This window comes from Enterobacter sp. CP102, from assembly GCF_025152625.1.
Lineage (GTDB): Bacteria > Pseudomonadota > Gammaproteobacteria > Enterobacterales > Enterobacteriaceae > Enterobacter > Enterobacter soli.
Genome location: NZ_CP104014.1, coordinates 3791652 through 3847893 on the forward strand (window position 1 = coordinate 3791652; position 56242 = coordinate 3847893).

Here is a 56242-nt window from a genome sequence, read left to right on the forward strand (position 1 = left end):
CTGAACCAGCAGCCCGACAGAACCGCCCAGGTTGTTAATATCCTGGCGCGTAGCCGCCTGAGTGTTTGACGGTGGCAGACCCAGGCTCACCCAGATACCGCCATGCTGTGAAGCCAGCGTTTGCAGATACTGAAGCGACACCTGTTTGTCACCGTTCAGGCTCGCGCTGTTGCTAAAGCCCGCAAACACTTTGTCCTGCCAGCTGCGCACAAACCAGGCTTTCGACGTGGCATCGGCAAACTTCTTGAACTGCCACGGCACACCGCCCATATACGTTGGCGCACCAAAAATAATCGCCTTCGCATCGTTCAGTTTTTGCCAGTCGCTTTCCTGAATATCGCCATTGCTGTCAATCGCGATCAAATCAGCATGCGCGCCCTCTGCAACCGTTTCAGCTACGCGTTTTGTGTGGCCGTAGCCGGAATAATAGATAACTACAACGCTCATAATGTGTCTCCTGATGGAATATTACTTATGAAGTCAAACGTTTACGACTGGCGCGATACGGCATATTTTCCCGCGCCGAGGAACATAATGCATAACCCACCGAGGAAATAGAGCGCTTCGCTTTCCAGCGCCCAGGCTCCCACGTCGGTCAGAGAATAGAATTTGCCCATTCCCACCAGCAGCGTGGCGACAAGGATATTGAAGGCATAAATGAAGGCGGCGGGCCGCGTCAGCCAGCCAATGATGATAAGCACCGGTGTCACGATTTCGCCGATAAACACGCCGTAGGCGATAAAGCCCGGTAATCCCTTTTGTTCCAGCAGCGCGGAGATCCAGCCAACGCCATGGTCAATTTTTGCCACACCATGAAACAGCATCAAAATACCAAAGGTCAGCCGCAATAAAAGGCGGCCAAAATCGGGATGGTTGGTGTAACGAGTAAAAACGGAATCAATGGTTTTCAGCATGGTGATTTTTCTTTTGCCTACGTGCAGGCGTGCATTCAACGAAAGGCAACCGACTGCTGGTTGCCATTTTCGGTTCCCTGGTATCAAATAGAAACCTTACGTCGTTTTATACACGCAAACATTCGCTTGCGTAAGAAGGCACCTTTACCTCACCTGGTTACCTTGAGGGAACCACCATGACTGACTCTGAAACCGTAATGAAAGAGATGCCGCCTTATAATGTGTTCGACGAACGCTGTCCGACACGCAATGTGCTGGCACGTATCGCCGATAAATGGGCACTGCTGATCCTTGCGCGTCTGGAAAACGGGCCGATGCGGTTTAATCACCTGCAACGTGATATTCAGCGGATCACCAAGAAAGTGCTGACCCAGGCGCTGCGCAAGCTGGAGCGCGATGGTCTGGTTTCGCGAGAAGTGTTTGCCACTGTGCCGGTGACGGTAGAGTACAGCCTGACACCGCTCGGCCAGGCACTCACGGAAACCGTCACCGTGCTGGCTCACTGGGTAGAAAGTAATATGGATGCCATCGTCGCAGCGCAATCAGCGTATGATGCCGCCAACGAACAAGACTGAGCCGGGCAAGCCCGGCTTTGTGCTGCTCAGGAGAGCATAAATTCAACGGCATCAGCCGCATGAATGGCTGCCGTATCAAATACCGGGATCGGGCTGCGCTCAACCGGCACAAGTAAACCAATCTCTGTACAGCCGAAAATCACGCCCTCTGCCCCCTGCTGCGCGAGCTTCTCAATCACGCTGACGTAGTACTCGCGCGAGGGCTCGCTGAAGGTCCCAAGGCAAAGCTCCTCAAAGATAATCTGATTAATGCGCGCCCGGTCGGCCTCATCCGGGATCAGGCTTTCAATCCCGAATTCACTGCTCAGTCGCCCACGATAAAAATCCTGCTCCATGGTGTAGCGGGTACCCAGCAGCGCTACGCGCGTCATCCCGGAGGCGGTAATCGCACGCCCGGTGGCATCGGCAATATGCAGGAACGGCAGCGAACAGCGCGATTCAATGTGTGATGCCACTTTGTGCATGGTGTTGGTACAGAGCAAAATCCCCTCTGCGCCCGCACGCTCCAGCCCCAGCGCCGCCTGCGCCAGAATCTCGCCAGCTTTATCCCACTCACCGCTTGCCTGGCAGGCTTCTATCTCATGGAAATCGACGCTGTGCAGCAGCAGGCTTGCAGAGTGTAGCCCGCCAAGACGTTGCTTCACCCCTTCATTAATCAGGCGGTAATACGGGATGGTCGATTCCCAGCTCATACCACCTAACAGACCGATCGTTTTCATACTCTCTCCTTTATATTTCTTCCAGTGAAGCAAACTTGTGATCCTGTTTCCAGTTCTTTGGCTAGCCGTTTCTTTTTACCGCGCGGTGATATAAATTAAATGAAACAATGTTTCATTAACTTGCGGAGCTAGAGATGTTTATTTTTCACAAAGAGACAACGCTTGAAGATCTCGGAAACGGGGTGACACGCCGAATTCTGGCGCATGACGGAAAGATGATGGCGGTAGAGGTGAATTTCCAGCAGGGTGCCATCGGGCCGATGCATAACCATCCGCACGAGCAGTTAACCTACGTGCTTTCCGGCGAGTTCGAATTCACCATTGGCGATGAAAAACATGTCGTGACGGCGGGCGACACGCTCTACAAAGAGCCGCACATTATGCATGGCTGCGTGTGCCTGAAACCCGGCACTCTGCTTGATACCTTCACACCAGTGCGCGACGATTTTCTGCGATAAAAAAAGGCGGTGTCACCACCGCCCTTTTTTTATTACATTTCCGCTTCCGGAAGGGGTTCCGCTAAAGGCTTGCGCATCAGCATCGCATTTTGAACAAGTACAAAGCCGCAGGCGAAAAACCCACCAACAAATCCTGCCAGTAACACGATAATCAGCTTGCCCGGGCCATCTTTTTTCACCGGCTGAGACGGCGACAGCTGATATTTAAAAGGCTCAAGCTTCACATCTTCAACAGACAGTTTTTTTAACTGGGCCAGATGATATTCACGGTTCTGGAAATCAGCATTCAGCTCTGAAACATCCTTGAGCGATTTTTCAATTTCCAGCTTTTGTGCAATACCGTCTGCGCCCAGCGCCACGGAGTAATCCGGGTCATCTTTAACCGCCTGGCCATTGCTGTAGACCGGCTTTTTGATCCCGGCGGCATTGGCCACTTCCAGGGAATAGTTCAGACGTTGCAGGTTGGTGTTGTGAATATTGGTCAGACGAACCCTGTCCAGCTCCAGCTGTTGTTCCTCCATCCGCGTTTTCAGCGTGACCTGGTTACGGATGTTCTGCATCGTTTCTTTTTCAACCAGCGCGGATACGAACTGGACATAGCCTTCAAGCACGGTGCGCGCATCTGTCGCCGTCGGTGCCGTAAAGCTCAACGTCCAGGATGCATAAGGCACTTTATCGGCATCTTTCGCTGCAGTGTTATCCACTGCTTTCATCTGCTCGGCGATATTGACCACGGCACGATGCAGCTCAACAGGATCAATATCTGCACCTTCCAGTTGCGCCATAACAAACGGCGAGGAGGTCATATATTCTTCAAGCAGCGACTGCGACTGGAACTTTTTAATGAACAGGTTGAATACATCAGGGCGGGCGATTTTTACGTCCACATCCAGTACCTGAAGCGCCACCAGCATCTGGCGCAGTGGGTTCCACTGCGTTTGTTCTGCCGGTGTGATCACCGCCTTACTGGTCCACTTTTGCGGCAGGATAAATGCCATTGCCAGGCCTGCTACGGCAAAGGCGAAAGCGGTGACCAAAATACGTTTTTTTGCGACCCACAAGACATCCAATAATCCCAGAAGGTCAATCTCTTTATACTCATGTGCCGGAGAGGCATGACGGGAAAAATCCACATCCGTATTTTTTTTAAAATCCATGACTGACATAGCAATTCTTCTATTTTGATGGCGCAGCGAATCTGCCTGAGAGGTCCCTGAGCGACCGATGATACAAGATAGTAAGAATTATCTGAATGCCAAAAGTTTAAAACCTGATGCCTGACTATCAGAATTAGTAGTAAAAAGTTGCGCGATCTCACGTATGTTAATCCTTCTTTCTCACGGCTCATCCGCTCTTCAGCGTTTTTCGCTGACTCTCATTCGGGTTAAAAATGCCACCTTCCTCACCTTATTGAAACAGCGTTTCGACATCGATCACATTTCCATCATTAAGCGAATGACGCGGAAACAAATAGCAATAAAATAAAATAAAACGATGTTTTAGTATTCAAGAACAACGGTTCGTGAGTTTTTAAAACCCTGACAGGGCTTGTCAGAGCAACTCAGAAAAACATTTTATAAAACATGAGGTAAGGGAGTAACCGTAACGCGTTTCATACCGAACACACATCCCCGGGCCAGCCATCAGGCGTGGGGCGACAGCATCACAATCGGATTCCGTTTTAAAACCATTGATTGCCAGGTAGGTATGTATGAATGAAAACAAAATGCTGGGGCTAGCGTGGATATCACCCTACATCATCGGGCTGATAATCTTTACCGCGTTTCCCTTTGTCTCATCATTCTTTCTCAGTTTTACTGATTACGATCTGATGAGCCCGCCGGTGTTTAACGGCATCGAGAACTATCGTTACATGTTTACGGAAGATACTCTCTTCTGGAAATCCATGGGCGTGACCTTTGCCTATGTATTTTTGACCATTCCATTAAAACTGGCATTTGCTCTGGGAATTGCTTTTGTTCTGAACTTTAAATTACGCGGCATCGGTTTCTTCCGTACTGCGTACTATATTCCGTCGATCCTCGGCAGCTCCGTAGCAATTGCGGTTCTGTGGCGTGCACTGTTTGCCATCGATGGCCTGCTGAACAGCTTTATTGGCGTATTTGGCTTTGATCCGGTGAACTGGCTGGGTGAACCTTCTCTGGCGCTGATGTCCGTGACCCTGCTGCGCGTCTGGCAGTTCGGCTCTGCGATGGTTATCTTCCTGGCTGCACTGCAAAACGTTCCACAGTCACAGTATGAAGCGGCAATGATCGACGGCGCATCAAAATGGCAGATGTTCATGAAAGTGACCGTGCCGCTGATTACGCCGGTGATTTTCTTCAACTTCATCATGCAGACCACCCAGGCGTTCCAGGAATTTACCGGGCCGTATGTCATTACCGGCGGCGGGCCAACCTACTCGACTTACCTGTTCTCGCTCTATATCTACGACACCGCGTTCAAATACTTTGACATGGGCTACGGCGCAGCACTTGCCTGGATCCTGTTCCTGGTGGTTGCCGTCTTTGCCGCTATCGCCTTTAAGTCTTCGAAATACTGGGTGTTCTACTCCGCCGATAAAGGAGGCAAAAATGGCTGATATCCAACAACTCTCCACGGCGAGAAGCGTTGCTGAGCGCGAAGTGGCTCGCACGCTGCGCAAAGAGAAAATCAACGCCAGTATCCGCTATGTGATCCTGCTGTTTGTCGGGCTGCTGATGCTCTATCCGCTGGTGTGGATGTTCTCTGCGTCGTTTAAACCGAACCACGAGATCTTCACCACCCTCAGCCTGTGGCCTGCACACGCCACCTGGGACGGATTTATTAACGGCTGGAAAACCGGGACTGAGTACAACTTCGGTCATTACATGCTGAACACCTTTAAGTATGTGATCCCGAAAGTGATCCTGACCATTATCTCCTCCACCATCGTGGCGTACGGCTTTGCCCGCTTCGAGATCCCGTGGAAGAAATTCTGGTTCGCGACGCTTATCACCACCATGTTGCTGCCAAGCACCGTTCTGCTTATCCCGCAGTACCTGATGTTTCGTGAAATGGGCATGTTGAACAGCTATATGCCGCTGTACCTGCCGCTGGCGTTTGCCACCCAAGGGTTCTTCGTCTTTATGCTGATCCAGTTCCTGCGTGGCGTGCCGCGTGACATGGAAGAAGCGGCGCAGATTGACGGCTGTAACTCCATCCAGGTGCTGTGGTACGTGGTGGTGCCAATCCTGAAACCGGCCATTATCTCGGTCGCACTGTTCCAGTTCATGTGGTCAATGAACGACTTTATCGGGCCTCTGATTTACGTCTACAGCGTGGACAAATACCCGATTGCACTGGCTCTGAAAATGTCCATCGATGTCACCGAAGGTGCGCCGTGGAACGAAATTCTGGCAATGGCGAGCATCTCCATTCTGCCATCCATCATTGTCTTCTTCCTGGCACAGCGCTACTTCGTACAGGGCGTAACCAGCAGCGGAATTAAAGGTTAAGAGGGAAATATCATGGCTGAAGTTATCTTCAACAAACTGGAAAAGGTGTACTCCAACGGCTTCAAAGCGGTACATGCTATCGACCTGAAAATCGCTGAAGGGGAATTCATGGTGATCGTCGGGCCATCCGGCTGCGCGAAATCAACCACCCTGCGAATGCTGGCCGGGCTGGAAACCATCAGCGGCGGTGAAGTGCGCATTGGAGAGAAAATCGTTAACAACCTGGCGCCGAAAGAGCGCGGGATTGCGATGGTGTTCCAGAACTACGCGCTGTACCCGCACATGACGGTGCGCGAAAACCTGGCCTTCGGCCTGAAGCTGAGCAAGCTGCCAAAAGATCAGATTGAATCTCAGGTGAATGAAGCGGCGAAAATTCTGGAGCTGGAAGAGCTGCTCGACCGCCTGCCACGCCAGCTTTCCGGCGGCCAGGCGCAGCGTGTGGCCGTAGGCCGTGCGATTGTGAAAAAGCCGGACGTGTTCCTGTTCGATGAACCTTTATCAAACCTCGACGCCAAGCTGCGCGCCTCGATGCGTATCCGTATTTCTGACCTGCACAAGCAGCTGAAGAAATCCGGTAAACCGGCGACCACCGTATACGTGACCCACGACCAGACCGAAGCGATGACCATGGGTGACCGCATCTGTGTGATGAAGCTCGGCCACATCATGCAGGTGGATACCCCGGATAACCTCTACCACAAGCCGAAGAACATGTTCGTGGCGGGCTTTATCGGCGCGCCAGAAATGAACATTCGTGCCAGCAAGCTGGTGGAAAAAGAGGGACATCTGCATATCGCCATCGGCAATGAAACCATGCCGCTCAACGGTGAAAAGCAGGAGAAAGTGTCTGGCTACACGGGCCAGGAGATCTTCTACGGCGTGCGCCCTGAATTTGTTTCGCTCTCAGACGAGCCCTTCCAGGAAGGTGGTTGCAGCGGCGAGATGGTGCGTGTGGAAAACATGGGCCACGAGTTCTTTGTGTATCTGAAAGTCGCGGACTACGAACTGACCGCCCGAATTCCTTCCGACGAAGCTAAGCCAATGATTGATAAGGGGCTTCATCGTAAGGTGTATTTCAAGTTTGATATGCATAAATGTCATATTTTTGACGCTAAAACTGAACAGAACATCTCTCTCTAATGGAGTTATAAAAATGAAAAAAGTGCTTTTAAGCGCCGCTATCTCCGCTACCCTGGGCCTTACTGCTTTGCCATCGATGGCACAAGATGTTGATTTACGTATGTCCTGGTGGGGCGGTAATGGTCGCCACCAGGTTACCCTGAAAGCGCTGGAAGAGTTCCACAAGCAAAACCCGGATATTAACGTGAAAGCGGAATACACCGGGTGGGACGGTCACCTGTCCCGTCTGACGACCCAGATTGCTGGCGGCACCGAGCCGGACGTGATGCAAACGAACTGGAACTGGCTGCCGATCTTCTCCAAAAACGGGGAAGGCTTCTACGATCTGAACAAAATGAAAGACGTGATCGACCTGAGCCAGTTCGATCCAAAAGAGCTGCAATCCACCACGGTGAACGGCAAGCTGAACGGTATTCCAATCTCCGTAACCGCACGCGTGTTCTATTTCAACGACGAAACCTGGAAAAAAGCGGGCGTCGAATACCCGAAAACCTGGGACGAGCTGATGGCCGCAGGCAAGGCCTTCGAGAGCAAGCTTGGTAAGCAGTACTACCCTGTGGTGCTGGAACACCAGGACACCCTGGCGCTGCTGAACTCCTACATGATCCAGAAGTACAACATCCCGGCCGTGGATGAACAGACCAAAAAGTTCTCCTACAGCAAAGAGCAGTGGGTGGAATTCTTCCAGACCTATAAAAAGCTGGTTGATAGCCACGTGATGCCAGACACCAAATACTACGCGTCATTTGGTAAGAGCAACATGTATGAGATGAAGCCGTGGATCCAGGGCGAATGGGGCGGCACTTACATGTGGAACTCGACCATCAACAAGTATTCCGACAACCTGAAGCCACCGGCAAAACTGGAGTTGGGTAATTACCCAATGCTGCCGGGTGCCACCGATGCGGGCCTGTTCTTCAAACCGGCGCAGATGCTGTCGATTGGTAAATCCACCAAAAACCCGGAAGCGGCGGCGAAGCTGATTAACTTCCTGCTGAACAGCAAAGAAGGTGTCGATACGCTGGGTCTGGAGCGTGGCGTGCCGTTGAGTAAAGCGGCGGTGCAGTTCCTGACCGAAGATGGCACCATCAAAGAGAGCGATCCTTCCGTTGCGGGCCTGCGTCTGGCGCAGTCTCTGCCAGCGAAACTGTCCGTATCACCTTACTTTGATGACCCGCAGATTGTGGCCCAGTTCGGCACCTCTCTTCAGTACATCGACTATGGCCAGAAAACCGTGGAAGAGACTGCCGCTGACTTCCAGCGTCAGGCTGAACGTATCCTGAAACGCGCCATGCGCTAAGCCCCCGGCCAGAACATACCCTGCCACTGACGGTGGCGGGGTATTTTTTTATCTCAAGGAGAGAAAAATGAAAGGCAAAATCATCCCGCTGAATTTTCGCACTCGCCAGGATCCTACAACCGGGCACGAGGTGATACGGATGACGCCCCCGCACATTATTTGTCACCGGAATTACTTCTATCAAAAATGCTTCACCCGTGATGGCAGCAAGCTGATTTTTGGCGGTGCGTTCGAAGGCCACTGGAATTACTACCTGCTGGATATTGCGAAACAACAGGCAACTCAACTTACCGACGGGACCGGGGATAATACCTTTGGCGGCTTTTTATCTGATGATGATAAGTCCCTGTGGTATGTGAAAAATAACCGCGAACTCCGGCGCGTCGACCTCGACAGCCTTGAGGAGTTTATCGTCTATGACGTGGACGACGAATGGGTGGCGTACGGCACCTGGGTGGCAAATTCAGACTGCACGAAGCTTGTCGGGATCGAAATCAAAAAGAGCGACTGGCAGCCACTGACCGACTGGAGCAAGTTCCGCGCGTTTTACTTTACCCAGCCTGAATGCCGCCTGATCAATATCGATTTACGCACTGGCGAACGCCGGGTGATGTTGCAGGAAAACCGCTGGCTCGGGCATCCGATCTATCGCCCGTTTGACGACACCACCGTCGCGTTTTGCCATGAAGGCCCGCGTGACGCCATCGACGCGCGCATGTGGCTGATTAATGCCGATGGCAGCAATGTGCGTAAGGTTCGCCAGCACGCGCCCGGCGAGAGTTTCACCCATGAATTTTGGGTCCCGGACGGCTCCGCGCTGTATTACGTGGAGCATAAAGAGAACGATCCGAAACGCTATCTGTGCAGCGCCGATCCGCAGACGCTGGAAAACCGCCAGCTGATGGCGATCCCGCCCTGCTCTCACCTGATGAGCAACCACGATGGCGCGCTGATTGTCGGTGACGGCGCACCGCACAATACCGGTGACATTAGCCTGAACGATCCGTTTATTTGGGTGTTTGATTTGAAAACCGGTGAGAAAAAAGCGATTTGCCAGCACAACAGCAGCTGGAAAGTGCTGGACGGCGACCGCCAGGTCACGCATCCGCATCCGTCATTTTCACCTGACGGTGAGTGGGTGCTGTATACCTCGGATGCCGAAGGAATGCCGGCGCTGTATTTAGCGAAGGTGTAAAAAAAGCCGGGTGGCGGCTATGCCTTACCCGACCTACATTTGGCGCTACTTTGTAGGCCCGGTAAGCGTAGCGCCACCGGGCACGCCATCAGACGCCGATATCCCGCAATTTCTCGCCTTTCATCAGCTTACGTTCAATGTGCTCAAGCGTCACGCCTTTGGTTTCAGGAATAAGCCAGAAAGTAATTCCGATAAATACCACGTTCAGCACCGTGTAGAGCCAGAAGGTACCAGCCGCACCAATCGAATCCAGCAGCGTCAGGAATGTCGCGCCGATAATCATGTTCGACACCCAGTTGGTGGTTGTGGAACAGGTTATCCCGAAGTCACGGCATTTCAGCGGCTGAATTTCAGAGCACAGGATCCACACTACCGGCGCGGCGCTCATCGCATATCCCGCAATACACATCATGGTCATGCCGACAGAGAGCCAGGACAGCCCGCTTGATGCCGTGCCGTTATCGAACTGCATCAGGCAATAGCCGAGGATCAGCGTGCCGATGGCCATCACGCTAAAACCAATTTTCAGCGCCGGTTTACGTCCGGCTTTATCAACGGTGAACACCGCAATAAAGGTGGCGAACATAAAGGTCAGCCCGACCACCAGAGTGGCGACCATCTGCTGCTCGGTGGTGGTGAATCCAGCCATTTTAAAGATGCGCGGGGCGTAATACATGATGATGTTCATACCGGTGAACTGCTGCATCGCCTGCAACAACATGCCGAGGAACACCGCGCGACGCACGTTGCGATTAGCCTTGAACAGCGCCCAGCCGCCCTGCTTCAGCTTCAGGCTTTCGCGGATGTCGTTCAGCTCGTCACGCGCTTTTTCAGACGTATCACGCAACATGCGCAGCACCTCTTCCGCCTCCACGTGGCGCCCTTTTTGCGCCAGCCAGCGCGGGCTGTTCGGCAGGAATATCACCAGCACAATCAACAGCAACGCAGGCAGCGCCAGCACGCCGAGCATCGCCCGCCAGTTACCGCTGTAGCTGAACCAGGTATCGGACAAAAATGCCAGCACGATACCGAGCGTCACCATCAGCTGATACATACTGATCATCTTGCCGCGCACGTTCTCGCTCGCCATTTCTGACAGATAAAGCGGCGCGGTGTAAGACGCAATCCCCACCGCCACGCCCAGCAGCACGCGGGACAACAACAGCAATTCCACACCGGTGGCAAACGCAGAGCCGAGTGAACCGGCCACGAACAGAATGGCGCCAACCATCAGGCTGTATTTACGCCCAAGGCGGAACGAAAGCCAGCCGTTAAACAGCGCACCGATGGCCGCGCCGAGCATCATACTGCTCACCACCCACTCCTGAAGGCGACTGCTCAACGTAAAGTGATCGGTAATAAACGGCAACGCACCGGCAATCACGCCAATATCCAGCCCGAACAGCAAACCGGCTACTGCTGCCGCGATAGAAACAAACTGGTTCATGCGGCGGGTATCGCGAAGCGCGCCGGGCATGAGGGTAGAGTCATTTATAGATGTCATATTTTCCTGCCTGAACAGCGAAATTCGTTAACTGAAATTACGAGATGGCGAAAAAAAGTGTCAGGCGGGAATCTGCGAAGATATGGATAATTTCGCTGCGACATACCGATCTGTGATGGACATTACAATTTCAACTAATGCTGAATAATCACATTCTTTTACTAATCATTTAATTTTTAAGCAATAAAAGTGTGATTCATGTCATTCATGATTTTTTGGTATGGATTTTTCATCTTTATCGGTATGGATAATGACATTTTTTGAGCAAAAAAAACCTCCGCAACAAGGCAGAGGTTCTTCGTCTGAGAGCGGAATTAACGCGCCAGCCAGCCACCGTCAACGGCAACGGTATAGCCGTTGATGTAGTCAGAAGCCGGAGACGCCAGGAACACAATCGGCCCCATCAGATCGCTCGGCAGACCCCAACGACCAGCCGGGATACGGTCAAGGATCTCCGCACTACGCTGTTCATCAGCACGCAGCTGCTGGGTATTGTTGGTCGCCATGTAGCCTGGAGCAATGGCGTTAACGTTGATGTTGTGCTTCGCCCACTCGTTCGCCAGAAGACGGGTCACGCCCATCACGGCACTTTTTGACGCGGTGTAAGATGGCACGCGGATACCGCCCTGGAACGATAGCATAGAAGCGATGTTAATGATCTTGCCGCCTTTACCCTGGGCGATAAAGTGCTTCGCCGCCGCCTGAGACATAAAGAACACGCTCTTGATGTTCAGGTTCATCACATCGTCCCAGTCACGCTCGCTGAAGTTGATCGCATCTTCACGGCGGATCAGGCCTGCATTGTTGACCAGGATATCGATATGGCCGAATTCTGCCACAGCGCGATCCAACAGCTCAGGAATGGCATCGATTTTACGCAGGTCAGCGGTCAGACTCAGAAAGCGGCGGCCCAGTGCGGTGACGCGTTCAATGGTTTCAGTCGGTTCAACAATGTTGATCCCGACGATATCGCAGCCAGCCTCCGCCAGACCTAATGCCATACCCTGGCCCAGACCGGTGTCACAACCGGAAACCACAGCCACTTTACCCTGTAGAGAAAATGCATCCAGAATCATGTTAGTTCCTTAATCTTTTAACGCCTGTCACGAACAGGCAGGTTTATGCTTAACTGCCCGCGACTAGCGCAGATCTTTAACAGCGACGTGGTCCATGTCATCAAAGACCTGGTTTTCACCGACCATACCCCAGATAAAGGTATACGCACGGGTTCCCACGCCTGAGTGAATAGACCAGCTCGGAGAAATCACGGCCTGCTCGTTATGCATTACGATATGACGCGTTTCCTGCGGCTGCCCCATCATGTGGAACACGCAGGCATCTTCTTCCATGTTGAAGTAGAAATAGACTTCCATGCGGCGCTCGTGGGTATGGCACGGCATGGTGTTCCACAGATTGCCCGGCTCAAGCTCGGTCAGCCCCATGCTGAGCTGGCAGGTTTCCAGCACATCGGGAACAAAGTATTTGTTGATGGTGCGGCGGTTGCTGGTGAGGTTATCGCCAAGCGTGACCGGGGCAACGTCCGCAGGTGTCACTTTCTTGGTTGGGTACGTGGTGTGGGCTGGCGCACAGTTGTAGTAGAACTTCGCCGGTGTGCTGCTATCGATACTGGCGAAGACCACTTCTTTCGCGCCTTTACCTACGTACAAAGCATCGCGATGACCAATCTCGTAGCAATGGCCATCTACGGTGACAGTGCCAGGCCCGCCGATATTGATAACGCCCAGTTCGCGGCGTTCCAGGAAGTAGCTCACGCCAAGCTGTTTGCCCACTTCGCCACCCACGGAGACCGTTTTTGCCACCGGCATGATGCCGCCAACAATAATACGATCGATATGGCTGTAGACCATGGTGTACGCGTCGGCTTCAAATACCTTCTCAACTAAAAACTCGTTGCGCAGCCCCTGGGTATCCAGCGTTTTTGCGTGCGCACTGTGGATGCTTTGTCTGACGTCCACGGTAACCTCCAGAATTGATCGTGCCAGAAGGCAAAATAATTAACGAAACATCGTTCCGTTTTCTCGATAGGCACATAGTATCGCCTGAGAAATGGCTTTTCAATTGCATTTAAAACAACGTTTCACTTTTTCTGCATCTTTATGCCAGAAATGATGTTCGGATCACGATTGTTGAGGGGTTGACGCAGAAATGGCGAAAAGCGGGTTGGATGTTAATCATAATAAACAATAAGTTATAAAACCTTTGAAATTCGACGGCATACAAAACATTCAGCGTTAAAAATCTAAGATGACATCACGCTCATTAATTTTTCTTACAAATTGCGCCATCAGTCACACATATTGAAACGATGTTTTGATAATTTAACACCCAGTTTTTAACTCAATTTTTATCGTATAAAGGAGTGCATTATGGCTAAAGGTATGCGGGTCAAGCTGAACTACGAGGTCAGCCGCGATCCGGATACGGGCGTGGAAGTCACCCGCCTGACCCCACCCGAAGTAACCTGTCATCGCAACTACTTCTATCAGAAGTGCTTCTTTAACGACGGTAGCCACCTGCTGTTCGCGGGAGAGTTTGACGGGAACTGGAACTACTACCTGCTGGATCTGAAAAAAGCAGAAGCCGTGCAGCTGACTGAAGGTACCGGCGATAACACCTTTGGCGGGTTCCTCTCTCCGGATGATAAATCCTTCTACTATGTGAAGAACGATCGCACGCTGCTGGAGGTGAACTTACACACCCTGGCCGAGCGCGAAGTGTACCGCGTCTCTGACGAGTGGGTGGGTTACGGTACCTGGGTGGCCAATAGCGATTGCACCAAACTGGTCGGTATTGAGATTGCCAAAAGCGACTGGACGCCGCTTAACGACTGGAAGATTTTCCACGACTTCTTCCATAAAGGGCCACACTGTCGCCTGCTGCGCGTGGATCTTAAAACCGGTGAAAGCTCAACCATCCACGAAGAGAAAAACTGGCTGGGGCACCCTATCTATCGTCCGTTCGATGACAACACCGTAGCCTTCTGTCACGAAGGGCCGCACGACCTGGTGGATGCCCGTATGTGGCTGGTTAACGAAGACGGCAGCAACGTGCGCAAAGTGAAAGAGCACGCAGAAGGCGAAAGCTGCACCCACGAATTCTGGGTGCCGAATGGTTCCGCACTGGTCTACGTCTCGTATCTGAAAGGTCAGCAGGGCCGTACGATTTACAGCTTTAACCCGGATACCGGTGTTAACGATGCCGTCATGCAGATGCCTGCCTGTTCACACCTGATGAGCAACTTCGACGGCACAATGCTGGTTGGGGATGGCTCCGGCACACCGGTCGACGTGAAGGATACCAGCGGTTATACCATCGATAACGATCCGTACCTTTATGCCTTTGATGTGGCGAAAAAAGCGTACTTCCGCATCGCCCGTCACGATACTTCATGGGCAACGGTGGCCAATAGCCGCCAGGTGACCCATCCGCATCCATCCTTTACCCCGGATGATAAAGCGGTTCTGTACAGTTCCGATAAAGACGGCAAACCTGCTCTCTATATCGCGAAACTCCCCGAGCAACCTGAAATGTTGCATGCATGATTTGAGTTAGTGTTTCTGTAACTGGCCTTGCCCTCCTTTATGGAGGGCTTTTTTTTGGGCTGTGCGTGCTTTTTGCCCGGTGGCGCTGCGCTTACCGGGCCTACAAAATCGAGTGCGTGCTCTTTGCCGGGCACAAAAAAACCGGCTCACGTGGAGCCGGTTTTTTTTCCCCGGAGGTACTGCTTATTATTTATTAGAAAGAGTACGCCACACCTAAACGGAAACGGGTCTGACGCTCATCGGTATCTTTCACGCCCACGTTACCCACTTCAACATAGGGCGCCCAGTTTTTATCCCATTTGTATGCCAGCTTGGCGTTATATTCGTTAGAGTAATCTTTATTGTTATTACGAATCATACCTTCCGAGCTTTTCGCGTAAACGTAGTTCAACTCGGTACGGAAATCGCCCATCACCCAGCCAACCCAGGCATCGCCACGGTTGACTTTATCATCTTCTTTATTCGAGCTTGACGGATAACGGGTATATTCATAACGGTAACGCGCTGCAACGTAGAATCCATTATCGAAACTGTATTGCAAATGCAGGTTCGGTTTATAAATAGTACGACTGTCATTACTCTCAATCGTAAACGCAGGCGTCAACGAGATATTATTCGTTGCTTTCCAGCGCCAGCTAATCTGGTCTTCGTGGCCGTTACCCACCACATCTGCAAATGGCTGGTCGGCCTTATCACCGCCAGATTTCCATTTCGCTTCAACCGAAAAACCTAAGCCGTTTTCAAAACGATGTGAAACAGATACGCGGTCTGCGTTAGAGCCGCTATCGATGTATTCATGACGTAAATCAACAGTAACAGCCTGAGCTGCAAAAGACGCACCGACAAGGGAAGCAAGAGCCAGAGATTTCTTAAACATGAAAAAACCCTCAATTGAAATAACGTTTCGTTTTTATGGAATTGCAGTTTATTTTTTTATAAACGTAATTTTAGTGACAAGGATCGTAATTATTTGTTTCATTTTTTTTGGCAAAGATCGACGTGAACCCCGTCAACAAAAAGGGGGCTTTAACGTGAATTTTTATGGGAGAGATCACACAAAGAACTTAGCGGGGAATATAATTCGGCGTGCAAGTATTACAGAATGCTTTAGATTTACCTGAAAAGCGTAAAAATATGATTCTTGATGTCAAAAAAAAGCCTCCGGGCAGGAGGCTTTAGTGTCGGCTGACAGGACATTACCTTTCGATTGCTAACGCAACCCCTTGCCCACCGCCGATACACAGCGTGGCAAGCCCCTTACGGGAATTACGTTTCATCATTTCGTGGACCAGTGACACCAGGATCCGGCAGCCGGATGCGCCGATCGGGTGACCCAGCGCGATCGCCCCGCCGTTGACATTAACACGCAGCGGATCCCACTCCAGCATTTTGCCTACTGAAATAGCCTGAGCCGCAAAGGCTTCGTTCACCTCGATAAGATCCACATCACTGAGATGCCAGCCTGCACGCTCCAGGCAGCGACGGGTCGCATAAACCGGTGCGATCCCCATTAAGGCCGGGTCAACGCCTACGCTGGCAAACGCCTTGATGCGCGCCAGCACGGGTAAATCCAGCTCCTGAGCTTTGCTTTCACTCATCATCATCACCGCTGCCGCACCGTCATTAATAGAGGATGCGTTCCCGGCCGTTACCGAGCCCAGGGTTTCAAATGCGGGATTCAGTTTTGCCAGCCCTTCGGCGCTGGCATCGGTACGCGGTTGTTCATCCGTGTCGACGACAACAGATTCACCGCTCTGTCGGAGCGTACTGACAGGCACGATTTCATCGCGAAACCGCCCGGAATCGATAGCCGCGCGGGCTTTTTGCTGTGAGCTTAGCGCGTAGGCATCCTGAAGTTCACGGCTGATGCCGTACTCCCGCGCCAGGTTTTCCGCCGTCACGCCCATGTGGTAGTCATTGAACGCATCCCACAGCCCGTCATGCACCAGGCTGTCGATAAGCTGACTGTTGCCCAGCTGCGCGCCGGTACGGCTGTCGGTGAGGACGTGCGGAGCGCGGCTCATGTTTTCCTGCCCGCCGGCAATCACCACATCCGCTTCACCACACTGTATCGCCTGGGTCGCAAGATGCAGCGCTTTCAGGCCAGAGCCACAGACATCATTGATGGTAATTGCAGACACGGTATTCGGCAGGCCGCCTTTAAGCGCCGCCTGGCGCGCAGGGTTTTGCCCGGCACCGGCAGTCAGCACCTGACCGAGGATCACTTCGTCGATTTCATGCCCGGCGATCCCGCTGCGTTCCACCAGTGCCTTCACCACCACGCTGCCCAGATCAACGGCAGAGTGGCGCGACAACGCTCCCTGAAAACAGCCGATAGCCGTACGCAACGCACCCACTATAACGACATCTTTCATCACGACCTCTGTATAAAATGACATGACGATAGTAGAGGATTGTTATCAACAATTGACGCAATTGTTTAAAAAAAGTGAGTTTAGTCACAGGATTAGCGTGCATCCTGTAAATACTGTCGTAGCCAGCTTCCGGCAACGCCAGGCGGGGATCGTTTGTTCCACAGCAGATCAATCCCGATCGCGCGCGGCCAGCCCGGAACGTTCAGCTGCACCAGTGATTTCGCCGCCGCGAATTCATCCACCAGCGCGCATGGCAGCGCGCACCAGCCAAATCCCTGCACCGCCATACTCAAGAGTAACAGGTAATTGGGCGCTGACCAGACCGGCCCCCGCGCAAGCGTGGTTTCCCGCTCAAGATAGGTGCTCAGACGCAACTCGCGCCAGCCGTGCAGTTCATCGGCCTGCGTCTGGTGTTGCGCCGCAAGGGGATGATCGGCAGAAACATAGATGGCCATCCGGGTCTGCATGGGCAGCCGGGTGGCACCGATATCGGTCGGGTAGCCGTCACGCGCTTCCGTCAGCCCGACCTGCGCCCTCTCTTTCTGGAGAAGATCGATAACATCTTCTTCCTCGCCGATCAGACATTCGAATTCCGTATGGGGAAAACGCTGGTCGAACTGTTTCATCAGATCTTCCAGCACGTCCGGGTTCAGCGTATCGGAAAGCACAAACGTCAGACGCGCTTCGGTTTGCGCCGTCAGCGACACCGCCAGCTCGTCGAGCCGCGCGCTGGCGGCAAGGATGGATTGCACATAACCCAGCACCTGTTCGCCCTGCACGGTTAGTACAGGCTGACGCGCCGAGCGGTCAAACAGCTCAAAGCCCAGATCGGCCTCAAGATTGGCAATGGAGGTACTAATGGTGGACTGGCTTTTACGCAGCCGACGCGCGGCAGCAGAAAACGAACCGGCGGCAACGGTTTCAACAAACGCCGTGAGGGCTTCGGGTGAATAGCGCATGATGTATCTATTTTATCGATGGATACCATCTTTTATATATCATCTTTAGCGATAAAAATAGGCCGCAACACCGCCCATTCTGGCGAATTAACGAGGTCACTATGCAACATCAGGATGCACTCCAGCGTAAGCTGCCGGAGCGAATCTTCCATGCGGTCTGTTTTGAAGGGATTGCCACGGCGATCCTCGCCCCAACGGCTGCGTGGTTAATGCAACGTTCGGTAGTTGAAATGGGCGGCCTGACCATTATCCTGGCCACCACTGCGATGCTGTGGAATATCATTTATAACTTCGGCTTTGACCGGTTTTGGCCCGTACAGCGGGTAAAGCGCACAGCCAAAGTCCGCGCCCTGCACGCGTTAGGATTCGAATGCGGTTTTATCGTGATCGGCGTAACCATCGTGTCTGCCGTACTCGGCGTCACGCTGCTTGAGGCATTCACACTGGAAATAGGTTTCTTCCTGTTCTTCCTGCCCTACACCATGTTCTATAACTGGGCGTACGACACGCTGCGCGAGAAAATCATCAAGCGTCGCCAGCAACGACGCGCCCTGGCAGGCTGATCCTCCCCTGGCCGGACACCCGCTCCGGCCAGACCACTCAGAAGCAACGGCGATCTCCTCTCATAATTATGGTAAATTGCACTCCTTTTTGTTCGTTTTATAGTTGATACGTTGCTCTAATGTCGAAAATTTGGTCAAAAGAAGAGACTCTCTGGAGTTTCGCCCTCTACGGCACTGCCGTGGGCGCAGGAACCTTGTTCTTGCCCATTCAGCTCGGCTCCGCAGGCGCCATTGTCCTGCTGATTACGGCCCTCGTGGCGTATCCGTTAACCTACTGGCCGCACAAAGCGCTGGCCCAATTTATCCTGTCGTCGAGAACAAAAGGCAACGAAGGGATCACCGGAGCGGTTAGCCACTACTACGGTAAGAAGATCGGTAATCTGATCACCACGCTCTATTTTGTCGCCTTCTTTGTGGTGGTGCTTATCTATGCGGTGGCGATTACAAACTCGCTCACCGAACAGCTGGCAAAGCGCATGACGGTCGATCTGAGCGTGCGGGTGATGGTGAGTTTTGGCGTGGTGCTGGCACTTAACCTGATCTTCCTGATGGGGCGCCATATCACCATTAAAGTGATGGGATTTTTGGTCTTTCCGCTGATCGCCTACTTCCTGTTTTTGTCGCTCTATCTGACCGGTAGCTGGCAGCCTGAGCTGCTCACAAGCCAGATGGCATTCGATCAACATACGCTGCACCAGGTGTGGGTTTCTATCCCGGTGATGGTTTTCGCTTTTAGCCATACCCCGATTATCTCGACGTTCGCGGTCGATCGTCGCGAGAAATACGGTGACGCCGCCATGGGTAAATGCAAAAAAATCATGAAGGTGGCGTACCTGATTATCTGCCTGAGCGTGCTGTTCTTCGTGTTCAGCTGCCTGCTTTCCATTCCGCCGTCTTACATTGTGGCGGCGAAAGAGGAAGGGGTAACGATTTTGTCGGCGCTGTCGATGATGCCCTCTTCTCCCGCCTGGCTTGGGATTTCCGGCATTATTGTCGCCATTATCGCGATGTCGAAATCGTTCCTCGGCACGTATTTTGGGGTGATAGAGGGTGCGACGGAGATTGTGAAGTCGTCGCTGAATCAGGTAGGGGTGAAGAAAAGCCGTGCCTTTAACCGCGCGGTTTCGATTCTGGGCGTGTCGCTGATTACCTTTGTGGTGTGTTGTATTAACCCGAATGCGATTTCGATGATTTACGCCATCAGCGGTCCGCTGATTGCCATGATTTTGTTTATTATGCCGACGCTGTCGACGTATTTGATTCCATCGCTGAAGCAGTATCGTTCGCTGGGGAATTTGCTGACGTTGATTGTTGGGGTGTTGTGTGTGTCGGTGATGTTTGTGGGGTGAGTCGAAGAATGAGAACGCAGGCTGTTCCGTTCACTTCTGTTCCGGCAGAAAATTGATTATTCACCGCCCGTGAACGGGAAAAGGGGCCACCTCGGCCCCCTTTTCAATCCCGGCCCCCGGTACTGTTAAGCCCGAATATCGTCATACTCTCGCGTATTATCAAATTCATGCTTCGCGAACGGGCACAGCGGGATAATCTTGCGGTTCTCACCGCGCATCTTCTCCACCACTTTCGCCACCAGCTGCTTACCGACTCCTTGCCCCTTCAGACTCGGGTCAACATCGGTGTGCTCGATAATGCTCAGGTGCTCGCCGGTCGGGACAAACACAATCTCGGCTACCTGATTTCCGTCTGCATCATTCACATAAAACTTGTTATGGCCTTCCAGAATATCCATAGTTCCTCGCTTATTTTTGGCGATACTTCAGCGCACCGCTCGGGCAGGTATCAATCACACGAATAACTGTTTCTACATCCACTTCATCCGGGATGATCCACGGTTTGCGTTTCAGATTGAAGAGCTTAGCGCTACCGCGCACGCAATTCCCTGAATGCTTGCAGATCCCGGTGTTGAAGTAGACATCAATTTTTTCCCCGGTATAGGCCCGGTAACCTGCGTCCAGTAGTTCTTTATCCATGACATTGCCTCTGTAGTTATTATGGTGCTGAACAAAGCATAGCCTCGTGGGATCCTGATGGCTATCCATGCAAAAAACGAAAAGCCAGCTCACAACTCTGTTTTTGTCAGATTGCACGCCACATTTCCCCGTGTCAGGCTCCGCGAATATCTCATTTTTGTATTTCAGCCGCAGGACATATGAAACGCAGACTCCCTTTTCAGGTGAAGCTTTTTTTATCTCTGGTGTTTTTTTCCTGCCTGCTATTAGCACTGCTGGGTGCGATCCTGTTCCATTTTATCGACCGGCAGCTGCACCACGACCTTGGACAACGTGCGCGGGTGCAGGCCAGCGAAATAGCCCTGATGCCAGGGCTTGCCGATAAAGTCGCTGCCAGAGATATCACCGGTATCGCCCGCTTAATTCAGCCTTTACGCGCAGAAAGCGATGCCAGTTATATTGTCATCGGGGATACCCGCGAACAGCATCTGTATCATTCAGAATCACCTGAACGCCTTAATTTACCCATGATTGGTGGGGATAATGCTGAGGTCTTAAAGGGAAAGACCATTATTTCCATACGTAAAGGTGGGATCGGTGTTTCATTACGCAGTAAGGCCCCGATATTTAATGCCCAACATCAGGTGATCGGGATTGTCTCGGTGGGTTATCTGACCTCGTATATTGCCAATATTAATGCCCGCATCCTCTGGCAGTCGGGGTTATATGGCATTGGTCTTTTGCTGCTGCTGTTTATTTTCTCCTGGCTGTTTACCCGTAATCTCAAAAAGCAGATGTTCCGCCTCGAGCCCAAAGATATTGCCCAACTGGTGCTGCAACAAAAAGCCCTGCTTGAAGCCATGTACGAGGGCATATTTGCGGTAAATGCAGAAAAGCAGCTGATTTTAATAAACCGGGCGGCACGAGAACTGCTGGATATTCGCCAGAGCGAGAAAGAGCTTATCGGCAAACCGCTCAATGAGGTGTTGCAGACATCACCCGGTTTCTTTTCACAGCGCTATGCCTCCATAAGCAGCGGCAGCCACGATCAGATTGCCGTTCTTAATCATCGCGAAGTGATCGTCAACCGCGTGGCCATTGAGGTAGAGCCGAATGTGGAAAGCGGCTGGGTGTATAGTTTCCGCGATAAAAACGATATTAACACCCTCAGCAGCCAGCTGAGCCAGATAAAGCGGTACGCTGACAACCTGCGCATTATGCGCCATGAACAGCTGAACTGGACCGCCACCCTCGTTGGGTTGTTGCAGATGAAGCATTATGACGAGGCCATTCGCTATATTCAGGCCCAGTCCGATGGCGCGCAAAAGGTGCTGGATTTTGTCTCTGCCCGTTTCACTTCGCCGGCATTGTGCGGGCTGCTGCTGGGGAAATACGTCAGCGCGCGCGAAAAAGGCGTTGAACTGCTTTTCGATCCCGCCTGCCAGTTAACCCATATGCCGTTGACGCTCAACGAAACAGAGCTGATGTCGGTTATTGGTAACCTGCTGGATAACGCCGTGGATGCCACGCTGAAAGCGCCCGTCCCCGCCGCAGTGGAACTCTATATTTCAGACAGAAACCAGGAGCTGCTGATAGAAGTGGCCGACCGGGGCTGTGGCGTGGACGATGCCATGAAGCCACACATTTTCCAGCAGGGATTCAGCAGTAAACCCGACACCGGTAACGAAATAACCGGCTCCGAGCACGGTATCGGTCTGTTTCTGGTGGCAGGATATATTGATAAGGCCGGTGGCAATATCGAAATCACCGACAATACCCCGCAAGGCACTATTTTCACGGTGTTTATTCCCTTTAAACCTTCCGTTCGACAGGGCTAAAACATGACTACGACCCGGGCAATTGATGTCGTCATTGTTGAGGACGAGCCTCACCTCGCCGAGCTGCATCGTGAGTACATTGAGCAGAATTTCCATTTGCGCGTTGTCGGCATTGCCCCTTCGCTGGAAAAGGCGCGCGAGCTGATTAGCCGCCATCAGCCACGGTTGATCCTGCTCGATAACTACCTTCCTGATGGCAAAGGCGTCAACTTAATCGACAGCCCGCTGCTGAAGAGTTTTGAGTGCTCGGTCATTTTCATCACTGCGGCCAGCGATATGCAAACCTGTAGCCATGCCATGCGCAGCGGCGCGTTCGACTACCTGATAAAACCGGTGTTTTTCCAGCGCCTGCACGCCTCGCTTGAGCGGTTTTTGCGCTTCATCCACACCGTGCAACAGGTGAAGGTGGTGGACCAACATGCGCTGGATCGCCTGTTTAATCTGCCCGCGGCTGAATCCTCTCCTGCCCCTTCCACCAAAGGGATTGAGCCCAACACCCTGGAGCGCATTAAGCGCTTTTTCACCGATAACCCTGACAGCAATATGTCTGTAGAAGAGGTAGTGGAAAACGTGGGGATCAGCAAAACCACGGGCCGCCGCTATCTGGAATACTGCGTGGAGAGCGGATTTATTAGCATCGAAATGTTGTACGGCAATATTGGCCATCCAAGACGGCTATATCGCAAAGCACCCGCCAAAGAATAAACCGCAAACCGGGTGGCGTTTTGCGGATTTAATGGTGTTAATTGCCGAAACAACGCCGACAATCACACTTCGGAAGCGGGGCTTTCGCCACCCTATTGTCTGATGTTTCCCATACGCTATGTTGACCATTAGTTCCTCAAATGTAACTAAAAGGTTAATTATAATGTCGAACACTTTCCGAATTTCTCTGCTTACCGCTACCGTACTGATCTCTACGTCTGCAATGTCTGCTTTACCGCAGGGCTACCCTGCCGAGTATCAAAAAGTCGTGGAGGCTGCGACCAAAGAGGGCAAAGTGGTGATTTACTCCACCACCGACACCAAAGCCGCCGGGCCGCTGATTGAGGGCTTCGAGAAAACCTATCCGGGCATTAAAGTTGAATACAACGACATGAACAGCACCGAGCTGTACAACCGTTTTATCAGCGAACAGGCTTCCGGTGGCGGCAGCGGTGATGTGGTCTGGAGCTCCTCAATGGATACCGCACTGAAGCTCGCCACCGACTATGCGCAGGAGTACAAATCCCCTGAGCAAAGCCAACTGCCAAAATGGGCGGTCTGGAGCGATAAGGCCTACGGCACCACCTATGAGCCGGTGGTCTTTATCTACAACAAACGCCTTATCCCTGCGGCCGAAGTACCGGATTCACACGCGGCGCTGGCCAAACTTATCTCCAGCCAAAGCGATAAGTTCAAGAGCAAAGTCACCACCTACGACATCGAAAAATCCGGGCTGGGCTTTATGCTCTCCGTTCAGGATTTCAAGGCCGATCCAAACTACCTGAAAACCTTGGCTGACGTCGCCAAAGGCGGTTTAGCCGTGCAGTCTTCAACCGGCACGATGATGGAAAGGGTATCGTCAGGGGAAAACCTGATTGGCTTTAACATCCTCGGCTCCTACGCCGAAGCCCGCGCGAAGAACGATCCGTCCCTGGGTATCTCCTATCCGAAGGATTACACCTTGGTGTTATCGCGCGTGTCCTTCATCAGCCAGCAGGCGCAAAACAGCAACGCCGCGAAGCTGTGGCTGGACTACGTGTTGTCAGAAAAAGGACAAAGTATTCTGGCGAATCAGGCTGATATCCCGTCCATCCGTAACGATATCGAAGGCAAAAATGATATCGACGGCCTGACCAAAATTCTGGGCAACGCGCTGAAACCGATCCCGGTTGATGAAAGCCTGCTGGAATACCTGCAACCGAAAAAACGTCTGGACTACATCAAACAGTGGCGCGAAGCCGCCGCCAAATAAGTCCGGGCATAGCGCGGCGGCTCTGCCGCGCTCCTTCACCTGATGTCGTTGTTCTGGGTTCCAGCACCAGGGATACACTATGAATGCATTACACAGAAAGTGGCAAAGCCTGCCTCGCGGCGTAGTGGTGTTGATAACCGCTCTGGTTATCTATATTCCGCTGTCGTTCATCGTGATACAGAGCTTCTTATCCGCTCCCTTTTTCTCTCCGGCTAAAGAGTGGAGCCTTGAATCATTTGGGTTTATTTTCACCGATCCCGACTTCTATAAAGCGCTCAGAAGCGGTTTCATTCTCGCCTTCGGTCTGGTCATCATCGCCATTCCGCTTGGTGGCGTACTGGCGTTTCTGATGGTTCGCACCGACTTACCTGGCCGGCGTCTGATTGAGCCGCTGATCCTGGTGCCGATTTTTGTGTCGCCGATGGTTCTGGGCTTTGGCTATGTGGTCGCCGCCGGGCCGGTTGGGTTTTTATCCCTGTGGGCACAGTCGCTGATTGGTTTTGTGCCCTGGAATATCTACGACATGTTGAGCATCGTGGTCATCGCTGGCCTGACGCATGTTCCGCACGCGTATCTGTACATCTCCTCGGCACTGCGAAGCGTGGGCTCTGATGTGGAAGAAGCCGCGCGCACGGCGGGGGCTTCTCCCTTGCAGGTCATGACCTCCGTCAGCCTGCCGATGGTACGCCCGTCGATTCTGTACGCTATCGTATTGCTGTTCTTCCTCGGCCTGGAGGTGTTTGGCCTGATGCTGGTGCTGGGCGATCCAGAGGGCAACATGGTGCTGGCGACCTACCTGTACCAGCTGACCAACAAGCTCGGCACGCCGTCTTATCACCTGATGGCAGCAGTGGCCGTGGTGCTGATTTGTATCACCATCCCACTGGTGATGTTACAGCGTCGCCTGATGCGCACCGCCAACCGCTTTGTGACGGTGAAAGGCAAGGCGTCACAGGCGCGTGCGTTGCCGCTGGGCAAATGGCGCTGGGTGGCAGGTGGCGTGGTGGCGTTCTGGCTGACCGTGACCATTGGCGTTCCGCTGCTTGGCGTGGTGCTGCGCGCGTTTATCTCGAACTGGGGGGTGGGTGTTTCTCTCTGGGATGAGCTTTCCCTCAGCACCTTCCGCACTATCTGGGCACAGCCAAACCTGCTGCGCGCCATCGTCAACTCAATGTCTATCGGCGTGATTGGCGGCGCACTGGCCGTGGCCTGTTATCTGTTTGTCGGTATTGCTATGCACCGCAAACCAGACAACACCACGCGGTTCCTCGATTACAGCGTGCTGGTACCACGTGCAGTGCCGGGTCTGCTTGCGGGTCTGGCCTTCCTGTGGGTGTTCCTGTTCCTGCCAATGTGGCTGGACAACTCACTGAAATCAGGCTGGCTTTCCGGGTTTGTGTGGTCCGACTGGATGCGTGAAAACCTGATTGTCTGGTTGCGTTCATTACGCAGCACCATCTTCAGCGTCTGGCTGGCCTACACCGTGGTGTGGATGGCGTATGGGTTGCGGCTTATCTCCTCAACGCTGCTCCAGGTCGGGCCAGAACTTGAAGAAGCGGCGCGCAGCACAGGGGCAACCCGCGGGCAAATTACCCGTCACGTTACCATCCCGCTTTCACGCTACGGTCTTATCGGTTCCTGGTTGTTGATGTTCCTGATCTTTGAACGCGAATACTCAACCGGTGTGTATCTGCTTTCGCCAGGCACGGAAACCATCGGCTCGATGCTGGTTTCCCTGTGGGCGGCAGGTGCCATTGATATCGTGGCTGCGCTCTCTTTTATTAACATCCTGCTGGTCGTGGTAGGTCTGGGCATTGCCCTTCGCTTCGGAGTTAAATTACATGATTGAATTAGCGGTCGAAAATCTGCACTTAACCTACGGCGACAACCCGGTGTTAAATGGGGTTTCCATGAACCTCAAACGCGGCGAAGTGGTTTCCTTGCTGGGGCCATCGGGCAGCGGCAAGACCACATTGCTGCGCGCGGTTGCGGGTCTGGAAAAACCCACCCAGGGTTCGATTATCATCGGCAAAAACAGCGTATACAACGGCACGCCGCGCAGCGAAATCCCGGCAGAAGAACGCAATCTGGGGCTGGTGTTTCAGTCCTACGCCCTGTGGCCGCACAAAACCGTTTTTGAGAACGTGGCGTATCCTTTAAAGCTGCGTAAGGTCGCCGCGAAAGAAATCACCCAGCGTGTTCAGGACGTGCTGGATCAGCTTGGTCTGGGCCATCTGGGTAAGCGTCACCCGCATCAGCTTTCCGGTGGCCAGCAACAGCGCGTGGCGATTGGCCGGGCGCTGGTCTATAACCCGCCGGTGATCCTGCTGGATGAACCGCTTTCTAACCTGGACGCCAAGCTGCGCGAAGAGGCCCGCGTGTTCCTGCGCGAGCTGATCATCAAGCTCGGCCTGTCGGCGCTGATGGTCACGCACGATCAGAATGAAGCGATGTCGATTTCCGACCGTATCCTGCTGCTGAACAACGGCAAAATTGAGCAACAGGGTACGCCGCAGGAGATGTATGGCTCGCCGAAAACACTGTTTACCGCCGAGTTTATGGGCAGTAATAACCGTCTGCATGGCAAAGTGACCGAAGTCCGCGATGGCAAAGCGCACATTGAAGGCAACGGCTGGCGGTTATGGGGCCAGGCGGCTGAAGGCGTAAAAGCAGGAAGCGAAGCCACGGCGGTTATCCGTGTGGAGCGTGTCGCGGTAGTGGAAGGTCCGGGAGAAAACCAGCTTGAGCTGCCGTTACTCACCAGTATGTATCTGGGGGATCGCTGGGAATATCTGTTCCGTACCGCGGGGGATGATTTTGTGATCCGCGCCTACGGCCACGACGTTCGCGATCCGCAGCACTGCCATTTATCGTTACCGGAAAAACACGTCTGGATCTTCCCGAAAGGGTGATGGAAACCTGACAGTGCCCGGTGCGCTTCGCGTACCGGGCCTGCAAAAGCGTAGGTCGGGTAAGACGTAGCCGCCACCCGACACAAACGCCAACTACCGCTTATGGCGTAACAATATTGAACCAGAAATCAAAGGTATCCAGGCAGTTAAGCATCTCATCAAGCTTCGCCTGATTACCGGTGATAGTCACCTCGCCTTTCTCCTGCGCCTGTTTCAGCGTAGTTTCTTTAAGGATGATGTTGTTCAGCGTCTCACGGTTTAACGTGATCGTCGCATCCGCATCTTTCGCAACGGTATTCGCCGTGTGGTTCAACACGCCATTCTCCAGCTCCAGCTTGTAGTGCCCGCCATCGCTGCCAAGATCGACATTAAAGACCGCCTTCACATTCGCCGCTTTAACACCGTTAATGTGCACGCCGAGGAAGTCGAAGAACATCTCCGGAGACATAGCGCGAACCGTGTCCGGGCTGGCGGTGTTCGGCGTTGGCAGTTTCTGCACGCCGTTTCGCAATTCCTTCGCCCCGGTCAGATAGAAGTTACGCCATGGGCCAGATTCAGCCTGATAACCCAGCTGTTCGAGCGCATCCGCTTCCAGATTGCGCGCGGCTTTATTTGTTGGTTCGGCGAACACCACCTGGTTCATCACCTGTGCCACCCAACGATAGTTACCCTGGGCGTAATCCGCTTTGGCTTTTTCGAGGATGGCGCTGGCGCCGCCCATGTAGTTGACATATTTCTTCGCTGCATCCACTGGTGGCAGCTCGTCGAGCGTTGCCGGATTACCGTTGAACCAGCCCAGATAGAACACATAGGTCGCTTTCACATCATGGCTGACGGAACCGTAATACCCACGGCTTGACCAGGACTTCGCCAGCCCATCAGGCAGTGCAAAGTTGGCGGCAATTTCATCCCGCGTCACAGCGTGGTGGATAACAGACCGGCAACGGTCATTGCACTAACAAGCGTTTTCAGTTTCATAAATCCTCGATGGATAATAATGAGTTTCGATGAAACAAGGCTACCATTTGGGTGTGTTAACCCCCATCGGTAATACATTTAAAAATAAACAACTTAAATCTGATGCTGCAGCTGCCATTTTAGATAATGTCCGTCTCTCTCATTTACCCAGAGTTATTTCATGAAGAAACTGTCATTAATTATGGCTATATTCAACCTGAGTACATTAACCGCGTGCAGCGCCCCTCATCAGGATGAGGTTGAAAAGATAAACCACCTGCAAATTCCGTTGATTCTGCCCGGTGAAAAAACCGCGGAGGTGCAAACGTCACACATTGCGGCACTTTATCAAACGAACAAGCAGCACATTAACGCGCTATCCACCAGCCTGAAAAATCAATATTTGCAAGACACGACATCGAAAGATATCTTTACCGAAGACAGCCCGGTCCAGCGCGTGTATACCTCACTGACGAAGCTGGAGCAACTGGATATGATTAACCAGCAATACCTGAAGGATAATAATGAAATAGGTCTGAAGAATATTAATATCATCCTTCAGCCTTTAGCAGCCGGTTAAATGTCAAAAGCCCGACTATAAACGTAGCCGGGCTTTTTTATCATCGAGAATATGGCGAGTCTTAATTGTGCAGCCCGAAACGATAAGTTAACCCTGCCGTTACGGAACTCACATCGCTGCTGACGCCGATCTGGTTGGCGTTACCCACGTTGCTCACCCACTGATACTCCAGGCGACCCGCCCAGTTTTTGTTGAAGGCGTATTCTGTCCCGACAGCGGCAAGCGGGCGTACACCGGTATCAAAGCGATTGTGACCACTTACATCGGACTCAGCGCGATAGGCCATCGCCCCGGCACGACCGTAAATATCCCAGTTATCCGTCAGGCCGTAACTGGCTTTTAAGGACATCTGCAAACCCTGGCTTTTCATTTGCGCACCCGCGCTATGATGGCCATTAATCTGCATATTACCTAAATAATCATAACCACCTTCAACGGCCAGCCATGGCGTAATCTGATAGCCCGTATAAATACCACCACCGACGTTATCGTGATCGATATTATACTGATTAGAGCCGTTGTTATTATCCTGTGCTTTCGATGCTGTATTAGCATCAAAATAGTGTGACCAGCCAAATTTAGCACCGCTGTACCAGGTACCTGCATCAGCTGCCGCAAACGCCGTGGTTGCGGTAAAGGCATTAACAATAATTAACGCGACAAGTGTCTTTTTCATAGAAATCCCGTTTGCTTAGTTGAATGTTTTCAGTCAGCAAACGATATAGATAAATCAGCGCACCGTTAATTGATTTTCAGTTTAATTTTAAATTATCTCTAGAAGGATTCTGGTAGATGCGTCATCTCCAGCAAATATCCCCCGCGTTTAAATGAGATGTATTTCCCTTGTTTTAACGCCGATAATACATTGAGAATACTGCTGCGCGACAGTAATGTACGATCCTGAATATAGTCCAGAATTGTCGTGCGCATCCGCGCTTCTTCGGGCAGCAATATCATCTCCTGCAAATGATTGCGAATAACGGAATAGGTCCGTTGCTGTACCACCTGGGCATCGCGGTAAATTAAATAGGCCGTGTGATATGACAGCACTGCCGCGACATCCTCCCATACGCCCTGTTCGCGAAAAAGCGTGGCGGCCTGCTCTGCATCGGCACGCAAAACGGTCGATTCGGTTTCCACCCGCAGAATGTGGCCCTGCGTGGGCTGGATCATCTCAGCGATCCCAAACAGATGCGGTTCATAGACCGTCACCAGCAACAGCCCGTCCGATGCACGCAGCAACGACAGTTCGCCTTGCTGGAACAGGTACATTTGCTGCCGGCCTTTGTGCGTCCAGGTGATGCGCTTACGCGGGACTAACTTCACTTTCTCCGCAATAGGTTCAAGGATCGCGGTCAGACGTGCAATGGATTGTTCGGGTCGAACAGGAGGTAAAATATGCATGGCACTGCCCTGTAGCCTGGCGTCTTTGCCAGTATAGACCAGAAAATTAAGCGGTTACTGCTTCAGAACTGATAACTGTAGTTCACGCTGGCAAACCAGAGATGTGGATTATCATAGCTGCCGGCAAAAACAGACGGCGATTTCACATGCGACGACTGCATATGGAGATACTCCACGGCAACGCCGATGTTGCTGGCCGGGATTATCTGATACTGCGCGCCCGTGCCGAAACGCCACTCATCGCCAGTGGGCAAGGTCATGGCCACATCGCTCTGGCTGCGGGGTTGGTCATTATCGTTGAGGCATCCTGAGCGCGGGCCGCCTGCCCTGCCCCCGCAAGCGCCATATCTTCAGTGCCTGTTTCATAAAAATAGAGCGCACTGGCGTGGGCGCATGACGCGGCCAATAAGCCAGTGCACAGCAGTATTCGTGTTTTCATTTCTGACCCGATAAGGAGTGATTTTGCGCACAGATATATCAGGCGATATTTAGCGAGTAAAAAGAAAGGGGGTTTAATTTTAAATTTCAACCAGGTTGTTCAACAAAATTCGGTAAAGTCACCTCTGAAATATGGTGGTTAATTTAACCTAAATATATCCTCTTTCAGGACGATGATCTCTCAAAGCATAATACTAAGAAAAGCAGGTGAACGATGTCTGGGATCATCACCAACGTCAATACTCTGGTAGTACAAAATACCGCATTAAAAAACAGTTCCGTATTACAGCAATCCGTTGAGCGACTCTCCTCCGGGATGCGAATTAACAGTGCCAAAGACGATGCGGCAGGTCAGGCGATTGCTAACCGTATGGGAAGCCAGATTAAAGGCCTTCTTCAGGCGCAGCGAAACGCCAGCGACGGGCGTTCAATGGCCGAAACGGCGGAAGGTGCACTCAGCGAAATTAACCAGCGCTTGCAGCGCATTCGTGAGCTGTCCGTTCAGTCGTTAAGTGAAACCTATACCCTGGAAGATGCAGACAGCATTCAGGCTGAAATTAACGTCAACCTGAAAGAGATTGCCCGCCTTAATTCACAGACCACCTTTAATGGCAAAAACGTGCTCGATGGCAGCGCCGGGAATGTGCCGATACAGGTTGGCGTAAACGATAATGAAACCCTCGGCCTCTTCCTTGGCAAACCGGGTTTCAGCGTTGACGAGCTAGGACTGACCGACCTGGTGATCCGCGGAATTAGCGGCAAAGTGACGCCGACCGATCAGCTGCTGGGCTCCGCCAGTAATATCTCGCTGAGCAGCAGCAGTACCAGCGTCAGCTTTGATACCGCAGGCGTGGCACTTACGTCTGCCAAACTGGTTCGCAGCAGCAGCGGTATTTTGTTTATTCAGGGTACCGACGCGCAGGGGAAAAACACCTATCTGACGGCGAACTACGGCGCAACGTACAACACTGCTACCAGCTCGGCCAGCGTGAGCGTTTCAGCCGTGACCTCTTCGCCGCTCTACAGCGATATCTCCACGCTGCCGTCACGCGCGGTGTCAGGGCTTTCGTTTGTGGACGACAGCAACGCGGCGATGAGCGCCGATGCGCTGGTAAGCAGCAACGGCAAATATTATATCCAGCAGGGAACGGACTATTACGAAGCCGAACTCAACTGGGGCCCGACCGGGGCAATGCAGGCCAAAGTCACCAATCCCACGGCGCTGACGACCCTGACATCCCCGGTTAATGTCACCACGACACCAGCGGTAGATTTAACGACGGTAACCCCATCCTTCCTGGACAGCAGCGGGAATGCGGTTTCCGGAGCCGCGCGGCTGGTGAAAAACGGCAGCTCGTATTTCATGGAAGTGGACAACGGCGGCGGTGATTTTCGCTATTATGCCGCCTCTGTTGCTGTCACCAGCGATGGCGGAACACCCAGCGTTACCGTTCAGGCAAACACCGCGACGGCGCAAAACGCCTTTACGGATGTCAGCACCGTCGGCGGCACATCATACGTAACGATCGACCCGGCGAAGATGCAGCTGAACTATACGGACAACGACGGCAAAACCTTCGCGAACGTGCTCGATAGCGATGCTAACGGGAATTATGTGATGAACCTCGGCGCGGATGGAAAAAGCGCCACGCTGGTACAGCAAAGTGACGGCTCACTGCTTATTAAGACGCTCAACGGCAGCGGCGAGATCCAGATTTATTATCCCAACAGTTATACCGCCACAACCGATGCCGCGACGGGCTGGACCACCATCAATCTGCGGGAAACCGGAGACGGGATCCGTCTGCGCAACCCGGAAGATCCCCTGGCTACCCTCGATGCGGCAATTGCCCGTGTCGATCAACGCCGTAGCCTGCTGGGCGCAACCATGAACCGCCTCGAATCCGTGCAAAATGTGCAAACGGCAACCTCCACTGCACTGAGTGCCTCGCGCTCGCGAATTGAAGACGCTGATTACGCAGAAGAAGTGTCGAAAATGTCCCGTTCGCAGATCGTGCAACAGGCGGGGAACTCGGTGCTGGCGAAATCGAACCATCTGCCGGATGCGGTTTTGTCTCTGTTACAGGGGTAATGGTAGATTAACGGATCCTGTTAGTTGGCCCGATAAATAGACAAATACAATGGCGTATGGTTTGCTTTACCGATGAATAGACACAGTATAGACCCGCGTATTCTGGCATTGTGCGAAAGAGTCACCAGAAAACGTGCCAGAACCGTCATCGATCATATTATTGCGCATGGCTTTATCACCACTGAAGAGCTAAAGGAAACCTATGGTTACGACCATCCTCCACGCGCAATAAGGGATGTGAGAGAGGAAGGGATTCCCCTGATCACGGATTCAGTAATAAACAAATCCGGCAGGAAGATTGGGGCGTACCGTTTTGACAGCCCTGACAATATTAAAAATGGGCGTATTGGGGGGCGTAAAGCATTCTCCAAAGCGTTCAAAGAGGCGTTGATTAAAAAATACGATTCGCGGGATGCCATTACCGGCGATCAGGTGGAACAACGCTATCTGCAAATAGACCACCGTGTTCCGTATCAGGTTGCAGGTGATACTGAGCACGATGAGCTGAATCTTAATGCCTATATGCTGCTTGATGCCTCAAACCAGCGGGCTAAATCGTTTACCTGTGAATCTTGTGAAAACGGTTTAAACACACAAGATCCTGAAATCTGCATGAGCTGCTACTGGGCTTATCCTGAAGGGTATTCTCACGTTGCCACCAAACCCGTGCGGCAACTGGTGTTAACCTGGTCTGGCGCAGATGAAGTGCATACGTATGAAGCGTTAAAGCTCAGAGCTGAATCAGAGGGCATTACAATTAAAACCCTCCTGGCCAGGCTGTTAGGAAAATAGCGCTTCCTGATGGATGTCTTTCAGGTATAACCGTGTTTTGGCTGGCGTCTTTAAATTCGAAGAAAGATAAAGACTTTCAACAGTTTCTGCTTTCAGCCCATTTAAGGTCGCCTGGCTTGACTGTCCGGCGTTGATTAACAACCGGGACATCATCAGGTCTTCTGGCAAAGCAGGGCCATATTCTTTATCGCCGGTCATACCATCATAGGACAGCGCGAATCGAATATCTCTGGTATTAAGTAACGCTAGCCCGGACACCAGTGAATCACGGTCCAGTTGCTCATGGTATCGCTTATCTTTGCCAATCGACGTGCCCAAATACGGCGGATCCATATACACAAAATCCTGGGTTTCAGCATCGCCTGACGTCACCTGCCAGTCGCCAATACGAAATTCAACCCGCCCTTTGAGCAGTTTTGACGCTCCCTCAACGGCAATAGCCATTTTTTCAGGGGCCATCCCCTTTCTGCGCTTATCCGCAGATTGGGTAAATCTGCCTTTAGCGTTAAAACGCACGGCATTTTTCACGCACCGGCAGACTAAATAGAGTAACGCGACGGGATCCTGAGTTGCGTTATAGCGTTCGCGCACATCATTAAAGTAATTGTGATTTTCACCGTCGAAACCCTTCCAGATAGCGGCATATTCATCAATGACATGATGCGGGTTTTCTACAATCATTTCCCATAACTTAATAAGCGTAGGGAATTTATCACCCACCACAAACCGCTCCGCGGCATCATTCCCGGCCATAAATAGCGTCATCGCCGCTGAGCCTGCAAACGGCTCATAGAAGCAACGAATGTCACGCGGCATAACGCTGTTAATCACTGGCGCTAATTTTCGTTTACTTCCCTGATAAGGAATAGGATGTGGTATTGATTTCATTGAATATTTTTTCACAATCTTGGTTCTGATCGCAACGGCCCAGCACACCACGCAATCAGGGAGTTCATCGACTTTGGGGCATGATAACAGCCATCCGCTTTTTATGTAATGGAGCCTGGAGTGTTAAGCACGATTACGGCTTCTGGGGCGATTGTCGTTTACATGCCAAATCAGGAGGATGATTGGAGAAACTTCGATATGGATAAAAAAGGGTGAAATGAATACGTGATGGAGCGGGTGAAGGGAATCGAACCCTCGTATAGAGCTTGGGAAGCTCTCGTTCTACCATTGAACTACACCCGCTTTGAAGTGCGTAAAGCATTATAGACCTTACGCATTTTCAGACAAGCCTCTGCACAGCTAAGTGGCGATTAAATAATCACTTAGCATTTCGGTTTGCTACCCTGTGCCGGAAGATAACGCTGCGGATCGATGGCCGTGGCGCGATAACGGATCTGGAAGTGGAGCTTCACCGAGTCCGTCCCGGTGCTGCCCATGGTCGCAATCTTCTGCCCTGCTTTCACGTTCTGCCCGTTGTTCACCAGCATAGTGTCGTTGTGCGCATACGCGGTAATGTAATCTTCGCCATGCTTAATCATGATCAGATTACCGTAGCCGCGCAGCTGGTCGCCGACGTAAACCACCTTTCCGGCACCGGATGCATAAACGGGTGTCCCGCGCGCCGCAGAGATATCAATGCCCTTATTTCCGCCCTCAGACGTTGAATACGGCATCACCACCTTGCCACTGGCAGGCCAGAGCCAGCAGCGCTGTCCGACCGGCGGCCAGGACGATTGCGGCACCGCGTAAGATGGCGTCACTTTGGCCGTTTTCGTTTTGGACGATGCGGAATTTTTGGCTGTAGAAGAACCGCCGTTAACCTTCAGTTTCTGCCCCACCTCGATGGTGTAAGGTGGAGAGATATTATTCAGACGCGCCAGATCTTTCACGCTGGTTCCCGTTGTGCGGGAAATTCGATACAGCGTATCCCCGCGCTTAACGGTGTACACCGCCCCGGAATAGCCGCCCATATCGGAGGATTTACTGCCCGAACATCCCGCCAGCAGCAACGTTAGCGTCAGAAGGGATAAGGCAATAATAGGGTTTCTGGTCAGGCTTCCTGCAAACAAAACGGATCCTCGGTCAGCGTAAATGGCGCACTATGATACCAGCCTCAATCCTGATGCCCAACAGCTGCTGCAAACGGATATCCGTGGGCAATAATTTCCATCATTTCCGGCATATAGGGCATCGCGGGTAACTTCACCAGTGCCGGGTAGAAAATCTGCGGCGAAGGAAAGACATCCACCACATAACAGTGGCTGAGCTTACGGGCATTCACCTCAGAGGAAGGCAGCAGCGTGGCGCCCTGCAAACCCGACTCCAGCCAGTCCAGAATGACGCCTGGCTGGGTGATATGCATAATCACTTTCGGGTTCACGCCCGCTTTGCGAAACAGATCGATCAGCATCTCATAGGTGCCGGAGTCCTTTGCCCGGTGCAGCAATACCAGTGGGAAATCACCCAGCGCGGCGTAATCAAACGGGTTGGCAGGCGGTGCGGGCAGGCAGGATTTAGCAATCACCGCCACCAGCTTGATCGGGTCGAAGGAAACATAATCGAACCCTTCACTGCGATAAGGTCGCTGAATAAGCGCGACATCGATTGTCCCGGCATTAAGCTGTGTCTCTAAATGGCTGGAATCCGACACAGATATGTTAATTTCGGCATGAGGATGGCGGCGATATAGTTCTAATAACAGCGGTTTAAAATAGGACTGAAAAAGATGGGTTAACCCTATGCGTAACTGAAATTTATCTTTTTGCGCAATTTCTGTTGTTTCACGTGCGGTATCTTCAATCTGGCGTAATATTTCACAGGCTTTACGATAAAGAAAATAACCAGCTTCCGTCGGTTCGAGTCGATTTCCACGACGCGTAAATAACGCGACCTGTAATTCTTCTTCCAGCTCCTGAATGCGTTTACTGAGCGGCGGCTGCGCCATGTTGAGCGACTTCGCCGCCTGGCTCACCGAGCCCTGCTCCACCACTTTGCAAAAATAACGCAGCCTTTTCAGATCCATAGTGAACGCCCCTTCTCTTTTTCGCCTGTCAGTATCACACCCGATATCGCAAAGGGGAAGTTTTTCCTCATATCTCATTTATTTAACATTAATAACAAACCTGCAAATTAAACCTTTTTGATCTGGTTCGCCTCCGGTAAACGGTATTTGTCGGAATAACGGTGCCGCAATATCGTAGAACCATTACTGTTACCTGAGATGGAATACATCATGTCAAATAGCGATAACAATGTTCATGACCTGCGTTCCGCGCTGGCGTTATTAAAAACGCTGCCGGGCGAATATGTTGAAACCAGCGTTGAAGTTGATCCTCATGCCGAACTGTCGGGTGTTTACCGTTACGTTGGCGCAGGCGGAACTTGCCAGCGCCCGACCCGTAAAAACGGCCCGGTGATGGTATTTAATAAGGTAAAAGGCTTTCACGATATCAGCGTGGCGATTGGTCTTAATGGTTCACGCAAACGCGTCAGCCACTTTCTGAACTGCGAGCCGGAAAAGCTCGGCCATCTGCTGAAAAACTCCGTGCAGAACCCGATTTCACCGGTCGCCGTACGCGATAACGCGGTTTGCCAGGAAGTGGTGCATCTGGCCACTGATGAAGGCTTCGACCTGCGTAAACTCCTGCCAGCGCCAACCAATACCGAAGAGGATGCAGGCCCGTATATCACCATGGGATTGTGCTACGCCTCTGACCCGGAAACCCACGAGTCCGACATCACCATTCACCGTCTTTGCGTACAGAGCAAAGATGAGCTCTCTATGTGGCTGACCCCTGGCCGCCATATCGATGCGTTTCGCATGAAGGCCGAAGCGGCAGGTAAACCGCTGCCCATTTCCATCAGTATCGGCGTTGACCCGGCCATCGAGATTGCCGCCTGCTTCGAGCCGCCAACCACCCCGCTTGGCTTTGACGAGCTGAGCGTGGCGGGCGCGTTACGCGGCCACGCGGTTGAGATGGTGCAGTGCAAAACCATCAATGAAAAAGCGATTGCCCATGCCGAAATCGTTATTGAAGGCGAGCTGCTGCCAAACGTGCGCGTGCGCGAAGATCAGAACACCAACACCGGTAAAGCCATGCCGGAATTCCCGGGCTATACCGGCGAAGCCAAAGAGGCGATCCCGGTCATCAAGGTAAAAGCTGTTACCCATCGCCACAACCCAATCTGGCGCACTACCGTCGGGCCTGGTGAGGAACACGTGAACATGGCCGGTATCCCAACGGAAGCCAGCATCCTCGATATGGTTGAGCGCGCGATGCCGGGCAAACTGCTGAACGTGTTTGCCCACTCCGCAGGCGGTGGCAAGTTACTGGCGGTCATGCAGTTTAAGAAAGCGGCCGCCGTAGACGAAGGGCGCCAGCGCCAGGCGGCACTGCTTGCGTTTTCGGCATTCCCGGAACTGAAGCACGTCATTCTGGTGGATGAGGACGTGGATATTTTCGACAGCGACGACGTGATGTGGGCGATGCAGACCCGCTACCAGGGCGATGTGGACACCGTATTCATTCCCGGCGTGCGCTGCCATCCGCTCGACCCGTCACAGGTGCCGGAATACAGCCCGAGCATTCTCCAGCAGGGGATGTCGTGCAAAACCATTTTCGACTGCACCGTACCGTTCCACCTCAAACACCACTTTGAACGTTCGAAATTCAAAGAGGTTGATGTGAAACGCTTCCTGCCAGACTTCGAGTAAGAGGAGTTAACGTGACCACACAACGTATCATCATCGGGATCAGCGGTGCATCGGGATTCCAGTACGGTGTTAAAGCGCTTGAACTACTGAAACCTCTGGATCTGGAAGTGCATCTGGTGGTGTCCAGAGGAGCTGAGCGCACCTGCGAACTGGAAACCGACTATCAGCTCGATAAGGTGATGGCGCTGGCGGATGTCGTTCATCCCATTAGCAATCTGGGGGCGTCGATATCCAGTGGTTCGTTTAAAACGCTGGGAATGCTGGTTGCCCCTTGCTCCATGCGAACGCTTGGCGCAGTGGCCCACTGTCTGACGGACAATCTGCTGACCCGCGCCGCCGATGTGGTGCTGAAAGAGCGGCGTCGTCTGGTACTGCTGGCCCGCGAAACGCCGTTGAATCTTGGGCATATCCGCAACATGGCCGCGGTAACGGAAATGGGCGGGATTATCTTCCCGCCGGTTCCGGCGCTTTATCAGCGCCCGCAGAGTGCTGATGAGATCATTCACCACAGCGTCAGCCGCGCACTGGACCTCTTCGGTCTGGAGGTGAAAAACATCCCGCGCTGGGGCGAAGGCAACCTGCTCTACACAGAATAATACTTAGGAAAACATCATGTTAATTGGTCCTTATGTGAATGGCGCGGCCGTCATTCTGGGTGGATTCGCGGGCTCTCTGGTCGGGACACGCATCCCTGACCGGGTGAAAACCGCGCTGCCGTTAACGTTTGGCCTCTGCTCCGTGGGCCTGGGCATCAACCTGGTTATCAAAGTGAAGTTTATGCCCGCCGTGGTTCTGGCCATGGTGCTGGGCGCGGTGATTGGTGAACTCTTCTTCCTGGAAAAACAGATTGGCAAAGCGGCGGGAACCACTCGCGGGCTGATCAACCGTATTTTCCCGCCGGTTCAGGGGCTATCGCATGACGAATTTACGGAGAAGTTTGTCGCCATTCTGGTGCTGTTCTGCGCCAGCGGAACGGGGATTTTTGGCGCGATGCATGAAGGCATGACCGGCGATCCGTCTATTCTCTACATCAAAACGGTGCTGGATCTCTTTACGGCGGCTATCTTCGCGACCATGCTCGGCTTCTCGGTGATGACTATCGGCATTCCGCTTATTGCTGTGCAGGTCGCACTGGCCACGCTCGCGGTGTTTATCCTGCACCTGATCACGCCTGATATGATGGCCGATTTCTCCTGTGCGGGCGGGCTGATTATGGTGGCGACCGGTCTTCGCATCTGCAACATTAAGGCATTCCCGGTGGCCAATATGTTACCCGGTCTGATACTGGTCATGCCTTTTTCAGCTCTGTGGGCCAAACTGTTCGTATAAGAATGCCGTATAATAAAGCCGCAGGTGGTGGTGCATAGCCCTAACCTGCGGTCTTTGTACTGGAGCAATAATGAGCATTCAAGAACACGTCATTTTAGTAAATGACCAGGGAGCGGTAATTGGCACTCAGGAGAAATACGCCGCACACACATCGCATACCCCGCTGCATCTGGCCTTTTCATCCTGGCTGTTTAATGCAAAAGGCGAATGTCTGGTGACACGGCGCGCCATGAGCAAAAAAGCCTGGCCAGGCGTCTGGACCAACTCAGTGTGCGGTCACCCTCAATCTGGTGAAGAGACTGAGCAGGCCATTATCCGCCGCTGCCGCTTTGAAGTGGGTGCAGAGATTACGGACATTACTGCCGTCGCGCCTGAATTTCGCTACCGTGAGGTCGATCCTTCCGGGATTGTCGAAAACGAGATCTGCCCGGTTTATGCTGCACGCGTCACTGCCGGCATCGTCATCAACCATGACGAAGTGATGGAATACCAGTGGGTCGCGCTGGAAGCGTTATTCCGCGCGCTGGACGCAACGCCGTGGGCATTCAGCCCGTGGATGGTGATGGAAGCCACCGCTGCCCGCGACGCACTTCACGCGTTCGCAGCACAATAAAAAAGCCCCGGCGATAATCGCACGGGGCTTTTTTTACGTCCTGACGGTTTATTTCACCGGACGCATAGCCGGGAAGAGGATCACGTCACGGATGGTGTGGCTGTTAGTGAACAGCATTACCATACGGTCGATACCAATGCCCAGGCCCGCAGTTGGTGGCAGGCCGTGTTCCAGTGCAGTCACGTAGTCTTCGTCGAAGAACATCGCTTCGTCATCGCCTGCGGCTTTCGCATCAACCTGATCCTGGAAGCGCTGCGCCTGATCTTCCGCATCGTTCAGCTCGCTAAAGCCGTTACCGATTTCGCGGCCACCGATGAAGAATTCGAAGCGATCGGTGATTTCCGGGTTAACGTCATTACGACGCGCCAGCGGAGACACTTCAGCCGGGTATTCGGTGATGAAGGTCGGCTGAATCAGGTGCGCTTCTGCCACTTCTTCGAAGATCTCGGTCACGATACGGCCCAGACCCCAGCTCTTCTCAACCTTGATACCGATGCTTTCTGCAATCGCTTTCGCAGAGTCGAAGTTATCCAGGTCAGCCATCTCAGTTTCCGGACGGTATTTCTTGATAGCTTCACGCATGGTCAGCTTAACGAACGGCTTACCAAAGTCGAAGACTTCTTCACCGTAAGGCACTTCAGTGGTGCCCAGAATGTCCTGCGCCAGGGTGCGGAACAGGGATTCGGTCAGCTCGATCAGGTCTTTGTAATCTGCGTACGCCATATAGAGTTCCATCATGGTGAACTCTGGGTTATGACGAACGGAGATACCTTCGTTACGGAAGTTACGGTTGATTTCGAACACGCGGTCGAAACCACCCACCACCAGACGCTTCAGGTACAGTTCCGGCGCGATACGCAGGTACATGTCCAGGTCCAGGGCGTTGTGATGCGTGATGAACGGACGTGCAGACGCACCGCCTGGGATCACCTGCATCATTGGGGTTTCCACTTCCATAAAGTCACGGTTAACCATGAACTGACGGATACCGGCCATGATCTGGGAGCGAATTTTGAAGGTCTTGCGGGATTCATCGTTAGAGATGAGATCCAGGTAACGCTGACGATAACGCGCTTCCTGATCCTGCAAACCGTGGAATTTGTCCGGCAGTGGGCGCAGTGCTTTGGTCAGCAGACGCAGTTCGGTGCAGTGGATAGACAGCTCGCCGGTCTTGGTTTTGAACAGCTTGCCTTTCGCGCCCAGGATATCGCCCAGGTCCCACTTCTTGAACTGCTCGTTGTAGATGCCTTCTGGCAGATCGTCACGGGAAACGTACAGCTGAATACGGCCGCCAACGTCCTGTAAGGTCACGAAAGAGGCTTTACCCATGATACGACGCGTCATCATACGGCCAGCCACAGACACTTCTACGTTCAGCGCTTCCAGCTCTTCGTTTTCTTTGCCGTCGAAGTCAGCGTGCAGTTGGTCTGAGGTGTGGTCACGACGAAAATCGTTCGGGAACGGCACGCCCTGCTCGCGCAGTGCTGCCAGCTTCTCGCGGCGGGTTTTCAGTTCGTTGTTAAGATCGACTACCGCGTCAGCGCCCTGTGCTTGTTGTTCAGACATGTTGGTTCCTCATAACCCTGCTTTCAAACTTGCTTCGATAAATTGGTCCAGGCTGCCATCCAGCACCGCCTGCGTGTTACGGGTTTCAACCCCGGTACGCAGGTCTTTAATGCGAGAGTCATCAAGGACGTAAGAACGAATCTGGCTGCCCCAACCAATGTCAGACTTGTTGTCTTCCATCGCCTGTTTCTCAGCATTTTTCTTTTGCATCTCCAGTTCATAAAGCTTCGCTTTCATCTGCTTCATGGCCTGGTCTTTGTTCTTATGCTGGGAACGGTCGTTCTGGCATTGTGTCACCAGCCCGGTAGGAATGTGGGTAATACGTACCGCAGATTCCGTACGGTTAACGTGCTGACCACCCGCACCTGACGCGCGATACACGTCGATACGCAGGTCTGCTGGGTTGATTTCGATATCAATATCATCTTTCACTTCCGGGTAGACAAACGCGGAGCTGAAAGAGGTGTGGCGACGGCCACCGGAATCGAACGGGCTCTTACGTACCAGGCGATGAACGCCCGTTTCGGTGCGCAACCAGCCGTAAGCATAATCGCCAATAATCTTGATAGTAACGGATTTCAGGCCCGCGACTTCACCTTCGGACTCTTCGATGATTTCCGTTTTGAAACCACGCGCTTCAGCCCAACGCAGGTACATACGCGTCAGCATACTGGCCCAGTCCTGAGCTTCTGTACCGCCAGAACCCGCCTGGATATCGAGATAGCAGTCGGCGCTATCGTATTCGCCGGAGAACATACGACGGAATTCAAGCTGTGCCAGCTTCTCTTCCAGAACGTCGAGTTCTGCTACGGCTTCGTTAAAGGTTTCTTCGTCGTCGGCTTCGACGGCCAGCTCCAGCAGACCGGAAACATCTTCCAGGCCCTGAGCCATTTGATCCAGCGTATCTACGATGGCTTCGAGGGAGGAACGCTCTTTACCCAGCGCCTGTGCGCGTTCAGGTTCGTTCCAGACGTCCGGCTGTTCCAGCTCGGCGTTTACTTCTTCAAGACGCTCTTTCTTGGCATCGTAGTCAAAGATACCCCCTAAGAACGTCGGAGCGCTCGGTGAGGTCCTGAATGCGGTTTTTTACCGGATTAATTTCAAACATGGTCTGTTTTCTTTTATGGACTTGTCAAAATGCGGTGATAAGAGCGGGATTGTACCGAATCCACGCCCTTTTTTATAGAGATTACTGACGCTAAATTGGCCAGATATTGTCGATGATGATTTGCAGAGAACGGTTGCCGCGAAACTCGTTAATATCCAGCTTGTAGGCAAGCTCGACTTCACGCACGCCGTTATCCGGCCAGATGGTGGTGTCAACGTTAAAAGCAATCCCGTCGAGCAACGGGCCGCCGCCTGACGGCTCGACCATCACCTTAAGATGACGTTCGCCAACGATACGTTGTTGCAGCAGGCGAAAACGCCCATCGAACAGAGGTTCCGGGAACATCTGCCCCCACGGGCCTGCATCGCGCAGCATCTGCGCCACGTCCATGGTCATTTCCGCGGGCGTTAACGCGCCATCGGAAACCACTTCACCCTGCAACAAAGACGGGTCGATCCAGTCCGTCACCAGCTCACCAAACAGGCGCTGGAACTCGTCGAACTTCGTCGCTTCCAGCGACAAACCTGCCGCCATCGCGTGTCCGCCGAACTTGATCATCAGCCCCGGGTGAAGCGTGTCCAGGCGCTCCAGCGCATCGCGCATGTGCAGCCCCTGAATCGAACGGCCCGAGCCTTTTAGCGTGCCATCCCCTGCTGGAGCAAACGCGATCACCGGGCGGTGGAAACGCTCTTTGATGCGCGACGCCAGAATGCCCACTACGCCCTGATGCCACTCGGGGTGATACATCGCCAGGCCGCCTGGCAGCGTATCGCCGCTGCGTTCCAGCTTTTCGCACAGGGTCAGCGCTTCGGCCTGCATCCCCTGCTCAATCTCTTTGCGGGTCTGATTCAGCGCATCCAGTTCGTTTGCCAGCATCCGCGCTTCGCCGATGTTGTCACACAGCAGCAGCGCAACGCCGACTGACATATCGTCCAGCCTTCCGGCAGCGTTCAGTCGCGGCCCCAGAGCAAAGCCTAAATCGCTTGCCGCCAGCTTGAGCGGGTCACGGTTGGAAATTTCCAGCAGCGCTTTAATGCCGGGACGACATTTGCCTGCACGGATACGGCTTAACCCCTGCCATGTCAAAATGCGGTTATTGGTATCGAGCGGCACCACGTCCGCCACGGTGCCCAGCGCCACCAGGTCGAGATACTCTGCCAGGTTCGGCATCGCAATACCGCGGGCTTCAAACCAGCCTTTTTCACGCAGCAGCGTGCGCAGGGCCAGCATCAGATAAAACGCCACCCCCACACCGGCCAGTGATTTGGACGGGAATTCACAGTCGCGCAGGTTGGGGTTAATGATTGCCTCGGCGGCAGGCAGGATATCACCCGGCAAATGGTGATCGGTAACCAGCACCGGGATCCCCAGCTCATGCGCACGATCGACACCCGCGTGTGATGAGATCCCGTTATCCACGGTCATGATCATCTGCGCGCCAAGCGCATGGGCCTGATCGACCACTTCCGGGCTCAGGCCGTAGCCATCTTCAAAGCGGTTAGGCACCAGATAGGTGACGTTATCGCACCCAAGCGCGCGCAGGCTGAGCACGCTCAGCGCCGTGCTGGTTGCGCCATCGGCATCAAAATCACCGACGACCACAATCCGCGTCCCTTCACGGAACGCGTCGTAGAGCATCGCGGTGGCGGTTTCAACGCCGCTCAGCTGCTGCCAGGGCAGCATCCCTTTCACGCTGCGTTCAAGATCGGCGCTGTTTAACACGCCCCGGCTGGCATAAAGCCGACGTAAAAGCGGTGACATATCCGCAGGGAGATCTGCGTTCTCATTCACTTCACGACGGCGGAGTTGGATGGGTGCTTTCACGCGGATTAGTTACCACCAAACTGTTTCTGGTGCGCGTCGAGGAACTCTTTCATCTCTTTCGGCCCCTGATAACCTGGCACAACGTAGCCATTGCTCAGCACAATAGCAGGCGTACCGTTCACGCCAAACTGCACGCCCAGCGCGTAGTGGTTAGCGATATCAATGTCGCAGGACGCAGGCTTAACGCCTTTGCCGTTCATGGCATCATCAAACGCTTTGTTGCGGTCTTTCGCACACCAGATAGCCTTCATGTCCTGCTCAGGCTGGCTCTGCACGCCCGCACGCGGGAAGGCCAGGTAGCGCACGGTGATCCCCAGCGCGTTGTAGTCTTTCATCTCTTCATGCAGCTTGTGGCAATAGCCACAGGTGATGTCGGTGAAAACAGTAATGACGTGTTTTTCCTGCGCCGCTTTATACACGATCATCTCTTTTTCGAGCGCGTTCAGATTTTTCATCAACAGCTGGTTAGTTACGTTCACCGGCTGTGCGCCACTGACGTCATACATTGGCCCCTGAATAATGTGTTTGCCGTCTTCGGTCACGTACAGCACGCCGCTGTTGGTCAGCACGGTTTTCATGCCGGCGACTGGCGCAGGCTGGATATCGCTGCTGGTCACGCCAAGCTTGGTCAGCGATTGCTTAATTGCGGCATCGTCAGCGTGAGCAAAACCGGTAAAAGAGGCTGCCAGCAAAGAGAACAGCGCTAAAGACTTTTTCATATTCAATCCTATTACAATTCGTCGGCACTCACGCGCGTGGGTGGTGCTGTTGGTGAAGCTGCCGCAGGCGTTCCGTCGCGACATGGGTATAAATTTGCGTCGTTGAAAGATCGCTGTGCCCAAGTAGCATCTGCACCACGCGTAAATCAGCGCCGTGGTTTAGCAGATGCGTCGCGAAGGCATGACGCAAAACGTGCGGCGACAGTTTTTCACTATCGATACCTGCCAGTGTGGCGTAATGCTTAATGCGATGCCAGAAAGTTTGCCGCGTCATCTGTTGCGCACGCTGGCTTGGGAAGAGCACATCAATAGAAACGCCGTTCAACAACCACGGGCGGCCATGCTCCAGATACGTTTCCAGCCAGTACACCGCCTCTTCTCCCAGCGGCACCAGCCGTTCTTTGTTCCCTTTACCGATCACACGCACAACGCCCTGACGCAGGCTGATGTCACTCATCGTCAGCCCGACTAACTCAGAAACACGCAAACCGGTAGCATACAATAGCTCAAGCATGGCTTTATCGCGTAACTCCAGCGGCAGGTCAACTGCTGGCGATTGTAATAATCTCTCAACTTGTGCTTCGCTCAGATCTTTAGGCAGGCGCTGCGGGAGCTTAGGCGAGGCCAGCATCGCACTGGGATCGTCGGTACGGATCTTCTCACGATAAAGGTGCTGGAACAGCCGCCGCATGGCGCTTAACAGGCGCGCGGAGCTGGTTGCTTTGTATCCGCCCTCAATGCGTTCGGCCAGCAGTCCTTGCAGGTCATCGCTTTGCGCGTTCTCAAGCCCCAATTCCCTGTGCGCCAGCCACTCCACCAGCAGGGTCAGGTCACGTCGATAGGCGCTAATGGTGTTGTCGGCCAGGTTTTTCTCCAGCCACAGCGCATCGAGAAACTGTTCAATGAGTGCGAGATCCTTTTCCACATCAGCCCCTTTGTTTCTGCAATCCGCGCATTATGCCTGATTGCTACTGGTTTCTGGTACACTACGCGCAAAGTCAAAGCAAGAATTGAGATATTTACGCGATGAATATTGGTCTGTTCTACGGTTCCAGCACCTGCTACACCGAAATGGCGGCAGAAAAAATTCGTGACATCATTGGCCCGGAACTGGTGACGTTGCACAACCTGAAAGATGACGCGGTCGCGCTGATGGAGCAGTACGATGTGCTGATCCTTGGCATTCCGACATGGGATTTCGGTGAGATCCAGGAAGACTGGGAAGCCATCTGGGATCAGCTTGATACCGTCAACCTCGACGGCAAAATCATTGCTATGTACGGGATGGGCGATCAGTTAGGTTATGGCGAGTGGTTCCTTGATGCGCTGGGAATGCTGCACGATAAACTGGCTCCGAAAGGCGTGACGTTTATCGGTTACTGGCCGACCGAAGGGTACGAGTTCACCAGCAAAAAACCGATTATTGCCGACGGGCAGCTTTTTGTTGGGCTGGCGCTGGATGAAACCAACCAGTACGACCTCAGCGAAGAGCGTGTACAAAACTGGTGCGAGCAAATCCTGGGTGAAATGGCCGAGAAGTTTAGCTAACCGCACTATTCCTGCGTCGGTTGTTGCAATACCATCCGACGCAGATCCCGCCACTCCACTTCATCCATACTGTCCGCTGCCAGCCACAAGTGCTGGCGACGTCCGCCGCCCACCTTACGCAGCCGGAGCATCATGCCGGAACTGAGCATCCATGGCGTGCCTATAATTTCCCACTCTTTCCCCTGCCAGCGCAGGCGTGAATCCATCATTAGTTTGATTTCGCCCTGACGGGCATTGATACGGCGCTGACTACGCACGCTGTCAAACACCACGAATGACAGTAACAGCAGCCAGAGAGGGGTATAGCTAAGCGGCCACGGCATCAGTAATACAAATGCCGCGACCAGGCCGTGGAGCAATAAAGACATCCACTGCGAGCGCCATGAAACGCGAAGATCAGATTGCCACAGGACCACGTTCCCGATTCCGTGTTTGAATTAATTGCACCATCCGTTGCAACTCGGTGTCGGCGGGTTTGCCGTGGTTCATCAGCCAGTTGAACAAATCAGGATCGTCGGATTCAAGCAGGCGAACGAACAGACGCTTATCGTCTTCGCTTAAGCTGTCGTACTCGTATTCGAAGAAAGGCATGATGGAAATATCAAGTTCACGCATTCCGCGACGGCAAGCCCAGTGGATACGGGCCTTGTTGTTAATATCCATGTTCTTTTTCCTGCATTACGTTTGGCACAGTCGGTGTCCCGTTCGGGATGCTTTATTTCTGCCGGGAACTCTGGCTAGTGTAACGTGTTTTTGACCGTTTCTTTACTGGAATATTGCAAACCCGGAGCAGGGTTCCAGAATAAACCCTATAAAGAAAGCGGATTACACTATTTTGCGTTGCGCTACGCAGAAGTCAGATATGGCACGAATGGTCTGCTGAAAGCGCTTGCAATGACAACAGTCTCTTTTACCATTAGGCATTATCAAAGCGTTAAGCAATTCAGGACATCACTATGGCTTTTACTCCATTTTCTCCTCGCCAGCCCGTCGCCTCTGCGCGTCTGCCGCTGACGCTTATTACTCTTGATGACTGGGCGCTGGCGACACTGACCGGTGCCGACAGCGAAAAATATTTGCAGGGTCAGGTCACTGCTGACGTCAGCCAGATGACGGAACACCAGCATTTACTGGCCGCGCACTGCGACCCGAAAGGCAAAATGTGGAGCAACTTGCGTCTGTTCCGCCGCCAGGGCGGGTTCGCGCTAATTGAGCGCCGCAGCCTGCGCGATGCCCAGCTGACCGAACTGAAAAAATACGCGGTCTTTTCCAAAGTCACCATCGCGCCAGACGATGAGCATGTCCTGCTTGGCGTTGCCGGGTTCCAGGCGCGCGCAGCCCTGAAAAATCTGTTCAGCGAGCTGCCGGATGCCGAAACGCAGCTGGTGCAAGACGGCGCGACCTCAATCCTGTGGTTTGAGCACCCGACGGAGCGTTTCCTGCTGGTGACCGACGTAGCCACCGCTGAACGCGTCACCGACGCCTTGCGTGGTGAAGCTCAGTTGAATAATAGCCAACAGTGGCTGGCACTCAACATTGAAGCCGGGCTGCCGGTCATTGATGCGGCGAACAGCGCGCAATTTATCCCGCAGGCCACCAACCTACAGGCGCTGGGGGGCATTAGCTTTAAGAAAGGCTGCTACACCGGCCAGGAAATGGTCGCGCGCGCAAAATTCCGTGGTGCGAATAAACGCGCGCTGTGGACGCTGGCAGGCCACGCCAGCCGCGTGCCGGAAGCCGGTGAAGATCTGGAGCTGAAAATGGGTGAAAACTGGCGCCGTACCGGCACGGTTTTAGCCGCAGTACAGCTGGACGATGGCCGCGTGCTGGTGCAGGCGGTCATGAATAACGACATGGAGCCAGACAGCGTGTTCCGCGTGCGTGACGATGCCAAAACCCTGAGCATCGAGCCACTGCCGTATTCACTGGAAGAGTAATGATTACCCTCCCTCTCCCTGTGGGAGAGGGCCGGGGTGAGGGCATCAGACCGCACGGTGCAAAAAACTACACCTGCCCAACATACAAATAAATCGCCAGGAAGTGACATACGCTGCCGCCCAGCACAAAGCCGTGCCAGATAGCATGGTTGTATGGAATACGCTTACAGACGTAGAAAATCACGCCCAGCGAATAGACCACCCCGCCCACGGCCAGCAAGGTTACCCCACCCGCCGCAAGCTTGATTGCCAGCTGATACACCACAATCAGCGATAGCCATCCCATCGTCAGATACGTCACCAGCGACAACACCTTAAACCGGTGCGCAATGGTCAGCTTAAACAGAATACCCAGCAGCGCCAGGCTCCAGATAACAATCATCAGGCCACGCGACAGCGGCGAGTTTAACCCCACCAGCAAAAACGGCGTGTAGGTGCCTGCAATAAGAAGATAGATAGCGCAGTGGTCAAATTTCTTGAGCCAGATCTTGGCCCGCTGATGCGGAATAGCGTGGTACAGCGTCGATGCCAGAAACAGCAGGATCATGCTCCCGCCATACAGGCTGTAGCTGGTGATCGCCATGGCGCTGGCATTGGTATCCGCCGCCTGCACCAGCAGTAACACTAAACCGACAATCCCAAATACCAGGCCAATGCCGTGGCTAATGCTGTTGGCTATTTCCTCAGCCAGCGAATATCCCTGTGCGATTAATGGCTTGCTCACCATAAGTAACTCCGGGAAAACAAAAGATGATTATTCATCGCCTGACTATGCTAACTGAGAATGATTCCAGTGAACACCTGTTAGCTAAAATAAAGTTAACTCTCAATTTTCCAATTTACAATCAGATAGTTACAAAAACATTTCAGCTAACAAATGTGTTTATTTATTTTAAACGCATTTAAAATCAATCACATAAAACTGGGTCTGCCCCGGATAGATTTCAGCGATCACACTTCTCAGCGTCCCCACCGTCATGTTTTCCTGCTCGGCATGTTTTTCCGTCAGTGTATCCAGCGTGACGGTCGACGTGCCTGTCACCTCGATGGTGCAAAAATAGCCGTCATCTTCATAACGCCCAACGCGCAGGATATCGCCGGTTTTAAAATGGGATTCACTTTCGTCACGGATAGTGATGGTTTTACGCCCGGCCAGAATGTCATCCTGAAAGCGCTGAAAAAAAGTGATGTCGTTTGGCTGCATGTTATTATTCCCTGAAGATAAAGTCTGATGAGTGAGTGTAGCCACTGTGAGCATGTTCTCCCATTCCGCCGTTGCCAGTCTCAACAATCTGGAGATGATGGTCTACAACTATGTCATTAAAAATCGTGACAAAGTGATGTACATGACCATCCGTGAACTGGCGGATGCGGCAGGGGTTTCGACCACCACTATCCTGCGTTTTTGCCGCAAGCTCAGCTGTGAAGGCTACTCCGAATTCCGCGTGCGCTTTAAACTCTATTTAGAGCAGAACGAACCCCAGCAGGCAAATTTCGGTGCCAGCGAAATTATTAGCTTCTTTAAAAGCGTCAATAATGAAGAGTTCGATGCGTTATTAGATGATGCCGTTGATATTATATTATCCTCTGAGCGCATTATATTTGTGGGTGCTGGCACATCAGGTTCGCTTGCAAAATATGGCGCACGTTTTTTCTCGAATATCGGAAAATTCAGCAACCATATCGATGATCCTTATTTCCCGGTAACTAATGACATGGCGAAAAATGCGCTGGCGATCGTGCTTTCCGTTTCGGGAGAAACAGAAGAGATCCTGCGTTTCGCCAGCCAGTTCAGCCTTCACCACTGCAAGGTGCTGTCGATTACCAGCCATGAGCACTCCCGACTGGCAAAGCTGGCAGACTTTAATCTCTCCTGGCATGTTCCGCAAACGCGTATTGCCGGCGTTTACGATATTACAACGCAAATTCCCGTCATCTATATTCTGGAATCACTGGGGCGTAAACTGGCGAAGAAATTAACAGAATAAAACACCCTGTTTTTTCGATGTGACAAATCACATTTTCTGAGAATTGTTATATCGTGACATTTAATTCCGCTTTGCTAGACTCGAACGCATTAAGTCATAAATTGAGAATAGCAAAGATGAAAAAACTCACCTTACCAAAAGATTTTTTATGGGGTGGCGCAGTTGCGGCGCACCAGGTTGAAGGCGGCTGGAACAAAGACGGTAAAGGGCCAAGCATTTGCGACGTGCTGACTGGCGGCGCCCACGGTGTACCGCGTGAAATCACCCAGCGAGTGGAGCCAGGCAAATACTACCCAAACCACGAAGCCATCGACTTCCACGGCCACTACAAAGAAGACATCAAGCTATTTGCTGAAATGGGCTTCAAATGTTTCCGTACCTCTATCGCCTGGACCCGCATCTTCCCGAAAGGTGATGAAACGCAGCCAAATGAAGAAGGGCTGAAGTTCTACGATGACATGTTCGATGAGCTGCTGAAATACAACATCGAGCCGGTGATCACCCTCTCCCACTTCGAAATGCCGCTGCACCTGGTGCAGGAATACGGCGGCTGGACCAACCGTAAAGTGGTGGATTTCTTTGTACGCTTCTCCGAAGTGGTCTTCGAGCGCTACAAAAATAAGGTCAAATACTGGATGACCTTCAACGAAATCAACAACCAGCGCAACTGGCGCGCGCCGCTGTTCGGCTACTGCTGCTCTGGCGTGGTCTATACCGAACACGACAACCCGGAAGAAACCATGTACCAGGTGCTGCACCACCAGTTCGTGGCCAGCGCTCTGGCGGTGAAAGCGGCACGCCGTATTAACCCGGAAATGAAAGTCGGCTGTATGCTGGCGATGGTTGCGCTCTACCCGTTCTCCTGCAAACCTGAAGATGTGATGTTTGCTCAGGAATCCATGCGCGAACGCTATGTCTTTACCGACGTGCAGTTGCGTGGTTACTACCCGTCTTACGTGCTGAACGAGTGGGAACGCCGTGGTTTCTCCATCAAAATGGAAGCGGGCGACGAACAGATCCTGCGTGACGGTACCTGTGACTATTTAGGTTTCAGCTACTACATGACCAACGCCGTAAAAGCGGAAGGCGGTACCGGCGATGCCATTTCCGGCTTCGAAGGCAGCGTGCCGAACCCGCACGTAAAAGCATCCGACTGGGGCTGGCAGATTGACCCGGTGGGCCTGCGTTATTCCCTGTGTGAACTGTACGAGCGTTATCAGAAGCCGCTGTTTATCGTCGAAAACGGTTTTGGCGCATACGACAAAGTGGAAGAAGACGGCAGCATCAACGATGACTATCGTATCGACTACCTGCGTGCTCACGTGGAAGAGATGATGAAAGCGGTCACTTACGATGGCGTTGATCTGATGGGCTACACCCCGTGGGGCTGCATCGACTGTGTCTCATTCACCACCGGCCAGTACAGCAAACGCTACGGCTTTATCTATGTGAACAAACACGACGACGGCACCGGCGACATGTCCCGCTCCCGCAAAAAGAGCTTCGAGTGGTACAAAGGTGTGATCGCCAGCAACGGCGAACAGCTGTGATCCTTCGCCCTCTCCTCCCGCAGGAGAGGGCAAACCACTTATCTTCCAGACACTTCTTTACAGCTTTCGCGTTGCCAAAAAACCTGCGCCCTATAAGATAAGCCTCGTGAATATTTGAGGCGAACATGATCAAGCGACAACGCAAAGCAATCCTGCTTGTAGCCCTGGCCTGTCTGGTGGTGCTGATATGCACCGCCCAACGGATGGCCGGGATGCACGCGCTTGTCATGAATGCCACCGCCTCAGCCCAGTCCATTCAGCAGGGTCAGGAGAGCAGCGACGCACCGGTGACGCCGTGCGAACTCAGCGCAAAATCACTGATGGCGGCGCCGCCTGTGCTGTTTGAAAGCGCACTATTCGCCGTTACCCTTCTGCTGGCTTTGCTGGCAGCGATTCCACCGCGCCACGAGCGTTTGTGGCCTCCCCGCGTTATCTCCCCACCCCGATTGCGGGTGCATCTGCGATTATGCGTCTTCCGTGAATGAGCATTCGCCTGACACATCAGGTTAATTCATCATTTACGGAGAAAATTTATGTTTACTGTATTCAGGCGACTGCTGGTCGGCCTGCTTTGGTTATGGCTGCCCCTCAGCCAGGCCGCCGACACGGGCTGGCTGCGCGCCGCCGATAATCAACACGCCAGCGTCAGGCTGCGTGCCCAAACTGAAAACAGCGGCGAAACCAGCCTGCTGCTCGACGTTGCCTTACAGAAAGGCTGGAAAACCTACTGGCGATCGCCGGGAGAAGGCGGGATTGCCCCGGCGATAACCTGGCATCAACCGCTGGAGGCGCTCTGGCGCTGGCCAACACCCGAGCGTTTCGACGTGGCGGGTATCACCACGCAGGGATATCACGGCAACGTCAGTTTCCCCATCACCCTGCGCGGCAACGTGCCTGAATGCCTTGGCGGCGTGCTGACGCTGTCCACCTGTAGCAACGTCTGTATTCTGACCGACTACCCGTTCTCACTGGATTTGACGGCCTCAACGGGCAGTGGCTTTGATTATGATTTCAACCGGGCGATGGGCACGCTACCGCTCAGCAGTGGATTGACGTCTGCGCTTAGTGCTCGCTACGCCTCCGGCAAGCTGACGGTGACCGCGCAACGCGACGCGGGCTGGCAGCAGCCATCGCTCTTTATCGACAGCATGGATGATATCGATTTCGGCAAGCCGAGCTTCTCCGTGCGCAACGGCACGCTCACGGCCACCGTGCCGGTGTCCGACAGCTGGGGCGAGACGGCACCGAATCTCAGCGGTAAAACCCTGTCTCTGGTGCTGGCCGATAGCGGTCAGGCGCAGGAGTCCAGCCTGCTTATCGGGCAAGGCAGCTCTGCGCCAGCCCCTGCCTTAGGCTGGGTATTGCTGATGGCGCTGGTGGGTGGGTTAATCCTCAACGTGATGCCCTGCGTACTGCCCGTGCTGGCAATGAAGCTTGGTACGCTGATGCAAACCGAACATCAGGCGCGCGGTCAGGTACGCAGGCAGTTTCTGGCTTCGGTATGCGGGATAGTTATTTCATTCCTCGCGCTGGCGCTGATGATGACGGTGTTACGTTTAGGCAACCAGGCGCTCGGCTGGGGCATCCAGTTTCAGAATCCGTGGTTTATCGCTGCGATGGCGCTGGTGATGGTGCTGTTCAGCGCCAGTCTGCTGGGGCTATTTGAGATCCGGCTTCCCTCTTCTGCCAGCACCTTCCTCGCCACGCGTGGCGGCAATGGGCTGGCGGGCCATTTCTGGCAAGGCGCTTTTGCCACCCTGCTGGCGACGCCGTGTACCGCGCCGTTTCTCGGTACTGCCGTGTCGGTGGCGCTGGCGGCGCCGCTCCCGCTGCTTTGGGGCATTTTCCTGGCGATGGGGATCGGAATGAGCCTGCCCTGGCTATTTGTCGTCGCCTGGCCGGGGCTGGCACAGCGGCTGCCGCGCCCCGGTCGCTGGATGAACGCCGTGCGGGTCGTCCTTGGCCTGATGATGCTCGGCTCGTCGCTGTGGCTGCTGAGCCTGCTGGTCGTACATATTGGCACCCTGCCCGTCATCACGCTGGGTGTGGTGCTGATCCTCATTCTGCTGCTGGTGACGGCCTGGCGCTACCGCTGGCAAACGGCACTGCGCGCCGGAGCCTTAGCCATTGTGGTTGCGGGTACTGTCGCGTTTGTGACCGGCTCAGGAGGAGAGAGCACCCGGCGCGATCGGGTGAACTGGCAGCCGCTTAGCGAACAGGCCATTGCCCGCGCGCTGGTGGAGAACAAGCGTGTCTTCGTCGACGTCACCGCCGACTGGTGCGTGACCTGTAAAGCCAATAAATACAACGTTCTGCTTCGCGACGACGTACAGAACGCGCTTTCAGCGCCGGATATTGTCGCCCTGCGCGGCGACTGGAGTCGCCCCTCCGCCAGCATTAGCCAGTTCTTAACCACGCGCGGCAGCGCCGCCGTGCCGTTTAACCAGATTTACGGACCAGGACTTCCGCAGGGCCACGTGCTGCCTGCGCTATTAAGCCGCGAAGCGGTGTTAACCACCCTGTCCGATGCGAAAGGAAAATAACATGAGAGCTTTTGTTGCTTTACTGCTGCTGTCTTTATCAACGTTCAGCATGGCGGCCCCCCCCGAACAATCGTCTGATGACCAGCTGGCAGAACTGCTGTTTAACGACCCCTACAGCCCGCGAACTGGCGCCAGGGAGCCAAAGCTGACCATTGTCTCGTTCACTGACTACAACTGTCCTTACTGCAAGCAGTTCGACCCCATGCTGGAGAAAATCGTGCGCGATAACCCCGACGTGCAGTTGATCATTAAGCTGCTGCCGTTCAAGGGACAAAGCTCGGTGAATGCCGCTAAAGCAGCGCTCTCAGTATGGCGTCAGCAGCCCGATACGTTCTGGCCGCTGCACCAGCGTTTGATGATGAAAAAGGGCTATCACGATGATGCCAGCATCGCGGCGGCGCGGGTGAAGACCGGCACGGACAACATCACGACGGATGAAAAAACCATGGACTCGCTGAAAATGAACCTGATTTTGTCGCAGGTGCTTAATATCCAGGGCACTCCGGCGACGATTATCGGTGACCAGATGGTTGCGGGTGCGATCCCCTTTGACGATCTGGAGGAGCTGGTGAAAGCACAGCTGGCATCCGCCCGTGGCAAGTAAACTCACGCGCCTGCTGCGCGAGCTCGTGCTGTGGCTGTCGATTGGCATTGCCGTGAGCATCGCGGTGGACTATTTCCGTCAGCCTGCGCTGTCGCAGAATTTCTCCGCGACGGCGCTGCAAACCCTCGACGGTGAGCCCGTTGATCTTGCCGCCATGAGCAGGGATCGGCCGCTGCTGGTCTACGTCTGGGCGACCTGGTGTGGCGTATGCCGCTACACCACGCCATCCGTAGCGGCACTTGCCGCAGACGGTGGCAACGTGATGTCCGTTGCGCTGCGCTCTGGCGATAACGCCATGCTGAAGACGTGGCTTGTGAAGAAGAAGATGACGTTGCCGACGGTCAATGACGCCAGCGGAGAGCTGGCGCGTCAGTGGGACGTTCAGGTAACGCCGACGCTGGTGGTCATTTCTCACGGTGAGGTGAAGTCGATCACCACCGGCTGGACCAGCAGCTGGGGCATACGCCTGCGGCTGTGGCTGGCGTCGTAGGTTTTATTTCCCGCCAGCAAGCTCCAGGAAACTGCCGGTCACATAGGAAGCTTTGTCGCTC

59 protein-coding genes, 1 tRNA gene and 2 pseudogenes (2 of these 62 only partly in view) are annotated in these 56242 nt (G+C 53.3%); 31 read left to right on the top strand and 31 right to left on the bottom strand.

Annotated features, from left to right (window positions below):
• A protein-coding gene (locus tag N1249_RS17790) for a flavodoxin family protein (protein ID WP_409193148.1) crosses the window boundary here: on the bottom strand, positions 1–447 show its 5' portion. Its footprint begins 102 nt before the window's first position; 447 of the gene's 549 nt are visible here — the first part of the coding sequence; it begins with the start codon at positions 445–447; its stop codon lies beyond the left edge, outside the window.
• Positions 448–488: 41 nt separating this feature from the next.
• A complete protein-coding gene (locus tag N1249_RS17795; RefSeq protein WP_259831774.1) occupies positions 489–914 on the bottom strand; it encodes a DoxX family protein in 426 nt (141 codons plus the stop codon).
• A gap of 176 nt (positions 915–1090) precedes the next feature.
• Here N1249_RS17795 and N1249_RS17800 point away from each other — a divergent pair, with 176 nt between their 5' ends.
• Positions 1091–1489 carry a helix-turn-helix domain-containing protein gene (locus N1249_RS17800; RefSeq protein ID WP_259831776.1) on the top strand — a complete coding sequence of 133 codons (399 nt, stop codon included), beginning with the start codon at positions 1091–1093 and terminating at the stop codon, positions 1487–1489.
• Between the two features lie 26 nt (positions 1490–1515).
• Here N1249_RS17800 and N1249_RS17805 read toward each other — a convergent pair whose 3' ends face one another.
• Positions 1516–2208 carry an aspartate/glutamate racemase gene (locus N1249_RS17805; RefSeq protein WP_182062306.1) on the bottom strand — a complete coding sequence of 231 codons (693 nt, stop codon included), beginning with the start codon at positions 2206–2208 and terminating at the stop codon, positions 1516–1518.
• 134 nt (positions 2209–2342) lie between these two features.
• Between N1249_RS17805 and N1249_RS17810 the strand changes: the two genes are divergently transcribed.
• The gene (locus N1249_RS17810) at positions 2343–2666 is read left to right on the top strand and encodes a cupin domain-containing protein (protein ID WP_259831779.1); all 324 of its coding nucleotides are present in this window, start codon (positions 2343–2345) and stop codon (positions 2664–2666) included.
• A gap of 32 nt (positions 2667–2698) precedes the next feature.
• On the opposite strand, the gene wzz(fepE) is transcribed toward N1249_RS17810, so the two are convergent.
• Positions 2699–3832 carry an LPS O-antigen length regulator Wzz(fepE) gene (wzz(fepE), locus tag N1249_RS17815; RefSeq protein WP_259831786.1) on the bottom strand — a complete coding sequence of 378 codons (1134 nt, stop codon included), beginning with the start codon at positions 3830–3832 and terminating at the stop codon, positions 2699–2701.
• 545 nt (positions 3833–4377) lie between these two features.
• Between wzz(fepE) and N1249_RS17820 the strand changes: the two genes are divergently transcribed.
• The 5 genes from N1249_RS17820 (at position 4378) to N1249_RS17840 (ending at position 9798) form a co-directional block, all read left to right on the top strand.
• The gene (locus N1249_RS17820; RefSeq protein WP_014071620.1) at positions 4378–5268 is read left to right on the top strand and encodes a carbohydrate ABC transporter permease; all 891 of its coding nucleotides are present in this window, start codon (positions 4378–4380) and stop codon (positions 5266–5268) included.
• Positions 5261–6163 (top strand): carbohydrate ABC transporter permease, encoded by a 903-nt coding sequence (locus tag N1249_RS17825; protein ID WP_259831790.1) that lies wholly within the window; start codon positions 5261–5263, stop codon positions 6161–6163. The genes N1249_RS17820 and N1249_RS17825 overlap by 8 nt, the downstream gene beginning before the upstream one ends.
• 12 nt (positions 6164–6175) lie before the next feature.
• Complete coding sequence (locus tag N1249_RS17830) at positions 6176–7303, top strand: ABC transporter ATP-binding protein (RefSeq protein WP_259831792.1); 1128 nt, start codon at positions 6176–6178, stop codon at positions 7301–7303.
• 13 nt (positions 7304–7316) lie between these two features.
• The gene (locus N1249_RS17835) at positions 7317–8603 is read left to right on the top strand and encodes an ABC transporter substrate-binding protein (RefSeq protein WP_166717564.1); all 1287 of its coding nucleotides are present in this window, start codon (positions 7317–7319) and stop codon (positions 8601–8603) included.
• Between the two features lie 67 nt (positions 8604–8670).
• Entirely contained in the window at positions 8671–9798 is a 1128-nt protein-coding gene (locus tag N1249_RS17840; RefSeq protein ID WP_259831794.1) for an oligogalacturonate lyase family protein, read from the top strand.
• 88 nt (positions 9799–9886) lie between these two features.
• Here the strand turns inward: N1249_RS17840 and N1249_RS17845 are convergent, their stop codons facing one another.
• The 3 genes from N1249_RS17845 to kduI all read right to left on the bottom strand — a co-directional run bounded on the left by N1249_RS17845 (position 9887) and on the right by kduI (position 13278).
• Positions 9887–11302, bottom strand: a complete 1416-nt coding sequence (locus N1249_RS17845) for a sugar porter family MFS transporter (protein ID WP_259831796.1) — start codon at positions 11300–11302, stop codon at positions 9887–9889.
• 314 nt (positions 11303–11616) lie between these two features.
• Positions 11617–12378, bottom strand: coding sequence for a 2-dehydro-3-deoxy-D-gluconate 5-dehydrogenase KduD (gene kduD / locus N1249_RS17850; protein ID WP_166717561.1), 762 nt, complete (start codon positions 12376–12378; stop codon positions 11617–11619).
• 63 nt (positions 12379–12441) lie between these two features.
• Complete coding sequence (gene kduI, locus N1249_RS17855) at positions 12442–13278, bottom strand: 5-dehydro-4-deoxy-D-glucuronate isomerase (protein WP_259831799.1); 837 nt, start codon at positions 13276–13278, stop codon at positions 12442–12444.
• Positions 13279–13689: 411 nt separating this feature from the next.
• Here kduI and N1249_RS17860 point away from each other — a divergent pair, with 411 nt between their 5' ends.
• A complete protein-coding gene (locus tag N1249_RS17860) occupies positions 13690–14865 on the top strand; it encodes an oligogalacturonate lyase family protein (protein WP_014071628.1) in 1176 nt (391 codons plus the stop codon).
• 193 nt (positions 14866–15058) lie between these two features.
• On the opposite strand, the gene N1249_RS17865 is transcribed toward N1249_RS17860, so the two are convergent.
• The 3 genes from N1249_RS17865 to N1249_RS17875 form a co-directional block, all read right to left on the bottom strand.
• Entirely contained in the window at positions 15059–15742 is a 684-nt protein-coding gene (locus N1249_RS17865; RefSeq protein WP_259831802.1) for an oligogalacturonate-specific porin KdgM family protein, read from the bottom strand.
• A gap of 319 nt (positions 15743–16061) precedes the next feature.
• Positions 16062–17240, bottom strand: a complete 1179-nt coding sequence (locus N1249_RS17870; protein WP_014071630.1) for an acetyl-CoA C-acetyltransferase — start codon at positions 17238–17240, stop codon at positions 16062–16064.
• 92 nt (positions 17241–17332) lie between these two features.
• Positions 17333–18199, bottom strand: a complete 867-nt coding sequence (locus tag N1249_RS17875) for a LysR family transcriptional regulator (RefSeq protein WP_259831804.1) — start codon at positions 18197–18199, stop codon at positions 17333–17335.
• Between the two features lie 101 nt (positions 18200–18300).
• Between N1249_RS17875 and N1249_RS17880 the strand changes: the two genes are divergently transcribed.
• Positions 18301–18762, top strand: coding sequence for a multidrug/biocide efflux PACE transporter (locus tag N1249_RS17880; protein WP_259831806.1), 462 nt, complete (start codon positions 18301–18303; stop codon positions 18760–18762).
• A gap of 119 nt (positions 18763–18881) precedes the next feature.
• Positions 18882–20111 (top strand): amino acid permease, encoded by a 1230-nt coding sequence (locus N1249_RS17885; protein WP_259831807.1) that lies wholly within the window; start codon positions 18882–18884, stop codon positions 20109–20111.
• Positions 20112–20236: 125 nt separating this feature from the next.
• Here the strand turns inward: N1249_RS17885 and N1249_RS17890 are convergent, their stop codons facing one another.
• On the bottom strand, positions 20237–20509 hold the full coding sequence (locus N1249_RS17890) for a GNAT family N-acetyltransferase (protein ID WP_014071634.1): 273 nt from the start codon (positions 20507–20509) through the stop codon (positions 20237–20239).
• A 10-nt stretch (positions 20510–20519) separates the two neighbouring features.
• On the bottom strand, positions 20520–20750 hold the full coding sequence (yjdI, locus tag N1249_RS17895) for a 4Fe-4S mono-cluster protein YjdI (protein WP_014071635.1): 231 nt from the start codon (positions 20748–20750) through the stop codon (positions 20520–20522).
• A 179-nt stretch (positions 20751–20929) separates the two neighbouring features.
• Here yjdI and N1249_RS17900 point away from each other — a divergent pair, with 179 nt between their 5' ends.
• The 5 genes from N1249_RS17900 (at position 20930) to N1249_RS17920 (ending at position 27436) form a co-directional block, all read left to right on the top strand.
• Positions 20930–22567: a sensor histidine kinase gene (locus tag N1249_RS17900; RefSeq protein WP_259831816.1), complete on the top strand. Its 1638-nt coding sequence runs from the start codon at positions 20930–20932 to the stop codon at positions 22565–22567.
• 3 nt (positions 22568–22570) lie between these two features.
• Positions 22571–23272, top strand: a complete 702-nt coding sequence (locus tag N1249_RS17905) for a response regulator (protein ID WP_259831817.1) — start codon at positions 22571–22573, stop codon at positions 23270–23272.
• A gap of 163 nt (positions 23273–23435) precedes the next feature.
• Positions 23436–24524, top strand: coding sequence for an ABC transporter substrate-binding protein (locus N1249_RS17910; RefSeq protein WP_259831819.1), 1089 nt, complete (start codon positions 23436–23438; stop codon positions 24522–24524).
• Between the two features lie 79 nt (positions 24525–24603).
• Positions 24604–26373, top strand: a complete 1770-nt coding sequence (locus tag N1249_RS17915) for an iron ABC transporter permease (protein ID WP_259831821.1) — start codon at positions 24604–24606, stop codon at positions 26371–26373.
• Positions 26366–27436 (top strand): ABC transporter ATP-binding protein, encoded by a 1071-nt coding sequence (locus tag N1249_RS17920; RefSeq protein ID WP_259831823.1) that lies wholly within the window; start codon positions 26366–26368, stop codon positions 27434–27436. Before N1249_RS17915 ends, N1249_RS17920 begins: the two co-directional genes overlap by 8 nt.
• A gap of 100 nt (positions 27437–27536) precedes the next feature.
• Here the strand turns inward: N1249_RS17920 and N1249_RS17925 are convergent.
• Positions 27537–28355, bottom strand: a pseudogene (locus N1249_RS17925) (alkyl sulfatase dimerization domain-containing protein); the annotation flags it as partial.
• Positions 28356–28443: 88 nt separating this feature from the next.
• Here N1249_RS17925 and N1249_RS17930 point away from each other — a divergent pair.
• Together N1249_RS17930 and N1249_RS17935 are read left to right on the top strand one after the other, a co-directional pair.
• Entirely contained in the window at positions 28444–28578 is a 135-nt protein-coding gene (locus N1249_RS17930) for a hypothetical protein (protein WP_259831825.1), read from the top strand.
• A complete protein-coding gene (locus N1249_RS17935; protein WP_259831827.1) occupies positions 28575–28973 on the top strand; it encodes a hypothetical protein in 399 nt (132 codons plus the stop codon). The genes N1249_RS17930 and N1249_RS17935 overlap by 4 nt, the downstream gene beginning before the upstream one ends.
• A gap of 61 nt (positions 28974–29034) precedes the next feature.
• Here the strand turns inward: N1249_RS17935 and N1249_RS17940 are convergent, their stop codons facing one another.
• The 4 genes and pseudogenes from N1249_RS17940 to N1249_RS17955 form a co-directional block, all read right to left on the bottom strand.
• Positions 29035–29649, bottom strand: a complete 615-nt coding sequence (locus N1249_RS17940; RefSeq protein WP_259831829.1) for an outer membrane beta-barrel protein — start codon at positions 29647–29649, stop codon at positions 29035–29037.
• A 98-nt stretch (positions 29650–29747) separates the two neighbouring features.
• Positions 29748–30377: a helix-turn-helix domain-containing protein gene (locus N1249_RS17945; protein WP_259831831.1), complete on the bottom strand. Its 630-nt coding sequence runs from the start codon at positions 30375–30377 to the stop codon at positions 29748–29750.
• Positions 30378–30439: 62 nt separating this feature from the next.
• A pseudogene (locus N1249_RS17950) lies at positions 30440–30658 on the bottom strand (fatty acid transporter); the annotation flags it as partial.
• Complete coding sequence (locus N1249_RS17955; protein WP_259831833.1) at positions 30634–30816, bottom strand: hypothetical protein; 183 nt, start codon at positions 30814–30816, stop codon at positions 30634–30636. The pseudogene N1249_RS17950 and the gene N1249_RS17955, both read right to left, overlap by 25 nt.
• A 213-nt stretch (positions 30817–31029) precedes the next feature.
• Between N1249_RS17955 and N1249_RS17960 the strand changes: the two genes are divergently transcribed.
• Both N1249_RS17960 and N1249_RS17965 read left to right on the top strand, forming a co-directional pair.
• On the top strand, positions 31030–32907 hold the full coding sequence (locus N1249_RS17960) for a flagellin (protein ID WP_259831834.1): 1878 nt from the start codon (positions 31030–31032) through the stop codon (positions 32905–32907).
• Between the two features lie 72 nt (positions 32908–32979).
• A complete protein-coding gene (locus N1249_RS17965; protein ID WP_259831835.1) occupies positions 32980–33699 on the top strand; it encodes a hypothetical protein in 720 nt (239 codons plus the stop codon).
• Here the strand turns inward: N1249_RS17965 and N1249_RS17970 are convergent.
• From N1249_RS17970 to N1249_RS17985, 4 genes are all read right to left on the bottom strand, one after another.
• Entirely contained in the window at positions 33688–34602 is a 915-nt protein-coding gene (locus N1249_RS17970) for a DNA adenine methylase (protein ID WP_259831836.1), read from the bottom strand. The two genes, N1249_RS17965 and N1249_RS17970, sit on opposite strands and share 12 nt — an antisense overlap.
• 214 nt (positions 34603–34816) lie before the next feature.
• Positions 34817–34890: transfer RNA gene (locus N1249_RS17975), tRNA-Gly, on the bottom strand.
• 80 nt (positions 34891–34970) lie between these two features.
• Complete coding sequence (actS, locus tag N1249_RS17980) at positions 34971–35717, bottom strand: amidase activator ActS (RefSeq protein WP_259831837.1); 747 nt, start codon at positions 35715–35717, stop codon at positions 34971–34973.
• Positions 35718–35761: 44 nt separating this feature from the next.
• Entirely contained in the window at positions 35762–36670 is a 909-nt protein-coding gene (locus N1249_RS17985) for a LysR family transcriptional regulator (protein ID WP_259831838.1), read from the bottom strand.
• A 210-nt stretch (positions 36671–36880) separates the two neighbouring features.
• Here N1249_RS17985 and N1249_RS17990 point away from each other — a divergent pair, with 210 nt between their 5' ends.
• The 4 genes from N1249_RS17990 to idi all read left to right on the top strand — a co-directional run bounded on the left by N1249_RS17990 (position 36881) and on the right by idi (position 40304).
• Positions 36881–38362 (top strand): UbiD family decarboxylase, encoded by a 1482-nt coding sequence (locus tag N1249_RS17990; protein ID WP_259831840.1) that lies wholly within the window; start codon positions 36881–36883, stop codon positions 38360–38362.
• 11 nt (positions 38363–38373) lie between these two features.
• Positions 38374–38958 carry a UbiX family flavin prenyltransferase gene (locus N1249_RS17995; protein ID WP_259831841.1) on the top strand — a complete coding sequence of 195 codons (585 nt, stop codon included), beginning with the start codon at positions 38374–38376 and terminating at the stop codon, positions 38956–38958.
• A 16-nt stretch (positions 38959–38974) separates the two neighbouring features.
• The gene (locus N1249_RS18000) at positions 38975–39691 is read left to right on the top strand and encodes a DUF554 domain-containing protein (RefSeq protein WP_014071645.1); all 717 of its coding nucleotides are present in this window, start codon (positions 38975–38977) and stop codon (positions 39689–39691) included.
• A 70-nt stretch (positions 39692–39761) separates the two neighbouring features.
• Positions 39762–40304 (top strand): isopentenyl-diphosphate Delta-isomerase, encoded by a 543-nt coding sequence (gene idi, locus N1249_RS18005; RefSeq protein ID WP_259831842.1) that lies wholly within the window; start codon positions 39762–39764, stop codon positions 40302–40304.
• 48 nt (positions 40305–40352) lie between these two features.
• Here the strand turns inward: idi and lysS are convergent, their stop codons facing one another.
• The 5 genes from lysS to xerD form a co-directional block, all read right to left on the bottom strand.
• Positions 40353–41870, bottom strand: a complete 1518-nt coding sequence (gene lysS, locus N1249_RS18010; RefSeq protein WP_126544965.1) for a lysine--tRNA ligase — start codon at positions 41868–41870, stop codon at positions 40353–40355.
• A gap of 9 nt (positions 41871–41879) precedes the next feature.
• Positions 41880–42978, bottom strand: a protein-coding gene (prfB, locus tag N1249_RS18015) for a peptide chain release factor 2 (protein ID WP_014071648.1) whose coding sequence is annotated in 2 segments (ribosomal slippage) — positions 41880–42902 and positions 42904–42978 — 1098 coding nt in all. Because the reading frame shifts where the segments join, the coding sequence is not laid out codon by codon here.
• 90 nt (positions 42979–43068) lie between these two features.
• Positions 43069–44802 (bottom strand): single-stranded-DNA-specific exonuclease RecJ, encoded by a 1734-nt coding sequence (gene recJ, locus N1249_RS18020; RefSeq protein ID WP_259831844.1) that lies wholly within the window; start codon positions 44800–44802, stop codon positions 43069–43071.
• A gap of 5 nt (positions 44803–44807) precedes the next feature.
• Positions 44808–45521 (bottom strand): bifunctional protein-disulfide isomerase/oxidoreductase DsbC, encoded by a 714-nt coding sequence (gene dsbC, locus N1249_RS18025; RefSeq protein ID WP_014071650.1) that lies wholly within the window; start codon positions 45519–45521, stop codon positions 44808–44810.
• Between the two features lie 28 nt (positions 45522–45549).
• Positions 45550–46446 carry a site-specific tyrosine recombinase XerD gene (gene xerD / locus N1249_RS18030; protein WP_259831845.1) on the bottom strand — a complete coding sequence of 299 codons (897 nt, stop codon included), beginning with the start codon at positions 46444–46446 and terminating at the stop codon, positions 45550–45552.
• Positions 46447–46547: 101 nt separating this feature from the next.
• On the opposite strand from xerD, the gene fldB reads away from it, so the two are divergent.
• The gene (gene fldB, locus N1249_RS18035; RefSeq protein ID WP_259831846.1) at positions 46548–47069 is read left to right on the top strand and encodes a flavodoxin FldB; all 522 of its coding nucleotides are present in this window, start codon (positions 46548–46550) and stop codon (positions 47067–47069) included.
• Positions 47070–47074: 5 nt separating this feature from the next.
• Here fldB and N1249_RS18040 read toward each other — a convergent pair whose 3' ends face one another.
• Both N1249_RS18040 and sdhE read right to left on the bottom strand, forming a co-directional pair.
• A complete protein-coding gene (locus tag N1249_RS18040; protein WP_014071653.1) occupies positions 47075–47485 on the bottom strand; it encodes a protein YgfX in 411 nt (136 codons plus the stop codon).
• Positions 47466–47732 carry an FAD assembly factor SdhE gene (gene sdhE, locus N1249_RS18045; protein WP_014071654.1) on the bottom strand — a complete coding sequence of 89 codons (267 nt, stop codon included), beginning with the start codon at positions 47730–47732 and terminating at the stop codon, positions 47466–47468. Before sdhE ends, N1249_RS18040 begins: the two co-directional genes overlap by 20 nt.
• A gap of 293 nt (positions 47733–48025) precedes the next feature.
• Between sdhE and ygfZ the strand changes: the two genes are divergently transcribed.
• On the top strand, positions 48026–49006 hold the full coding sequence (gene ygfZ / locus N1249_RS18050; RefSeq protein WP_259831847.1) for a tRNA-modifying protein YgfZ: 981 nt from the start codon (positions 48026–48028) through the stop codon (positions 49004–49006).
• A gap of 67 nt (positions 49007–49073) precedes the next feature.
• Here the strand turns inward: ygfZ and trhA are convergent, their stop codons facing one another.
• Both trhA and yqfB read right to left on the bottom strand, forming a co-directional pair.
• Entirely contained in the window at positions 49074–49733 is a 660-nt protein-coding gene (gene trhA / locus N1249_RS18055) for a PAQR family membrane homeostasis protein TrhA (RefSeq protein ID WP_014071656.1), read from the bottom strand.
• Positions 49734–49898: 165 nt separating this feature from the next.
• Complete coding sequence (yqfB, locus tag N1249_RS18060; RefSeq protein ID WP_182062341.1) at positions 49899–50210, bottom strand: N(4)-acetylcytidine aminohydrolase; 312 nt, start codon at positions 50208–50210, stop codon at positions 49899–49901.
• Between the two features lie 52 nt (positions 50211–50262).
• On the opposite strand from yqfB, the gene N1249_RS18065 reads away from it, so the two are divergent.
• The 6 genes from N1249_RS18065 (at position 50263) to N1249_RS18090 (ending at position 56181) form a co-directional block, all read left to right on the top strand.
• On the top strand, positions 50263–50994 hold the full coding sequence (locus tag N1249_RS18065; protein WP_014071659.1) for a MurR/RpiR family transcriptional regulator: 732 nt from the start codon (positions 50263–50265) through the stop codon (positions 50992–50994).
• Positions 50995–51110: 116 nt separating this feature from the next.
• Complete coding sequence (locus N1249_RS18070; protein WP_259831848.1) at positions 51111–52544, top strand: 6-phospho-beta-glucosidase; 1434 nt, start codon at positions 51111–51113, stop codon at positions 52542–52544.
• 125 nt (positions 52545–52669) lie between these two features.
• Positions 52670–53029, top strand: a complete 360-nt coding sequence (locus tag N1249_RS18075; RefSeq protein ID WP_259831849.1) for a copper resistance protein — start codon at positions 52670–52672, stop codon at positions 53027–53029.
• Positions 53030–53077: 48 nt separating this feature from the next.
• Entirely contained in the window at positions 53078–55087 is a 2010-nt protein-coding gene (locus N1249_RS18080; protein WP_259831850.1) for a protein-disulfide reductase DsbD, read from the top strand.
• A 1-nt stretch (position 55088) separates the two neighbouring features.
• Positions 55089–55691 (top strand): DsbA family protein, encoded by a 603-nt coding sequence (locus tag N1249_RS18085; protein WP_259831852.1) that lies wholly within the window; start codon positions 55089–55091, stop codon positions 55689–55691.
• The gene (locus N1249_RS18090; RefSeq protein ID WP_259831853.1) at positions 55681–56181 is read left to right on the top strand and encodes a protein disulfide oxidoreductase; all 501 of its coding nucleotides are present in this window, start codon (positions 55681–55683) and stop codon (positions 56179–56181) included. The genes N1249_RS18085 and N1249_RS18090 overlap by 11 nt, the downstream gene beginning before the upstream one ends.
• Positions 56182–56184: 3 nt before the next feature.
• Here the strand turns inward: N1249_RS18090 and N1249_RS18095 are convergent, their stop codons facing one another.
• Positions 56185–56242: the 3' end of an SDR family oxidoreductase gene (locus N1249_RS18095; RefSeq protein WP_259831854.1), read on the bottom strand. 686 nt of this gene lie beyond the right edge of the window; only the last 58 of its 744 coding nucleotides appear in the window; the start codon falls outside the window, past its right edge — the gene reads right to left on this strand; its stop codon occupies positions 56185–56187.

Bases quoted from the DNA above. Each gene is read 5' to 3' on its own strand.
- N1249_RS17885 (WP_259831807.1), top strand. From the start codon at position 18,882: ATGTCGAAAATTTGGTCAAAAGAAGAGACTCTCTGGAGTTTCGCCCTC.
- fldB (WP_259831846.1), top strand. From the start codon at position 46,548: ATGAATATTGGTCTGTTCTACGGTTCCAGCACCTGCTACACCGAAATG.
- N1249_RS17805 (WP_182062306.1), bottom strand. From the start codon at position 2,208: ATGAAAACGATCGGTCTGTTAGGTGGTATGAGCTGGGAATCGACCATC.
- yqfB (WP_182062341.1), bottom strand. From the start codon at position 50,210: ATGCAGCCAAACGACATCACTTTTTTTCAGCGCTTTCAGGATGACATT.
- N1249_RS17920 (WP_259831823.1), top strand. From the start codon at position 26,366: ATGATTGAATTAGCGGTCGAAAATCTGCACTTAACCTACGGCGACAAC.
- trhA (WP_014071656.1), bottom strand. From the start codon at position 49,733: ATGGTGAGCAAGCCATTAATCGCACAGGGATATTCGCTGGCTGAGGAA.
- N1249_RS17915 (WP_259831821.1), top strand. From the start codon at position 24,604: ATGAATGCATTACACAGAAAGTGGCAAAGCCTGCCTCGCGGCGTAGTG.
- N1249_RS17965 (WP_259831835.1), top strand. From the start codon at position 32,980: ATGAATAGACACAGTATAGACCCGCGTATTCTGGCATTGTGCGAAAGA.
- N1249_RS17800 (WP_259831776.1), top strand. From the start codon at position 1,091: ATGACTGACTCTGAAACCGTAATGAAAGAGATGCCGCCTTATAATGTG.
- N1249_RS17960 (WP_259831834.1), top strand. From the start codon at position 31,030: ATGTCTGGGATCATCACCAACGTCAATACTCTGGTAGTACAAAATACC.
- N1249_RS17990 (WP_259831840.1), top strand. From the start codon at position 36,881: ATGTCAAATAGCGATAACAATGTTCATGACCTGCGTTCCGCGCTGGCG.
- dsbC (WP_014071650.1), bottom strand. From the start codon at position 45,521: ATGAAAAAGTCTTTAGCGCTGTTCTCTTTGCTGGCAGCCTCTTTTACC.
- N1249_RS17880 (WP_259831806.1), top strand. From the start codon at position 18,301: ATGCAACATCAGGATGCACTCCAGCGTAAGCTGCCGGAGCGAATCTTC.
- N1249_RS17820 (WP_014071620.1), top strand. From the start codon at position 4,378: ATGAATGAAAACAAAATGCTGGGGCTAGCGTGGATATCACCCTACATC.
- N1249_RS17985 (WP_259831838.1), bottom strand. From the start codon at position 36,670: ATGGATCTGAAAAGGCTGCGTTATTTTTGCAAAGTGGTGGAGCAGGGC.
- ygfZ (WP_259831847.1), top strand. From the start codon at position 48,026: ATGGCTTTTACTCCATTTTCTCCTCGCCAGCCCGTCGCCTCTGCGCGT.
- idi (WP_259831842.1), top strand. From the start codon at position 39,762: ATGAGCATTCAAGAACACGTCATTTTAGTAAATGACCAGGGAGCGGTA.
- N1249_RS17835 (WP_166717564.1), top strand. From the start codon at position 7,317: ATGAAAAAAGTGCTTTTAAGCGCCGCTATCTCCGCTACCCTGGGCCTT.
- yjdI (WP_014071635.1), bottom strand. From the start codon at position 20,750: ATGGATAAAGAACTACTGGACGCAGGTTACCGGGCCTATACCGGGGAA.
- N1249_RS17900 (WP_259831816.1), top strand. From the start codon at position 20,930: ATGAAACGCAGACTCCCTTTTCAGGTGAAGCTTTTTTTATCTCTGGTG.
- N1249_RS17810 (WP_259831779.1), top strand. From the start codon at position 2,343: ATGTTTATTTTTCACAAAGAGACAACGCTTGAAGATCTCGGAAACGGG.
- N1249_RS17825 (WP_259831790.1), top strand. From the start codon at position 5,261: ATGGCTGATATCCAACAACTCTCCACGGCGAGAAGCGTTGCTGAGCGC.
- N1249_RS17870 (WP_014071630.1), bottom strand. From the start codon at position 17,240: ATGAAAGATGTCGTTATAGTGGGTGCGTTGCGTACGGCTATCGGCTGT.
- N1249_RS17955 (WP_259831833.1), bottom strand. From the start codon at position 30,816: ATGAAAACACGAATACTGCTGTGCACTGGCTTATTGGCCGCGTCATGC.
- N1249_RS17875 (WP_259831804.1), bottom strand. From the start codon at position 18,199: ATGCGCTATTCACCCGAAGCCCTCACGGCGTTTGTTGAAACCGTTGCC.
- N1249_RS17940 (WP_259831829.1), bottom strand. From the start codon at position 29,649: ATGAAAAAGACACTTGTCGCGTTAATTATTGTTAATGCCTTTACCGCA.
- sdhE (WP_014071654.1), bottom strand. From the start codon at position 47,732: ATGGATATTAACAACAAGGCCCGTATCCACTGGGCTTGCCGTCGCGGA.
- N1249_RS17830 (WP_259831792.1), top strand. From the start codon at position 6,176: ATGGCTGAAGTTATCTTCAACAAACTGGAAAAGGTGTACTCCAACGGC.
- N1249_RS17905 (WP_259831817.1), top strand. From the start codon at position 22,571: ATGACTACGACCCGGGCAATTGATGTCGTCATTGTTGAGGACGAGCCT.
- N1249_RS17945 (WP_259831831.1), bottom strand. From the start codon at position 30,377: ATGCATATTTTACCTCCTGTTCGACCCGAACAATCCATTGCACGTCTG.
- N1249_RS18070 (WP_259831848.1), top strand. From the start codon at position 51,111: ATGAAAAAACTCACCTTACCAAAAGATTTTTTATGGGGTGGCGCAGTT.
- N1249_RS18085 (WP_259831852.1), top strand. From the start codon at position 55,089: ATGAGAGCTTTTGTTGCTTTACTGCTGCTGTCTTTATCAACGTTCAGC.
- N1249_RS18065 (WP_014071659.1), top strand. From the start codon at position 50,263: ATGTTCTCCCATTCCGCCGTTGCCAGTCTCAACAATCTGGAGATGATG.
- kduD (WP_166717561.1), bottom strand. From the start codon at position 12,378: ATGATTCTGGATGCATTTTCTCTACAGGGTAAAGTGGCTGTGGTTTCC.
- lysS (WP_126544965.1), bottom strand. From the start codon at position 41,870: ATGTCTGAACAACAAGCACAGGGCGCTGACGCGGTAGTCGATCTTAAC.
- N1249_RS17910 (WP_259831819.1), top strand. From the start codon at position 23,436: ATGTCGAACACTTTCCGAATTTCTCTGCTTACCGCTACCGTACTGATC.
- N1249_RS17930 (WP_259831825.1), top strand. From the start codon at position 28,444: ATGAAACAAGGCTACCATTTGGGTGTGTTAACCCCCATCGGTAATACA.
- N1249_RS18075 (WP_259831849.1), top strand. From the start codon at position 52,670: ATGATCAAGCGACAACGCAAAGCAATCCTGCTTGTAGCCCTGGCCTGT.
- N1249_RS17865 (WP_259831802.1), bottom strand. From the start codon at position 15,742: ATGTTTAAGAAATCTCTGGCTCTTGCTTCCCTTGTCGGTGCGTCTTTT.
- N1249_RS17860 (WP_014071628.1), top strand. From the start codon at position 13,690: ATGGCTAAAGGTATGCGGGTCAAGCTGAACTACGAGGTCAGCCGCGAT.
- N1249_RS17935 (WP_259831827.1), top strand. From the start codon at position 28,575: ATGAAGAAACTGTCATTAATTATGGCTATATTCAACCTGAGTACATTA.
- N1249_RS17840 (WP_259831794.1), top strand. From the start codon at position 8,671: ATGAAAGGCAAAATCATCCCGCTGAATTTTCGCACTCGCCAGGATCCT.
- N1249_RS18000 (WP_014071645.1), top strand. From the start codon at position 38,975: ATGTTAATTGGTCCTTATGTGAATGGCGCGGCCGTCATTCTGGGTGGA.
- N1249_RS18080 (WP_259831850.1), top strand. From the start codon at position 53,078: ATGTTTACTGTATTCAGGCGACTGCTGGTCGGCCTGCTTTGGTTATGG.
- N1249_RS17795 (WP_259831774.1), bottom strand. From the start codon at position 914: ATGCTGAAAACCATTGATTCCGTTTTTACTCGTTACACCAACCATCCC.
- N1249_RS17845 (WP_259831796.1), bottom strand. From the start codon at position 11,302: ATGACATCTATAAATGACTCTACCCTCATGCCCGGCGCGCTTCGCGAT.
- N1249_RS17890 (WP_014071634.1), bottom strand. From the start codon at position 20,509: ATGGATATTCTGGAAGGCCATAACAAGTTTTATGTGAATGATGCAGAC.